This is a genomic window from Mycoplasma marinum (assembly GCF_004335975.1).
Classification (GTDB): Bacteria; Bacillota_I; Bacilli_A; order Mycoplasmatales; family Metamycoplasmataceae; genus Mycoplasma_K; species Mycoplasma_K marinum.
This window is the reverse complement of sequence record NZ_PSZO01000008.1, coordinates 1-57,671: the sequence shown is the minus strand read 5'-3', so window position 1 is coordinate 57,671 and position 57,671 is coordinate 1. Positions and strand designations below refer to the sequence as shown.

The following is a 57,671-nucleotide window of genomic DNA, read 5'->3' as shown; positions in this document are numbered from 1 at the left end:
TTATCGTAATTGTAATTTTTAATAACACTACCGTTTTTAAGAATATCATCAACATTAATTGTTAATTCATTAGTACCTGATGTTCCGAAAGTTTTATACTCAGGTTCTTTTGTTAATTTAGAAAGCATGTATGCAGTACCAAAATCACCAGCAATTCTATTGGAATCATCAGCAAATTTTGTATTTGTATAAATATAGTCTTTCAATTCTGATTTAATGTCGCTAAATTCCAGACTATTTTCTCCGTATTTATTAATATTATTTATTTTTGTTTCAGTTTTTATTCAATTGATCATATGATTAATAAAATTAGAATTGTTATAAATACTATCAATGTCATTTTTAATATCGTTTAATGACATAGGGTCTTTTTGATCAAATTGTTGTCCTGAAATAATTAGTTTACTAGAATTTTGCCCCTCTGGAAATCACAAAATATTTTTATCATTAAATTTTTCAGATGTTCTTCAAGATAATAGCATAGATTTTTTTGTGTTTTTAGTTTGAGCGATTGAATAGAATGAAGACAACTGAGTTCAAACATCAAAATAAGCCGCAGTTTTATATCAAGAATTAACATGATCCTCATAATTGGTACCACCAACATTTTGAAAAATAGCTGTTTTCTTTTCGATTTTTCCATTTTTTTGGAGCGCTAACCTATTTTGTGAATTTCCACTTTCTATTAATAATGAAGCATTTGACAATGGAATCATAATTAAAGAAAGTATTGTTAATACCACTGGTAAGAATATTGATATAACCATTGTTCCAACCTTACCAAGCAATGATGAAAAGAATACTATCATTGATGAAAGAAGCATTTGAACTATGAATGTACCAATTGCATATGACATAGAAAATTCAAATATATCTTTTGAGTTTGCTTTAGCATCAAACAGGCCAATAATAATACCTGTAAAAAATGACATTATTGCAAATAAGAATATCAATATATAAAGAGTAAAGAATTTACCAAAAACAATTTTAATCCTTGTAATTGGTTTAGAAACTATTAGTAATTCACTACCATTTTCTTCAGGTTCCTTAAAAATATTCAAAGCCTTTGTTGCCACAAAGATAGCCGAGACAATAAAAGGTAATATTAGTGAAAGGGGGTTAGTAAGTGAACCAGAAAGCATTTCACTAGGTGCTTTGATTAATAATATTGGCAACCCAATAATTAACACTGAAATACCCATAAATATAATAGGTACTAAATAAGTTGATAGTTTTTTAGAAATCAAAAATAATTGTAATCTCATATATTTAAACATTATGCTCCCGCCTTTCCTGTTCCAGTTTCACGAGAACCTAAAACAACGTATTTTTTATAAACTTCTTCAAGATTCATTTTTTTGTTTTTAAATGTCTCGGGGATGATTTTTGCATCTACAAGATTTTTCATAAATTTAAATATATTTTCATTATTTAAAAACTTACCAATAATTCCTTTTCTTTCAACTCTATATTCTATTTTTTGTTCTTTAAGAATTTGGATGACTTTATTATGCTCATCTAAATTATCTAGATTAATTAAATATTCTAAGTCAAAGTTAGATGTTGCTTCAGCAATTGAACCACTAAATACAATTGTTCCTCCATCAACAATTGTTACTGAATCAACGAATTTATCTAATTCTGCAAGAATGTGTGAAGAGATAAAAATTGATTTACCTTGTTTTTGTAATTTTTTCAAATCTTCAAAGAATTCGAATCTAGCTTTTGGATCTAAATTTGCAGCTGGTTCATCCATAATAATAATATCGGGATCATGAACAAGAGCTTGTGCAAGTAACACTTTCTTTTTTTGACCAGAAGAAAATGTATTTGGAGAACGTCACATAACTTTTTTCATTCCCAATTCTTCTAATTTTGATAAAGCATATTTTTTTGCTTTTGACATTGACATACCGGATAAATATGACATGTATGCTATATATTTAAATGTACTCATTCCTTTAGGAAATTTTGCTGTTTCAGGAATATAACCAATATGTTTTTTAGCTTCTGCAGTTGAATGTTTATGGCCAAACATTTTTACACTACCCTCAAATTTTGCATAAGCACCAATTAATGATTTAATTGTTGTTGTTTTACCAGCACCATTTGCACCAATAAAACCATGAAATTCACCAGGCATAACTTTAAAAGATGCGTTTTCAACTGCTGGAATTTTTGAACCTTTATATCTTTTTGTAAATTTCTCCACAACCATCGAAGGTTCTATACCTTTTCCTCTTTTAGAAATTTGACTAGATGATAAAGTTTTGTTTTCAGCAAAAACCTCATTATTTTTTATTCCGCTCAACATTTTGTCTATCTCTTTTTGTCTATCAGGAGAAATATTTTTTTCGATTTTTTTCTCCATATCTTTTTTATGCATTTGCCCTCTTTTCTTTATAACTTATACTTTAAATTATAATCCAAATAAAAAAAATCACCTTTTTTTGGTGAAAATTATTTAATTATATTTGTACCCATATACTTAACCAAAACATTAGGAACAGTAATTGATCCATCATTATTTTGGTAATTTTCAAGTATTGCAGCAACACATCTGTCAATTGCTATTCCTGAACCATTTAATGTTGAAGCATATTGAGTTTTTTTGTTTTCATCTTTATATCTTATCATTGCTCTTCTAGCTTGATAATCTCCAAAGTTAGATACAGATGAAATTTCTCTATATTTATTTTCTGATGGCATTCAAACTTCTAAATCAATTGTTCTTTTTGAAGAAAAACCAATATCACCAGTACATAATGAAAGTGTTTGATAAGGTAATTCTAATGCTTTTAGAATACCTTCTGCATTTTCTTGCAGTTTTGCAAATTCAACTTCTTCATCTTCTTGTTTAACAAATTTAACAAGTTCAACTTTATTAAATTGGTGCATTCTAATTAACCCTCTAGTGTCTCTACCAGTTGAACCAGCCTCTGAACGGAAACACAATGTATATGCTGTAATTAATTTTGGTTTATTTAAATCTAATATTTCCCCTGAGTAAATATTAGTTAAAGGAACTTCTGCAGTAGGAATTAATCACTTATCTTCTTTTTCTATTTTAAATAAATCATCTGCGAATTTTGGAAGTTGCCCAGTACCAATTAATGATTTTGTATTAACAATCACTGGAGGTACAAATTCTGTATAACCATTTTTTTCAGTATGTGTATCTAACATGAAATCTTTAAGGGCTCTTACCAATCTTGCTCCAAGTCCTTTATAAGCAACAAATCTAGTTCCTGATATTTTAACGGCTCTTTCAAAGTCAACAAGATCCAATTCCTCTGCTATTTCATAATGAGGTTTAACGTTTGTTACGTGACCTCTTCCTAAGTTAGGATATTCATTGATAATCTCATTATCCTCTTCATCTTTACCAATAGGTGTAATGTCGGCTGGAATATTGGGAATTGCAAGAATAATCTTATTTACTTTCTCATTTACCTCTCTTGTTTTTTCTTCTAATTTATCAATTGATTCTTTAATTGAAGTTACTTCTTTCATTATTGTTGTAGTATCTTCATTATTTCTTTTGGCTAAACCAATTTTTTTTGAAGTTGCGTTTCTTTGAGCTTGAAAATCTCCAAGTTCAGTAATTAATTTTGAACGCATTGCGCCAAGCGCTACTAATTCATCTATTTTTTTGGCTTCAAATCCTCTATTTTGGAGCTTATTTTTAAATTGTTCTGGTTGTTCTAATATTTTTCTTAAATCTAACATATTCCAATTATATATTTTTATATTTATAAAACAAGAAAAAAGAGTTAAAAAAATAACCACATATAGTGATTACCAATTATAAAATAACTATTTTTTAGCTGAACTTTTTTTGGCAGCAGGTTTTTTAGAATTTGTTTTTTTGGCAACGGTTTTTTTGGCCGTTTTCTTTTCTTCTTTCTTATCTTTTTCTTCTTCTAATTTTGTTTCTTTCGCTTTTAAAGTAGTGCTTTTTGCATTTAGAATTTTTAATTCAGCAAGGATTTGTTCGTCAACTGTTGGTCCTGCAGGTGCAGGTGCTGGTTTATTTCTATTTCTGTAGTTAATGATTGAGTAAACTATCATCAACCCAGCAAGAATAAATATTGAAATAATAACGAATGCTAGTAATGCTGATAAAAATTTACCATACATAATTCCATTTAAGGGTAGCCCTGTTGTTTTTGCATATTTTGTTGTCCCAATTGACATATACATAACACCGTCTAATCCTAATCCTTTTGCAATAGCTCCCATGATAATGTCATTGGCAAGTGATTTAACTACTGCACCAAATGCAGCACCTAATAACATACCAATAGCTAACATAAACATGTTTCCACGTGATACAACTTTCTTAGCGTCTTTTCATGATTTTTTAAACATAAATGTATTTTACCATGATATTTAATTGTGATTGTATTTAGCATTTATTAAAAAATAGATATTTTGAGTATTTTAAGATGGTTTTTGCACTTAAACTAATATATATAAAAATCAATTTTAGTAACTTAAAAGTATTAAACATTTATAATTTAAATACTTATGAAAATAAAATATACAAATATAGTAAAAAAACAACGTGATTTTTACAACACAAATATTACAAGGGATATTAGTTTTAGAAAAAAAGCCCTACTACAATTAAAAAATAAAATGGAAGAATATGAAGAGAACTTGTATGAAGCCTTAGAGATTGACTTAAATAAAAATGCGAAAGAGGCTTTCCTTTCAGAAATTGGTCAAGTGTATGATGAACTAGATTTAGCAATTAAGAAAGTAAATAAATGATCAAAAACAAAGAAAGTAAAATCAAACTATACAACATTTGGTTCTAAAAGTGGAAAGGTTCTTCTGCCAAGGGGTTTAACATTCATAATTTCACCTTTTAATTACCCAGTAAATTTATCTTTAATCCCTTTAATTTCTTCAATAGCTGCAGGTAATGTTGCAATTTTAAAGTTATCCAATTTAACTCCAAGCACTAATTCTGTTTTACAAAATATAATAGATGAAAGTTTTAAAGAAGAACATGTGAGCGTTGTGAGTGATCAAAACTTTAAATCTTTTAATGATATTTATAAAGAAGAGATTGATTTTCTATTTTTTACAGGAAGTACTAAAACAGGTAAAATAATTCAACAAAAATGTGTTGAAAATGATATTCCACACATACTTGAATTAGGCGGAAAGTCACCAACAATAGTTGAAACAGGGGTGGATACACAAAAACATTCTCTTGAAAGAATAGTTTGAGGGAAACTTTTAAATGCAGGCCAAACTTGTGTTGCACCGGATTATTTTTTAGTGAATGAAAAGATAGTAGAGAATTTTATAGAGAATCTAAAAATTGAAATTCAAGAGCAATATCCAAATGTTTTAGAAAATAATAATTTGCCTAAAATCATTAATAAAGACTCTTTTAAAAGACTTGAAAAAATATTAAAAAAATATAAAGATAATATTGTTTTTGGTGGTTTGACAGATAAAGAAAATCTACAAATTGAGCCAACAATAATTTATGTTGAAGATAGTACTGAAATTAAAAAAACCGAGGAAATATTTGGGCCTATATTCTTTATTTCAAAATATGAAAATTTTTCAGAAGCAATACAGTTAATTAAGGAAATAGATCCAAATCCATTAGCAGCTTATCTTTTTACAAATAACAATATACAAATCAGCCACTTTGTACATGAAGTTAATTCTTTAAATATTGCAATTAATGATGTTATAGTTCAAATTTCAAATCCCAATGTACCTTTTGGAGGAATAAAAACAAGTGGTGTTGGAAGTTACCACGGAAGATTTGGATTTGAATCATTTAGTTTACAAAAAAATATAATGAATAAAAAATGAAATACAAACTTACCACTAATGTTTATTAATAAAGGGACGAATCTATCAAAGACTAGATCTCTTATGCGTAAATTTAAAAAAATACTTAGATAGAAAAAGACGAGCCTATTATGGTGTTCGTCTTATTTTTTTGAATTATTTATAAAAAAATACCGGTCAATGACCGATATATTCTAATTATTATTCCACTTCAGAATTAGTACTTTCTTCTTCTGTTTCTTTTAATTTTTGTAAAGAAATTTCTTGTGTTTTAATAATAGCTTCATTAATAGCTTCTTCAACTTCTTGTGTTTTAATTAAAGCAATTGATTTAATTGTATTTTTATCATTTAATTTAATAATTTTAACACCTTTAGTAGCTCTTGAAGAAGTTGGGACTTGTGACATATCCATTCTTATTGTAATACCTTGTTTAGTAATAACCATAATATCTTCTGTACCATTAACAACACGTATAGAAACTAATTTACCAGCTTTTAAAGTATTAATTGACTTAACACCTTTAGCTCCACGTTTTGTCATTCTGTACTCAGAAATATTAGTCATTTTACCAAATCCATCTTTACCAACAGAAAGGATTTTATCTCCTTCTAATGAAGAAGATGCCCCCACAACTAGCGATTTAGATTCACCTGAAAGGTCAATACCTTTAACACCACTTGCAGTTCTACCCATTTTTCTAACTTCTGTAGCTGGGAATCTAACAACTTTCCCATGAGAAGCTCCAATAATAATTTCAGTCTCATCTTCAACAATCATTGCTTTAACAAGTTCATCGTTTTCTTTAAGACCAAGTGCGATTTTACCATTCTTATTGATTCTCTCGTATTCCTTAATATCAGTTTTCTTAACAATACCATTTTGAGTTACTGTAAGTAAGAATTGTCCTTCGTTATACTCGTTAAGAGTTAACATTGAAACGACTTTTTCTCCTTTTTCAATACCAATGATATTTACAAAAGGAATACCTTTAGCTTGTTTTGAAAGTTCAGGAATTTGATGTGCTCTAATTCTATAAACTTTACCTTTTGTTGAAAATATAAGTAGATCAGTATGAGTTGTAGCTACTAAGATTGATTCAACATTATCATCTTCGTAAGTAGTCATGGCTTTTGTACCAACACCACCACGGTTTTGAGTTTTATATTCCTCTAATGGAATACGTTTTACATATCCTCTTGAAGACATTGTAATAGCAATATCTTTTCTTGGTATTAAGTCTTCATCGTCGATATTTCCAAATGCTCCTTCAAGAATTTGAGTTCTTCTGTCATCACCGAATTTATCTCTAACTGCTGTTAGTTCATCAGTAATAACTTCAAGAAGTACTTCTTTATTATCTAAAATATTTCTATAGTAAGCAATCATTTGGTGTAGTTCATCAAGCTCTGCTTGCATTTTTTCACGAGCCAATCCAGTTAAACGTCCTAGTCTCATGTCAGTAATTGCTTTTGCTTGAATTTCACTCAATTCAAATTTTTCCATCATTTTCGCTTGTGCTTCAGCATCTGTTTTTGAACTTCTAATCATTGTGATGATTTCATCAATATTATCAAGAGCAATTTGAAGTCCTTCTAAGATGTGAGCTCTATCTTGAGCCTTTTGTAAATCAAATTGTGTTCTTCTTGTAACAACTTCGATTTGGTGATCAAGATATGTTTTAAGCGCAATTTTTAAATCAAGAACTTTTGGTTCTCCATTTACAAGAGCAAGCATGTTAATACCAAAGTTTGTTTGTAGTGGTGTTAATTTAAATAATTTATTTAAAACAACTTCCGGAACAACATCTCTTCTTAACTCTACAACAACTCTAATACCTTTTCTTGAAGATTCATCACGTAAATCAGTAATACCTTCAATATATTTATCTTTAACTAAGTGAGCAATTTTTTCAATTAGTTTGGCCTTATTAACCATAAATGGTAATTCAGTAACTATAATTCTTGCTTTACCATTTTTCATTTCTTCTATTCTAGTTGTAGAACGAATAGTAACGGAACCATTACCTGTTGCGTATGCCTTTCTAATACCAGCATTTCCTAGAATAGAAGCTGATGTTGGAAAGTCAGGACCAGTAACATATTGATTAAGTTCTTCAATAGTTATTTCTGGATTTCTTGATAATGCAATAACACCGTTAATTACCTCTGTAAGGTTATGTGGCGGAATATTTGTTGCCATACCAACAGCAATACCAGTTGCCCCTGTAACTAATAAGTTAGGGAATCTTGCTGGCAATACTTGCGGTTCTTGTTCTGAACCATCATAGTTATCAACGAAGTTAACTGTATCTTTTTTAATTCCATCTACAAGTAATGCTGAAATTTTAGACATTCTTGCTTCTGTATATCTCATGGCAGCAGCTGAATCACCATCAACTGAACCAAAGTTACCATGTCCATCTACAAGTGGATATCTCATTGAGAAATCTTGTGCCATACGAACCATTGCTTCATAAGCGGCTGTATCACCATGTGGGTGATACTTACCTAATACTTCACCAACAATACGCGCAGATTTTTTATGTGGTTTTGAAGCTTCAAGACCCATATCTGACATGGCGTAAAGAATACGCCTATGAACAGGCTTAAGACCATCACGTGCATCTGGTAAAGCACGAGAAACAATAACTGACATTGCATATTCTAAGAATGAGTTTCTCATTTCTGTAGAGATATGAATTGGCGTTAATGATTCTGTTGCTTCTTCAATAACTTGAGAAGTGACCTCAACAACTGGTTTTTGTTTTTTCTCTTTAGTTTGAACTTCTTCCTCAAAAACTGTTTCTAGTTTTTCTTCAGGAGCATCATACTTTTTATCATCGTCGTCATTATTAAACATTTTTATCTCCTTTATGTTTTATATATTCACAAGTCATTAAGCAGTAACTTGTTTAGAACTTCCACTTACTTTAACAGCTGTAATAATTGCTGTAATTAAGAAAGGAATACCTGTAACTTTGAATATAGCAAAGATAACTCCTGCCATTCCACCTTTTAAGTTTGATGCTTTAAGTGCACCTTTAGCAATAATTGAAGTTATTATTCCACCGATTCATGAGAATATAACTATTGCAATTGATATTATTCACATTAATTTTGTATTTCCGTTTTTGAATAATGAAACAAGTTCTTTTGCATATGCAGTTGCAGAATAAAGTTCAATTTCTCCATTGTTAATTGAGAATATTTTCAATTCTTGAACATCTTTAATCCCACTTGCTTTTGCAGCAGTAATTAAATCTGCAGAAATATTTTTTGCAGTTGTTGAACTAGTTGTGAATGCATGCCCATTAATTGTAAGACCAGGTGCTTGAAGACTTTTAATTACGTCATCTGACATCTTGTCACCAATATTGTGAGACCTCTCAATAAATGGTTTAATTGCTTCAATAGCATTAAACATACATACTACAATTAGAATAAAACCTGTCACAGCTAAAACTGCCATACCTAAATTAATTCATACTTTTGATTTTGGATTCATGTTTCCCCTTTTTATTTTTCATTTTTATTATTATAAATCTATGTTTTTAACGTATTTTGCGTTTTCATTAATAAAATCACGCCTTGGAGCTACGTCATCTCCCATTAGTGTTGAAAATGTTAGATCTGCAGTCGCTAAATCAGAAACCTGAACTTGCAACATTTTTCTTTGATCTGGATCCATTGTTGTATCTCATAATTGTTCCGCATCCATTTCACCAAGTCCTTTATAACGTTGGATTGTGTAACGTACTTTTTCATCAAGAGTTGCTAAGTATTCTTCTTTTTCTGAATCTGAATATGCATATCTTGAAGTTTTACCATGTGATATTTTATATAGTGGAGGTTGTGCAATATATACAAAACCATATTCAACTAATTTTCTTAAATATCTATAGAAGAATGTCAATAGTAGCGTTCTAATGTGTGCTCCATCGACATCAGCATCGGTCATGATAACAATTTTATGATATCTAAGTTTATTTAAGTTAAACTCTTCACCAATTCCTGTACCTAATGCAGTAATTAGTGAACCAATTTCTTCATTAGCAAAAACTTTATCAATTCTTGCTTTTTCTGTATTGATTACCTTACCACGTAGAGGTAAAATAGCTTGTATTTCTCTATCTCTACCCATTTTGGCAGAACCACCAGCTGAGTCACCCTCAACAATGTAAATTTCTGATTTTGAAGCATCTTTTGATGAACAATCAGATAACTTACCAGGTAATGATGCAATATCAAATACTGATTTTCTACGTGTAGCTTCTCTAGCATTAGCAGCAGCAAATCTTGCTCTTTGTGCAAGTAATGATTTTTCTACAATAGTCTTTGCTTGTTTAGGGTTTTCTGCTAAGAATTTTTCAAGTGATACAGATAAAGCTTTGTTTGTTGCTTTACGAGCATCTGTGTTTCCTAATTTACCTTTTGTTTGACCCTCAAAGATTGGATCTGGGTGTTTAACAGAAATAACAGCTGTTAACCCTTCTTTAACATCATCACGAGAAAGTTTTTCTTTTTCGTTTTTAAACAATTTATTCTCTCCAGCGTATTGATTAAAAATACGTGTTAATGCATCAGAGAATCCTTGTTCATGTGTACCATGTTCAATAGTTGAAATGTTATTTGCATATGAAACAATATTTGATTGGTATCCTGTGTTGTATTGCATTGCAACTTCAACAACAATTCCATCAACTTGATTTTCTGCATAAATAACATCTTGGTTAAGAACTTCTTTTGTTCTATTTAATTCTTCAACATACTGAATGATTCCACCTTCAAAGTGATAATCTTTTTTCTTACCAGTTCTTTCATCCTCAATTGAAATTCTAAGACCTTTATTTAAATAAGCAATTTGTCTTGCTCTATCGTTTATTATGTCAAAGTCAAATTCAATTGTTTCCATAACTAAGTTGTCAGGGTGGAATTTAATTTTTGTTCCTTGTTTGTCTGTACTTCCTATAACGCTAAGTTCACCTTGTGGCTTCCCTCCGTTAATATATTCTTGGTATCAAACTTCCCCACCTCTACTTACTCATACTTCTAATTTATCTGAAAGGGCATTTACTACTGATGCACCAACACCATGAAGACCACCAGAAACTTTATAAGTATCTGAATCAAACTTACCACCAGCGTGTAGAACAGTTAAAACAGTCTCTACAGTTGATTTTCCAGTTTTTGGATGTTTTGCAACAGGAATACCACGACCATCATCTACAACTTCAACAGAACCATCTTTTGTAATTTTGATTGAAACTGAACTTGCAAAACCGGCCATCGCTTCATCGATTGAGTTATCGACGATTTCTCATACTAAGTGATGTAAACCTTTTTTACCAGTTGAACCAATATACATACCAGGTCTTTTTCTAACGGCTTCTAAACCTTCAAGAACCTGAATATTGCTTGCTGAATATTCTGACATGCGTTCCTCCTCTTTTTTCATTATTTTATTTTTGTATATTTCACTGTATAAATCGCACTTTTACCATTATATATACTATATAATGTTACCACATAGTTCAAATCAACGTAAAAAAATAGCATTTAAAGCTATTTTTTTTCTAACCCATAAACTTTTACTTATTTAACTATTTAGCTGCTTAAAATATGCTTAAAACCTTAAATAAAGGCATTTAAAAGTTAAAGTTTAGGAGTAAATTCTACAAATTCACCTTGCTTAATTTTAAAATTAATTAATTCCATATCCTTGATTCTTGTTCTATGTAATTCAATAACATTGTTATTTATTTTATGAAACATACACTTAACTTGGTGAAATTTTCCCTCGGATAAAATAACGTTGCATGTATATTTATCGAGCTTTTTAATTTTCCCAGGTTTAAGTTTTTTATCATCTAAAGTCATTGGTTTTTGAAAGGCTTTTAGTTGATTTTCTGTAAGTTCTTCTCTTAAAGTAACAAAATATTCTTTATCTGTATTAGATTTAGGTGATTTTAGTTTGTGTGCTCATTGACCATCATCAGTTATTAATACCAAACCAGTAGTATCCTTGTCTAATCTACCAACTACAAATAGATTTCTATGCTCATAACCAGGGATTAAGTCAAATACTGTTGAACTAACATTATCTTTATTAGCACAAACATAACCTTTAGGTTTATTTAGAGCTATATAAATAAATTCTTGATATTTTACTTCTTTATGATTAAACTCTACTTTATCAGTACTTATATCCACTTTAAATTTTGGATCTTTTTGCGGTATTCCGTTAATGAATACACGTTTTGATTTTATATATGTTTTAACTTGGGAACGAGATCCAATGCCTTCTTGAGTTAAAAATTTATCTAGTCTTATTTTCATATATTAATTATATAGTTTTAGCAAGATATAACTCAATAAATGCAAATAAAAAAAACGGCCGAAGCCATTTTTTAGATTAAGAGCTAATTAAGCGTTAGCTTGTTTAGTAACAACTACGTTTTTTGCTCTTTCTTTACCATCTACGTTTTCAATTTCGAATTCAACGATATCGTTTTGGTATAGGTTTCTAAAACCTGAACCTTGAATTGCTGAAAAGTGTACGAATACATCTTCTCTTCCTTCTACACCGATAAAACCAAATCCTTTTGTTTCGTTAAAGAATTTTACTTTTCCTGTCATAAGATACTCCTTCCATCTATTAAACACTTCCAGAGTGTTATGTCTATTATATATAGTTATTTACATTTAAATACATTTAATTTAAAAATAATTAATTATTGTCATAAGAAATAAGTATGTAAAGAAAAAAGCAGCTCGCCAAAGACTGCTTTTGTTTTTATATTCAATTAAGCCACTAATTGAATTTTTTTTAATTTTATTCCGAGAGAGAATACGCGATAGCGACAGCCATAATAGGAAATTTATTAATTAATAACCAATATGACAAATTAAAATTTTGAGTTACTTCGCCAAAAGAGTGTCTCATGTCGTTGGTCTATAGCGCTCATATTAAACTTATTTAATACACGTAATTATTATTAATTACAATAATATTATACATTAAATTAAGTGGTATTACAAGTGGTATCAAAAGTTTTTTTAAGTTAGTTATCATAGTTCTAATTAGAGGCTATTTCTGTTCAAGTATGTGTGAAATAAGTATGGTTATAATAATTTATTGAATATTCTAAGATAATTCCTTTTTTAGAAATACTTCTTGTTTTTAGTTCTACAACATCTTTTTCTAATGAATCTAAGTATTTTTTAGCCTTTTCAGGTGTAGCAATTAGTGAAAGACGCTTTTTAGTTGCATGCATTTTATATTGCGGCCTTGTTTCTGAAAGTAGCTTAAGAGCACTAGATAGTGATTCTTTTGCGAAATCTTGATTAATTCTTATCCAAATTTCTTTGGGTATTGCTTGTATAGTAAGCATAAATGGAATGCCATCCGCACATCTATACTTATAAATGAAAACAGGATCCATAATTCCAGCTTCCTTATTGAAACCTTTCATTTTTTCTATTTTGAAAAATTCAGTTGTCATCTTTTTTCCTGGAAAGATATTTTCAAAACTAGAAAACTTATTATCAATTCTATTTCTAATTCTATAGCCCTTACCTTGAATTGGTTTTAGATAATTAGAGCTAACAAGTTTTGCAATTGCTAATCTAACGGTATTTCTTGAAAATCCAAACTTAATCATTAGTTGTCTTTCTGAAGGTATAAAAGACCCATCCGTTAAGGAACCTTCATTATATAAACTTCAGATATGATCAATAATGATATCCTGTTTTGTTTTTAAATTTTTAGTTGTCATTATAAGTAAATCATAACAAAAAAATAAGTGGCTTTAGTACAAAAATAGATAAAAAAAGTAAACCCGCTTGGGTTAATTACCTTTTTGGATTGCTCAAATAGCAGCCCCATATATACCAGCATCATTTTTAGTCTTGGCGATCAATATTTTAGTCTTCTCTAAAATAAATGGTAGTTGAATTTCCTTTAAATTTTCTTCAATAATATCTATAAGTGCTTGCCCAAGAACAGAGGGTCCTCCACCTATAATAACTGCTTCAGGATTTACTGCCGTTTGCATAATGGCTATATGATTACACAATGGTTTTAAGGCATCTCTTAAAATTTGCGTAACTTTAGGATCCTTTTGAATTATTTTAGAAGAAACATCTTTAATGGTAGTCTTTTCTTTAAAATGTTCTGTTAATAACTTCTCTATACCTGTTGCAGAAGATAGTGGTTCAACACAGTTTTTAAGTCCACAAGCACACTCAAATTTATTTTGCATAACTCCAGCATGTCCAAATTCACCAGCAAAACCATGAGCTCCACTAATTAATTTATCATCAAGTATTAGTCCACCACCAATACCAGTTCCAATTGTATATAGAATTATTGAACTATATTGTTTATCTAATCCTTTTCAATACTCGCCTAATGCAGCGGCATTAGCATCATTTACAACATACACATCTTTACCAAAAATCTTTTTAAATTCTTTTTTTGTATCAAAATCATTTAATTTAAGGTTTCCTGATAGAGTTACTATTCCTGTTTTATGATCTATGAATCCTGGCATAGACAAACCTATTCTGTCTACTTTTTCAAGATCCAAACCTTCAAGGTTATCCTTTATATTTTGAAATATATCACCTACTTTAGTTAAGATATTTCATCTTTTAATTATTTGCTCGTCTTTAATTAGTGCAACTTTTGCTGAAGTCCCACCCAAATCTATAGCTAAAATATTCATCGTTCTCTCCTTTTAAAATTCAACTCTCTTATAAAATTATAAACAATATATAGACAAAAAATACACTTGTAAATACATATTAAAACAGTATTAAAAAAACAATCTATATGTATTAAGATTGTTTTAATACTTAGAAATTAAGACATTATTTTTTTAATATCAGTAATAATAAACGTTTTTAGTTTGTAATCAATTTGATAATTATTTTTCGGAAGAATTTTTGAAGAGATTATTTGTTTTGCTATTAATGATTCTAAGTGTTTTTTAATATAACGTTTAATTGGTCTTGCACCAAATAAAGGGTCATATGAATTATTTGCTATTGCTTCAACTGCCTTTTTAGTAAAAGTCAGTTCAATTTTTTGTTCTTTAACTCTTTTTGTTAACTTAGCAAGTTCTAATGAAACAATTTGCTTAATAACAGTTTTATCTAATGAGTTAAAGGGGATAATTTCATCAATCCTATTTATAAACTCTGGTCTTAAGTATTTAATTAGGATTTCTTTGGGCTTGATTTTCTTTTTATTCATAAGTTCTTCAGAACCCAAATTGGTTGTCATTATTATAATCGTATTTTTAAAGTTGATTAACTTACCTTTTGAGTCTGTAACTTGACCATCATCCAATATTTGTAAAAGAATATTAAGAACATCAGGATGAGCCTTTTCAATTTCATCAAATAATACAATAGAATATAGTCTTTGACGAACAGCTTCTGTTAATTGTCCACCTTCGCCATATCCAACATAACCAGGTGGGGACCCAATTAATCTTGAAACGGCATGTTTCTCCATATATTCTGACATATCAAGTCTAACCATTGCTTTTTCAGTATCGAATAAGTTCTTAGCAAGAGTTCTTGCAACTTCTGTTTTACCAACACCTGTCATTCCCATAAAGATAAATGAACCTATTGGTTTATTTGGATCATTGATATTTGCTTTTGAACGCAAAATAGCATCTGTTACAAGTTCTAGCGCTTCATCTTGGCCTTTTACCGTTTCTTGGAGTGACTCTCTTAATTTCAATAATTTTTCTTTTTGAGATTCCAGTAAACTCGTTAATGGTATTCCAGTTCATTTTGAAACTATTTGAGCAATTTCACTTTCAGTAACAACTTCTTTTATTAGTGTGTTAGAGTTGCTTTTATTTCCAGCTTTTGCTTCTTCTAATTTTTGTTTAAGTTCAGGAATTCTAGAATACATTATTTCGGAGGCTTTCTCAAATTTTCCTTCTACCCTAAATCTATTTAGTTCTGCATTAGCTTTATTTAGTTCTTCTTTTAAATCTTTAACACTATTTACCGCTGATTTTTCATCGTGTCATTTTTTAAATAGTGTGTCATATTCTTTTTGTTGCTCTTTAAGTTCAATATCTATTTTGGATAATCTATTTTGGATACTTTCACCGGTTTCTTTGGAAAGCGCAGTTTTTTCCATAGTTAGCCTACCAATTATTTGCTTAGCCTTTTCTAATTCTTCAGGCATTGAATTCATTTCAGTTTGAATTCCTGCTGCAGCTTCATCAATAAGATCTATTGCTTTATCAGGTAAGAATCTATCAGATATATATCTTGTAGATAATTTGGCAGCTGAAATTAATGCATCGTCCTTGATGGTTACACCGTGAAATGTTTCTAATCTATCTTTTAGACCTCTAAGAATTGAGATCGTGTCATCTAATGATGGCTCATGAACTGCAATCTTTTGCATCCTTCTTTCAAGTGCAGCGTCTGATTCAATATACTTTCTATGCTCATCAAGAGTAGTTGCACCAATTAAATGCATTTCACCTCTTGCTAACATTGGTTTTATTATTTGTGCAGCATCCATCCCACCATCAGAATTTTTACCCATTCCTACAAGGGTGTGAAATTCATCAATGAAAATAATTATATTTCCATTTGAGTCTTTAACTTTTTTCATTAATGATTTCATTCTTTCTTCGAATTGACCTTGATAACTGGCACCAGCAATCATTGAAGGTAAATCTATCTCATATAATTCTTTATCTTTAAGATTTTCAGGCACTTCTCCATTTGCAATTTTTTGGGCCAAACCCTCTACAATGGCAGTTTTACCAACACCGGGTTCACCCACTAATATAGGGTTGTTTTTAGTTTTTCTAGAGAGTATTCTGATTATTCTCCTAATTTCCTCGTCGCGACCTATTACTGGATCTAATTTATTTTTGATAGCTTCATCAATTAAGTTACGGCCATATTCTACTAAAGGATCTTTTTGTGATTGATTGGGTGTAAAATTAAAGTTCATAATACCTCCTTTTTTAAAGAACATTATTTTTGTTCCTTAACTATTATAGCACCTTTTTAGCACTCTTAACATTAGAGTGCTAATTATTATCTAATTAAAAAAGAAGGATTTATTCCTTTCTTTTCTTTCTCTTAATTTTATTTAATTTATTTTTAGTCTTCTTCATTTGTTTTTTTTCTTCTTTTAGTTGATGAACCGGACTTTTAATTTGTTTTTTTTCTTCTTTTATTCGCTTTTTTTGTTCTTTGATTTGTTTTTTTTCTTCTTTTATTTGGTTAGCTGGACTTTCGATTTGCTCTTCATGAGTTTTTTGAATTGAATTTTCTTTTTGAATTTTTTGAGCTGAACTTTCTTCTTTTAATTGATTAAGTTTATTGTGTTCAAAAATTATTCTTCTTTTAATTGATTCATACTCTTCAAGATTTAAAATACCTTCTGTGTGTAATTTCCCAACTATTTTTAATTTATTTTCTGAAGAATTAAATCTATTTTTAATTCTTATTTGTTTGTTGATTGAATAGAAAATAGCAAATCCAATCATAAATATAAAGTTAATTAATCAAGGTCATATTGATCATATTGAAGCAATATCTAAAATTGACATTATAGTCATCACAATACCCACCAAGAATGATACCGAAGCAATTATTGTTATTGGTTTACCTGCTTCTTTTCTTAATTTTGTAAATGCAATACTCATTGCTATCGCAGTTATCCCAACAGATGCAGCGATTAATATTCCTCCAACAGCTTTAGAACCTGTGTTCCCAATATCCTCTAAGTTTTGAGAATTTGTCCCGCCTTGAACTCCTTTACTCAATAGGAAAGTAAAGATAAAACCTAGTAATATTGATATTGCTGCTATTAATCAAAATATTAAATTTATATTCATTATAATTTTTATTTTTTTTGTCATGTGTTAATTATAGTTTGTTTTTTTATTTTCAATATATATTTTTAAATTGTGATACATAAAAATAGCTCCAAGAATACTTATAGCAATGTAAAAAGGTATATAATTTAAATATAAAGGGGGTGCTATGGGATTTTTCATAACAATGTTTATTGTTTGGGCTATTTTAGCAATTGTATTTTTAATTGTTGAAATTAATACTGTTCAACAAGTAGGGTTTGCTGCGATGTTTGGTTCAATCATTGCCATCGCTGTGCATGCTAAATACAGTGACTTAATCTGGCCGGAATTTGTAGCGTTTGGTATTTCTTGAATTCTTTCATGATTAGTATTGTATTTCATAATTTTTAAGAATAAACGGTTTATTCATGATTCTGAAGATGGTTACTTAGATTTTATAAATCAAGAGTATAAAACTATTTCAGGAAATGAAAAGGGATTTGGAAGAATTGTTATTGGTGACAAAAACTTTAGATTCAAATCTGAAGATAAGATTAAAAAAGGCGAAGTTGTAATCGTTAAATCAATTAAAGGTGCAACTTTTATAGTAAATAAAAAAATAGGAGAGTAAAATGGGAATAATATTAGGAGTAGTAATAGGTGTTATAGTTCTTTTAATTATTGTATTTGTTTGTTTAGGAATAAAAATTGTTCCACAAACAAATGTTTTCGTAGTTGAAAGACTTGGTTCATTTAAGAAAATTTTAAAAAATGGTGTTAACTTTATAGTACCAATTATAGATAGGCTAGTTTTAAAAGAAACATTAAAAGAGAAAGTTTTAGACTTTCCAGCTCAGGACGTTATTACAAAAGATAATGTTACAATGAAAATCGATACAGTTGTTTATATGCAAATAACTGATCCTAAACTATATGCTTATGGGGTTATGAACCCAATAAGCGCTGTAGAAAACTTAACAGCAACAACATTACGTAACTTAATTGGTGATCTTGAATTAGACCAAACACTAACATCAAGAGATGTAATTAATGAAAAACTTAGAGAAATATTGGATGTTGCAACCGATCCTTGAGGTATCAAAATCATTCGTGTTGAATTAAAAAATATCTTACCACCAGAAGATATTAGACGTGCCATGGAAAAACAAATGCGTGCAGAACGTGGTAAACGTGAAAAAATTCTTGATGCTGAAGGTGTAAAAGAAGCAGAAATACTTCGTGCCGAAGGTGAAAAACGTTCTTCAATCCTTATAGCCGAAGGTGAAAAGCAAAGAGAAATTTTACAGGCTGAAGGTAGAAAAGAAGCGATTAAGTTAATTAATTCTTCAAACCCAACAGAGTCTTCATTAATTCTTAGAGGATATGAAGCCCTAGTACAAACTGCTAACTCAGAAGCTGCAACAATCATCTTGCCTTCAGAGTTAACAAATATAGCTTCAATTGCTTCAACTTTTACAGGAACTGCAAAAGCAACAAAAAAAGCTGCAACAAAAAAGACACCTGCTAAAAAGTAAATAATTAAGGAACTTGAAAGAGTTTCTTTTTTAATACTAAAAAACATTCACTATTAAAATTGATAAATAAATCAATATATTTAACAAGTCAAATTCAGTATAATTACCATTCTTTTGTCTTGTATTTCGATATAAAAAACACCCTTTAGGATGTAAATATTTTTTACGTTTGTTGATGTCTATTTTTGAACCATTTTTAATACTTCAAATCATCCACCGTATTTATCCCTAAAACAAATTGTTTAGTAACTGAATATCTAATACCATTTACTTCACCTTTAGTAGAAGAACCAATTTCATCAATACTCTTCTTAGAAAGTAACATCTTGTTTTCAGGAATAATTGCACCATCTTTTACTGGTGGCCAAATTAATTTAATAGTTGGTTCACCAACATTGCCAAAACAATCTTTTTGTTCTTCTCTAATTCAACTTAAAGTTCTCTTCATTAATTCTCCCTTGTTATTTTCATTAATTTTAATGTATGCATAGTATCGCTAAGAGCACGGTGATCCTCTTTGCTTGCTAAATTAAAATCTACTATTAATGATTCTAATTTATAAGTTTTTCTTCCAGGTCATTTAGCTTTAAATAAATCAATAGTATCAAATCACTCACTTGTCTCAAAATCAATTGAATGTTTTTTTAGGTTTTCTCTAATAAACCCTTTATCAAAAGGTGAATAATGAGCAAAAACATTTAAATCTTTTGAAAACTTGCTCAACATTGTCAATGCTATTTCTATTTCAATCCCTGATTCTTGAACCATTCTATTTGTTATTCCTGTTAAATTAGTTATAAAAGGCGGAATGTTTTTATTACTTTCGACTAAAAGTTCAAAAGTATCCAATACTTCTAGTGTTTTTCCACAAACCTTAACAGCTGCAATTTCAATTATTTCTTCAGTTAATGGTGAAAATCCTGTTGTTTCAATATCAAGAACTATAAAGTCTTTTCCATTATTAATCATAAATTCTCCTCTTATTCATTTTCATTATCTTTGTTTTATGTTAAGCAAAATCTCCTAATAATTCTTTCATTAAATCATCATCTAATTCCTGCTTGTGTATAGCTTTTTGTTCGGGTATTTTTGTTTCTCTATCATTTTCAGATATAACCACCTTTTGAACAGTTTCTGGTTCAAATTCAACTATGTCTTCAACACTTTGTTGGACAAGAGAATTATCATTTAATAATGAATCCATATAATTCTCGTCATAAGACTGTTGGTAAGTTCCTGTTTTAACTTGTGGTTTTGGTCTAGGCATTTTGAATTTTTTAGTTTCAGGTTTTTCTGTAGCACTAAATTCTGGCAATTTTAATTCATTTATAAGTTTATCCATAAATTCATCATCGAGTCTTTGTCTATGTACTTCTTTTCCTTGTTTTGGCGTTTTTTGTTTTACATTTTTATTTGCAGTTGGTTTGGGCGCAATTTCTTGAGTTAAGTTATATTTCTTTTCGAAATCATTAAAGAATTCTTCTGAAGATTTACCACCAAATAATGAGTCTTTTAATATTTGCTCAACTTGGCTTCCTTTTTCTTCTTTTGAATATTGTTCCTTCATAAATTCTACAAATCTCTCTGCAGAGTTTATATATGCAGTAATTAATATATAGTATTCTTCATGTTTTTTTAACACTAATGTCATATCTACTTCTCCAAATGAGATATCACAAATGAATATATCATGTGTCTTATAAGTCATCATGATTTTATGTTTTCCATATATTTTTGAACGTATAAATTGTGCGTATTCTGGCTTTTCTTTTTTAACGTCTAATCTTTCGTTCATTCTGTTTAAGGCATGTGTGGAAATTCTAATAATTCTATCTGAAAAGATTTCCTTAGATTTAATTCTTAATTCACTCATTGGTATAACTTGTTGCGCAAACTTATCAACTATCTGGCTTGTTAGTTTTAAATTGTTTAAAGTCATATATAAATTATACATTGTTATAACAATTGGGATGAAAGTTAAGGAACAATTATTTAAAAAATGATTTTAATGATATTTGTTTCTCTTTTTCTAAGTTTTTTAATATTAGGATCCAAAATTTTCGTTTAATTTCTTATTAAATTTTGTGGATCATAATAATTTGGTTATGCATTTATTTAAAAAAATATCCTTGTAGAGATAATTAAAATAGTCTTTATAAATTATTTAATGCCAAAAATATCAAAAACATTTGTGGCTATTGATTCCGTTAATTCTTCTAGAGATTCACCTCTTAATTCAGCCAAATATTTAACTGTATCTTTTACAAAAGCGGGTGTGTTTTTCTTACCTCTATGTGGGACTGGAGCTAAATATGGGGCATCAGTTTCAGATAAAACCCTATTTGCAGGAACTTGCTTTGCAGCTTCTTTAAAGTCATGAGCATTTTTAAAAGTTACAATACCTGAAAAAGATATATAACAACCAATATTTAAGTATTCTTGTAGCTTTTCAGCACCATAAGCATATGAATGCATAACTATCCTTAAATCTCTATATTTTTCTTTCGAAAGGACCTTTATTGTATCTTCATGAGCATCTCTTGAGTGTATAATGGCAGGCAATCTTTTTTCTAAAGCTAAATCCAGCTGTTCTTCTAAAACTTTAATTTGAACTTCCTTTGAAGGATTATCTTCTCAATGATAATCCAAACCAATCTCTCCAATGGCTACTACTTCTTTTGTGAGGTTTTCTCTTATGAATTTTGCATCTGAAGGACCAGTTGCATCATTTGGATGTATTCCAATAATTGGATATATTCCTTTATATTTTTTGGCAATTTCAAGTGTTTCTGGAATAGTTCCTCTTTCACAACCAACAACAAACATTGTTGCTACTTCATTTTTAAAAGCTGCTTCTATAACTTCTTCATAATTATCAAATTCAGAAGGCACTACGTGCATATGTGTATCTATATATTTCATACAATAATTATAATTAAAAAAGATTATAAAAAAAGGCAAATATATTATTTACCTAAACAGAAATTTTTAAACATAGAATCCAATAAATCTTCTTGGTCTGCCTTACCTAGAATATTAGCAAGATCATCTCAAGCTTTTTGAATATCAATTATGATGGTATCAGGACCAAGTTGCATATTAAGACCGCTAATTGCATCTTGAATTGATATTAAAGATGCTTTAATTAGTGAAAGTTGTCTTGTGTTGTAAACAATTCTTTCATCATTTAAATCAATATTTTTGAATTCTTCTTCAATTGCTTCATAAAGTTCTTTTAATTCATTTTCCTTTGCAGAAATTGATATACCTTTTTGTTGAACTAAATCATTTTTATTTCAAACTTTTAAATAAGGTTTTCCTTTAGCTGCTAATTCGATTTCTTCATCTTCTTTTGTTTGACCCTCTTTTGAATCTATTAGATGAATTACAAGATCTGATTTTGAAATCTCTGAGATTGATTTTTCAATACCAATTTTTTCAATTTTATCTTCAGTCTTATGAATTCCTGCAGTATCTTTAATCTTAAGTAATACTTGACCAACCTGCAATGAACCTTCGACAATATCTCTTGTTGTCCCAGGTGTATCAGTAACAATGGCTTTTTCTTCTTGTAAAAGAGCATTTAATAACGAAGATTTACCAGCATTTGGTTTACCAACAATAGCAACACTCACACCTTCATAAATGACTCTTGATGAAGTTGAGACACGAACAATTTCTTTAATTTCATTCTCTATTTTCATTAATGCAGGCAATAAATTTTCAGTTGTAAGTTGTTCAACATCATCATATTCAGGATAATCAATATTAACTTCACATGTTGCAATGATGTTTAATAGTTTATTTTTAAGTTCATCAATTAATTTAGAAGTTTTACCATCGAATTTTTTAACTGATAATTGTGTTTGTGACTCAGACTTGGCATGAATTAAATCATTAATTGCTTCAGCTTTAACAAGGTCCATTTTCCCATTCATAAATGAACGCCTTGAAAACTCGCCATTCTCTGCCATTCTTGCACCATTTGCTAATATTAGTTCCAATATTTTATTAGTATTTACAACACCACCATGAGCATTAATTTCTACAGTATCTTCTCCTACAAAAGTATTTGGCCCAACAAATCAAGCGACTAGCACCTCATCCACCATTTGTTCTTGATCCATAATATTACCAAAAGTTAGTGTTTTATCCTTACCAACTTTACCAGTAAATATTTTTGAAACTATGTCAAAAGCTTCAGGTCCAGAAACCCTAATAATTGATATTGCTTGATTTATATTTCCCGAAGAAATTGCTGCTATTGTGTCATACATATTTGAATTATAAATAAATTATTAAAAAATAAGAATGTTTATTTTATTGTTTTTATTACACTTCTAATATAAAATTAAAATATATAAAAATTAAGGGGGCCATAGTGAAAAAACAAAAATTACAAATTACACCCATCATTAGTGCGGCATTCAATTTATTAATTGGGGCAGTTATTATTTGAGCTTTGACAATGATTGTAATTCTTATATTAAGATTTTATAATGAGGCAAAGGGCCTACTTTATGCAAAAGATTTTAAAGAATATTTAGATGATATTAGCAATAATATACAAAAACATAAATGAACTAATCCTGAATTACAAAAATTTGCTGATTTATTTAACCAAAGTTTTGGAGAAAATAGAATTATATTAAAATCTAATGGAACTTCTATTGAAAATACAATAATACTTAAAAACCAACTACAGATGTTGCTTAATGATAAAACAACAAACGCACAAACAATTAAGGCGATATTATTTGTTGCTGGTCAAGGGGAACTAAAATTCTTTGACATTTCAGTTACTCCACATGTAAAAGAATTTATTATAAGTGCCGCTAAATTTGCACAACATATAGATATAGATGGAATTATCAATGATATTCAAAGTGGTTCAAACATTAAACCAGAAATATTAATGTATATGATTAAATCTGCAGGAGCATGATTCACTGATATATCTGGTGATTCAGCTATATGATTACTTGTTTTCATTATAGCTTGAGGTGTTGCAATAATATTCTCGATTGCTAATAAATTAATTAGATTTGCAGCAGATTTAAAAGCAGGAATGTGACTAGTATTTTGGGCTATAATGATGCCAATATTTGGTTTTATTTTCTATCCATTAATATCATTAAAATATTTATTTAAAAATAAGGTAAAAAACTCTTTATAATATATAGAGTAATAAATGCCCGCGTGATGGAATGGTAGACATGAGAGATTCAAACCCTCTTGCCTCGTGCGTGCTGGTTCAAGTCCAGTCGCGGGTACCATATCAACATTGTTGACCATACCAAAAATAAAGAATCTTCTTGATTCATAAAAGACTTTCTTCTTTTAAAGGGGATAGTCTTTTTTTAATAACAAAATAAATAAAGGTTTAAAAAAATAGCAATCCTTTAAGATTGACCATTTTCTTATTTTTCTTTTTTGTAAAAACTACTATCTCTTTCATTATCTTTAAATTTATCATCTAGAGCTAATTTATTAACTTTTTCAGATAATTCAAAATCAACAATTCACATATTTCTACTTTTAGCATTACGCTTGTTTTGAGTTCTTGCCATATATAAAGCGTCAAAGTTTGTTAATTCATCATCAACAAGTTTAATTTCGGGAAGTCTTGTATTTTCCTGGATTGCTTTAAAGACGGCTTTTGTTGTTGTCCCAGTTGTATAAAAATCATCAACAAAGATATAATGAACATTTTCTTTTTCTAATACTTCAGGATTAAACTTAACTTTTCATTTGGGAAAAACACTCTCAATTGTTTTCTCTCTTTCTTCTTTATCCTTTAAGAAGTGAAGTCCTCTGTATTCTGGTGTTTTAATTTTAATGAATTCAACACCTTCAATGTTTTCAACAACAAACTTCATTGTTTGGTCTCAACTGTTTTTCCTTGGTGGAAGAACAATAATTGGTGTTGAACCTGATTTTACGATCATATCAATTCTTCATTTAAGAAGCTCTAAAAAGGCCTCTATAACGTCTGTTGTATATTCGCTTTCCTTTGATTTAAATGCATTAAAGTATCCAAAGTTTCAGGGCGCTTTATATCAAATCATATATCATGATTTACACATATCAGTTGGATTACCATTCCTTCAATCCAAGGGATTTGTTGTTGGTTTAATTTGTAAGTTTTCTTGATTCTTCATTTTGTTCTCCTAAGTATCTTTTATATATCATCTCATAAATGGTAATAAAGGCGAATAAAACAATCATTTAAATTGTTTCAAGAGTCATGTTAATAAAAAATATCTCAGAAAATTTTCCACTAAAAGCAAAGAGTATATAATTATTTTATGCAAATACCATTAAAAGAATTTTTTAAAAATAGCTCTAAAGGAAGCTTCTCTCTTTCACCAGATAGAACAAAAATAGCTTTCTTAGACTCATATAAAGAAAGAAGAAATATCTATATATTAGATGTTGAAACTGAAGAAGTAGAAATCATTACAACTCAACAAAGAAGAAATATTTATTCATACAGTTGGAAAAATAATGACAAAATTTTATACACACAAGATAACAATGGAGATGAAAACGATCATGTTTTCTTAGTTGATATAAAAACAAAAGAAGAAAAAGATATAACTCCTGGAGAAAAATTAAAAGTTGCAGGACTTGATACTTTAAATATTGATGTTTACATTGATAAGAGAGAACAATATAAAAATAAGATATTAGTTTCTCACAATGAAAGAAATGGTGCTTCTTTCGACTTATATATGTACGACATTGTTACAGGAAAAAGAGAACTTGTAGAAGAACATGAACTTGGAGAAGATTCATTATTATTCGATATGGATTTATTCAAAAGTATTTATACTTCAAAAACAATCCAAGGTGGAGATAAAATATTTAAAGACGGGAAAGAAATTAAATTTGTTAGTTCAAAAGATAGTTTTTCAATTCTTGGCTTTACTTCAAAAGCTAAAGATAAAGTTTATGTAATGAGTAATGAAAATAGAGATAAAACAGCTATTTTCACAGCAGACTTAAACTTGAACATTATTGGTGATCCCATTTTTGAAAATGATATTGTTGATGCTGGAGCATTAAGAGTTGACTACTTTACCAAAAAACCAATTTGTGTTTGATATGAAGAAGAAAAATATGATGTTAAATATTTAGACAAAGAAGTTGAAGCAAAACATAATAAATGAAGAAAAATGTTAATTGAAAGATTCCCAGCTGAAAAAGATTCAATAATAATTGTTGGGGCTTTACTTGGTACAAACGATAAAATTGTTTCGTTTAGCACAATGAGTGATAAAAAACTTAGAGATGAGTACTTCTATTTTGCCGATCAAGATAAGTTAATTAAAATGAGTGAAGATCAAAAATATTTAATCCCTGAAAACTTAGTAGACATGAAACCAATTTCATACAAAGCAAGAGATGGTCTAACAATACACGGTTATCTAACTCTTCCAAAAGATGTTAAAGGACCAATCCCAATTATCGTTAACCCACATGGTGGACCTTGAGTAAGAGACTCATGAGGTTATAGTCCAGAAGCGCAATTCTTTGCTAATAGAGGATTTGGTTGGTTCCAACCTAACTTTAGGATTTCTACAGGTTATGGTAAAGATCACTTTGTAAAAGGTTGACACCAATGAGGACTTAATTGTCAACATGATGTAACTGATGGAACACATTGATTAGTTGAACAAGGTTATACAAAACCAGGAATGATCGGTATTTATGGTGGATCATATGGTGGATATGCAACTCTTATGGGAATTATCAATGAGCCTAAGTTATACTCAGCAGCCGTTGATTATGTTGGAGTTTCTGACTTATTCACATTTTGAGATGGTTTCCCCGATTACTGAAAAGTACCAGGAAATATTTTTGAAGAAGCGATGGGTAATCCTTATGACAACCCAGAGCACTCAAAAAGAATTTCTCCAGTTTACAGATCAAGCGAAATTGAAACACCTCTAATGGTTGTTCAAGGAGCAAAAGATCCACGTGTTCCAATTAAACAAGCAGAACAAATTGTTGAATCAATGAAGAAAAATGGTGTTCAAGTTGAATACATTTTAAAAGAGAACGAAGGTCATGGATTTAGTAATCAAGAGAACAGATTTGATCTTTATGAAAAGATGCTAAACTTCTTTAACAAGCATTTAAACAAATAGGTAACTTTACCTATTTTTTGTATTTAACATTGTGAAATGCACTAGTGAAAAGGTAAAAGGTAGATAATTAATATGGGCAAGGTAATTAATGGAATTATCTAGCCCAAAGATTTTATGAATATATTCGATATATTATATACTTAATATGAATATAATAAAATCCGTCGCTTAGAAAGAAAGTAGGCAGGCGTAAGCCAAACCTTAACTTATAGTTGAACTCATCTTTTAATCGCAAGATGTATTTAAATTAATGGACTTTATAATTTAATATAAAAAAATAAAAAACCTCGTTTAAAAACAAACTTATAATAGTTTGTTTTTTCTTTGCAAAAATCACAACAGAGATATGAAAACCTTATTTAAAGAGGGAAAATACAATTATAAATATTGCTTTTTGGTGCTATTACTTAATTTATATACTTTATGTATGTATTTAAGTATGTACTATTCATATTTCATTTTTGAGATTGTTATAATTATTATGTTCGGAAATTCTTGTATTCCGGGCAATGAGGTTAATTTCCTCATAATATCATTTTTATTAATATTAAAAGAGAGGTCTTAGTCACACCTCTCTTTATCATACCCAAATTTAAAATGCAACACTTATTTAGATTTAAGCGTTGCATTTTTTATATGTTGTTTTTAAATCAGTATTGTTTCTAAAAATCCATTTAATTATCTTTTCATAATTTGAGCAATGGTTCTCTATCCTTATCCAAACTAATTTCATAGTGTTTTGATTTTATTTTTTTATATACAAAAATCGCTCTTTCATACATTCTTTCAAATGTTAAATCTGAATTAGTTAATTTATTAAAGTGTTCCACCAATTCTTTTTGATCAAGTTTATGGTTTGTGATTCTTATTGAAGCTAACCCCATATGTTGTAATCAATGACATAATGGGCAAAGAGCAAGGAATCTTACAAATACCCGTTCCTTAGTGTGGTAATCAAAAACTCAAAGCTCGTGAGCTTCTACAGGATCTTTTGTTCCTTGTCCTCCACAAACCTCACAAGAATAATCAGCCCTCTTAAAAACTTCTTTTTTAATAGTACTCCACATTTGGGGACCCATTCAAGTTTGAGGGTTAATATATTTAGGTGAGCTTGGTAGGGATTTTGGAATCAATATTCATTCTATTATGTTTTTTGATATTCCCATTCTTTAATTATAATTCTATTTATTAATAAAAAACCTTTTTTTAGTTGTTTTAATGCTATCTTTTACTATTTTATTGAGATAATCATTAACTTCTTTGGGGGCAGTTTTAATAGGATTATGTCTTACCCCAATGATTTTTACCTCTTTTTTAAGAGAATTTACATATGAAATGAAAATCTTAGTACTTATAACTGAATCATCTTTTCCAACAATAAAGTATGATTTTGACTTCAGAACCTTATATCTTCTATCTAATTTACCCATAAATGTGTCATCTAATACTGTTTCATTTAAAATTTTCGCTCAAATAGAGTCTCTATCTAAAAATTTATGAACTCACTCATATTTTTCTTTTGCTTTTTCCTCGATTTTATTTGAAAGAATTAATGCAAGTTTGCTTTTAGGCTGGTGATGGTTTTTTAAGAATTTATAACCTTTTGATTCAATCATTGAAGGTGTGATTGTTGAAAGGAATATAACCTTCTTAACTCTTGGATGAATACCTACTTTTGAAACTATCCCTCCCGCTAGTGAATGCCCAAGGAGAATAATTTTTTTATTTCTGTTTTTCTTGATGAAATATTTAACAATTTTTACCAATTCATCATATTCAATATCTTTTTTTGAATCTTCAGGAATCATATCTATTGCAATAATATTGTATTCATTCTTTAAAGTGAATAGGTTTTTTGCGAAAATTGAACTTGAATTAAACCCATGAACAAAGATTATTGTCCATTTTGAACCATTGTTTTTTTCGAAATATCTAATGTTCTGCCCATTAATTTTTTTATTCTTATACATAATTACATTTTAACATTGTATATGTAATATATAATATAGAAAATAGTTTTACTTAAAGAGACTATTAGTTCAGAAAGAGAAATATGAAATATAGAGTATACATAGATTTTGAAGCATTCAATTTCTTGGGTGTTAGAAATGCACAACCATTCGCATTCTCGATAGCTACAATTGACCCAAAAACCAAAAAGGTAAAAACCAAAACTTTCGTTAATGATTTTGATAAAAGATGAAGCGTTGAGTTTATGAAAGCAAGACTTGTTATTTGTATTAAGAAAATTGTTAATAGTACAAAAGTAAATATATTGGAAGAAGTTGAATTTGTAGCATTTGGTGCTGAGTTAGAATCTTCAATACTTAAAGTATGATTCGGACATAAAGTTAAAGTTACTGACCTAGGAAAAAACTTACACGGAAGTTTAAACTCACTTACAGTTTCTTATGGAGAAAATAAAACTTACTTCAATGAGTATTATGGAAAATTCTTAGATCACCTACCAGATATAAAAATTAAAAGACTTAACTTAATGGGAGATGGCGCATTTGTAGGTATGTTTGGTTCATTCATGTTACAAGACCCACGTTATAAAGCAAAATTTTCAGGAGTAAACTTTACACAACTAGAAATGGCTAAAATCTTACAAATAATGAAAACTTATTCTGTTGATGATGTTCTAAGATTAATTTATTTAGAAGATAATCTAGAAGAAGTAAGACGAATATCAGAAAAGCATAAAGTTATAAATAGAGAAATACAAAGCCTTAATAATAAAAAGCGTATGTATGCAACAACAATTAAATGTTTAACTTCAAAACCAGAGGCAACAATTGAATCACTACAAAAAGAGATTTCAATTATTGAAACACAAGTAATTGATTTAAAGGATAAAAAATAATAGCAACGTTGCTATTTTTTATATAACTTTTATTTTTCAATAATTGAACTAAGGATTCTTTTTTGGAATCTTTCATAACCAATCTCTTCAAGTCACTCAATAATTTTTTCTTCTAAATTAGGTCTCTTAAAGGTTTTTTTAAAACTCTCAGGTTCTCCGTTTTTTAGTGAATTTAATTCAATGGAAAAAATTCCATCAAGATCACTTGTATTAATTGAAACTTCCGGTTCAAAATCAATTGGAACTTCACCTGTTTTAATAACATTATCTAATTCAGCTAAGACAATTTCAGTTGTTTTTTGCTTAAAACTAGCCTTCACTTTTTTCTTTCTTTTAAATATCATTATTCATTACTCCTTATTAATCCATTAATTTAATTTTACTTTATTTCTTTTCTTTATCTTGTTTAAATTTTGCTACAAGTAAATCTAATAACGCTACAAAATATAAATCTTTAGTGGTAACTCTAAAATATTCATCATTATAACTAAAAAGAAAATCACTAGATGTTTCATCAAGGTCAAATTCGAATTCAACAACCCTTTTTAGCTTGAATGCCGTGTTTTCCTGGTCATTGTTTATAATCAACCTATCTTCACTAATTCACATGTTACAACTCTTTAATTCACCTTCTGGTTCTTTAAGATTAAAATCAACATTAGATATTTTACCAAGTGCCTGGTAAAGTAACTTTTCATCATTTTTTTGATTAGTTGGTTTATTTGTTATGGAGATATCATAACCTTTATCAAGTATTTCATCTTGATATTTTCTTAGAGTATCAAATAAGGGATTTTGCAAAAGTTTATTTCTTTTACGTCTTGCGGAAATAGTGACAAGAAATGTAATGGCAAATACAACAACTAGAGCTACAATAATTAATATATTTCTATGCATATTAATCCCCCTTAATTTTATTAGTTAAATTAATTATCTTATAAAATCCAATTTTACAATAAAAAAATCGCCACTAATGACGATGTTTCATATAAATAATTCCATTTTTGTCATATTTATAATCACATATTATTGCATTAACTTTCTTGTTTTTCATTAACTTTTTAAAAACTCTTTTTGTTTTAATAGTTCAAATATTGTAAGGCAATTTCAAAGTATCATATTTAAGCTTTAAGTGCGGAAGTGCAAAAAGCCTAATTGAAGGATTTAAAAAATTACAAACTGCTTTTATTTCTTTTTTAGGTATCTTTGAAAAGTTCTTGTGTCTTTTTCAAAGGAAGCCAATTTGAACATTTTCATCTAATTCTCTAATTCTTTTTAAAGTATCAAAATTAAATGAAGACAATATAAAATTTTGTTTTGGGTATTTATAAATTTCTTTTAAGACGAGTTCCTCAATACCTATTTGTTCATTTACATCTGTTTTTAGTTCAATATTAATCAACTTAAAAGAATCTTTAAAATCTTTTAAAAACTCTTTGAGGGTTAGTATTTTTTCATTCCTAATTCCAGCGAAATTATTTGCAAAATTAAATTCTTCAAGTTTTGATAATTCCATATCTTTGACATACCCTCTACCATTACTTGTTCTGTTAATTTTTTCATCATGAATAATGACTATCTCATTATCTAAAGTTAAATGTACATCCAATTCAACGCCATCAAATTTAAACGCTTTTGCTTCTTCAAAAGCTGTTCGAGTATTTTCCGGAGCTATACCAGACATACCACGGTGTGCAAGGTTATATTTCATCATATCCTCCTTATTTATAAAAACATCGATATTAAATCAATGTATCAAATTAATTATACAATGATAACTAACTTTTACCTAATGGGTCAATACCTTAAAAATAGTAAAAAATACTATAAAAAGGTGAAAATTGCATTAAAAAAGCATTAAATGCTTATTTTTTCAATAATTTAAGTCCAATTCTTTTTCTTTCTTTTTCAAGAGAAATGATCTCAACTTCAACTATTTTTCCTACTGAAACTACTTCTAAAGGATTTTTAACATATCCTTCACCCATATTTGATTTATGAATTAATCCAGCAGTCTTAACACCAAGATCAACAAAGGCACCAAATTCAGTAACGTTTTGAACTCTACCTTCCATTACTTGACCAATTTCCATATTATCAATTGAAAGAATTTCTGTCTTAAGTATTGGTGCATCATATGAATCACGAACATCTCTTTGAGGGTTTGAAATACCATCAACAATATCTTGAATTGTATATTTGTCAGATTCATATTTATTAGCAAGTTCTTGTATGCTAAGTTCTTGCAATTGATTAGCCTGTCCAATTTGTTCTAAAGAAATTTTATTTTCTTTAATAATAGCTTTTGCTATTTTATATGATTCAGGGTGAATTGAAGTTGAATCAAGTTTATTTAATCCATCAATTATTCTCAAGAAACCAATAGCTTGTTCATAAGTTTTAGAACCAAGACCTTTAACTTTCTTGATTTCTTTTCTTTCTTTAAATACACCATTAGTTGTACGGTGTTCAACAATGTTAGTTGCGACTTTTGAAGAAAGACCTGAAATGTATTGTAAAACTTCTGCACTTGCTGTATTAATGTCAACTCCAACTTGGTTAACAATTTTTTCAACAACAAAACCTAATTGAGCATCAAGTTGTTTTTGATTAACATCATGTTGATATTGACCAACACCAATTGCTTTTGGTTCAATTTTTACTAATTCATTAAGAGCATCTTGATAACGTCTTGCAATAGAAATAGCAGAACGTTGTTCAACTTGTAATTTAGGGAATTCTTTTTGAGCAACTTTTGAAGCAGAATAAACTGATGCTCCTGCTTCTGAAATGATTGTAAATGGAATGTTCATATTTCTAGATTTAAGATACTTAGCAACAAGTTCCATTGTCTCTCTTGAAGCAGTACCATTACCAATAACAATAACATCAATATCAAAGTTTTTAAATGTATCGTCAAGAGTTACATAAGCATCACGTTCTTTAAAAACATAAATTACACCAATTGTTTTTGGTGCTCCTGTTCTATCAATAACTGCAGTTTTACACCCAGTTCTAAATCCTGGATCAATTCCAAGAACTGTTTTACCTTTTATAGCAGGAGTTAATAGTAGTTGTTCTAAATTATTTGCAAATATTTCGATTGCTCCAGTTCCAGCTTTTTCAGTAAGATCAGAACGGAATTCACGTTCAATAGATGGCTTAATTAAACGTTTAAAACCATCTTTAACAGCAGCTTCAATATAAGGTGCTGTAGAATCATTGTTATATCTATTCATGTTCTTAATAAGGAAGTCAGTAACTTGTGTTTGTGAATAATCAAATGTAACTGTAAGTACTTTTGCTTTTTCAGCACGGTTAATAGCAAGAACTTGATAGTTAGCTAATCATCTTAACTCTTTTTCAAATTCATAATATGTTTTATAAACTTCTTTTTCATCCACAGCTGATTTTTTTAATTTAGTTTTAAGTTTAGCATTTCTTAAAATGAAATTTCTTACTCATTTTCTAAAAAATACTCTTTCAGAAGCATACTCAGCAATAATAAATTGTGCACCTTCAATAGCTTCTTCAATAGTTGAAACTTTGTCATTAATAAATTCCTGTGCTTTTTGCTTAACATCTAAATAATTTTGTGCTGCAAGAATTATTTTTGCAAATGGTTCTAAACCCTTAGCAACAGCTTCAGTAGCTTTTGTTTTTTTCTTCTCTTTAAATGGTAAATAAATATCTTCGATGTCTTTTAGAGTTGTTGCTTTAAGAAGTTGATCCTTAAGTTTATCTGTTAACATACCTTTTTCATCGATAAGTCTGATAACTGCTTCTCTTCTTTCTTCTAGTGACTTTTGCTTAGCATAGTAAGTTTCAATGTCTTTAATTTGATTCTCATCAAGTCCGCCTGTAATTTCTTTTCTATAACGTGCAATAAAAGGGATTGTTGAGCCCTCACTCAACATATTCAATACTGTTTGCACTTGTGATTCTTTAAGTTTTAAATCTTCCGCAATAATGTTAATTAAATTCATATCTATATTATATAAAAAATACAATTTAAAAGAGGGATGTATTTAGAAAAATGATTTTTGACATTAAAATGATTATTCAAAATATGCACACTTTTACATCAAAATATTTATAATTGTTTTGTAAAAATAACAACACATTAAAGGAGAAAACTAATGGCACAATTAGTAAACACTAGAAAAGAAGGAAATCCAGAAGGATTTAACCCAAATGTTGATAACAGCGCAAAATCAGCAAACGCAAGTATTGGGGGTAAAATTATTTGATATATTTCATTCTTATTAATCATCCCTCTAATTATTCACGTAGTGATGAGAAATGGAATGAACAAGCAACAATCAAGAGTTAATGAATTAGCCTCAGGTATTGATGTTCAGCTTAAAAAACGTAGAGATACACTTATTAAACTTCTAGAAGCTACAAAAGCTTATATGAAACACGAAAAAGATGTTTTAAGTGACGTTACAAAATTAAGAAAAATGACAATTACGCCAAACAACAGAGCTGAAGTTGCTCAAAAAACAGAATCTGCTCTAGGTAGATTGATAATGACAGCAGAAAACTATCCAGATTTAAAAGCGAATGAATCTATTACACAACTTATGGATCAAGCATCATATTTAGAAAGAGAAATTAGTGCTGCAAGAAGACTTTACAATTCTTCAGTAAGACAATTTAACCAAAAACTATTTGCATGACCTTCATCAGTTCCTGCAACTGAACTAGGACTTGCAACTCTTCCATATTTTGAAGCTTCAGCAACAGATAAGAAAGATGTTGAGTTTAACTTCAACTAAATAAAATATGAAAAAAGTAGAACCAATATTAACAAGAGAAGAATATAAAAGAAAAATAGAAGAACCTCTTAGAAAAGAAATTACTGATGCAGTAACTTCTTGCCAGGATGTAGTAAATAAAAAACTTAAATCAGTTGCCCAAACATGATATAAAGTTACAAAAATTGCTTTAATAGTCATTGGAACTATTATGATTATCATCGGTATGTTCACAGGTGGTGGAGCAGCACTAATAGCACTAGCAGGTTTAGGTTTAATAGCAATAATTGTTGGGATAATTATGTTCTATTATTCAAGCGTTAAATATAAAGGTGTTGATGAAATTTATAGAGAGTCAATGGACCTTGAAAAAATTTACAAAACAGCTATAGGCGGATTACCTGATTTTGAATATGTATCAAATGAAAATGTAATTTCAAAAAACCTTATTAGACATACTTATAAAATACCAAATGATGCAGTAATTAAAAATGCTTCAAATCACTTTAAAGTAACATTTAAATCAAAATATTTAATCACATTCCAATCTGGTTTATTCCACTGAGTAAGATATTCAACAGATTCAAAAGGGAATAGAACTAGACAAGACTACTATCGTGATTCTGGCTTTGCTAGTGTTCATTTTGATAAAAGTGAATCTGATCATGAATTTACAATGCATAGAAAAAATTGATTCTCTAATACTCAAATAGATAAAATAGAATTAGAAAATAGAGATTTTATGAAGAAAACAAAATTCAAGTCAAATAATGAAATTAAGGCAAGAATGATGTTTACTCCACTTGCTATGGAAGAAGTATTAAAACTACAAAAGAATATGAAACTATCTTTTGATTTAGTTAAAAAAGGTAATGTAGCTAATTTCTCATATGGTTCAGTTAAAAATCAATTTATAATTGATGCAAAAGCTGCAAAAACAATAGATGAAACAGTAAATAGATACTTTAATGATATTATTGAAGATTTCTACTATTTATATGAAATACTAGGGTCGGTTACAATCCCTCCAGTACTATAATCATAAATAATTAATTGAGTCTCTTAGGAGATTCTTTTTTTTAAATAAAAAAATAACCACAAATGTGATTATTAGCTAAAGTCAACTAAATCAACCTTGAAAAATACTGGTTTTCCTGCAAGTGATTTTTCATGATAATTTTGTGGGAATACAACTTGGATTATTTTTGATTGTCCAGCTTCCATTCCTATTAATTGTTCCTCAAATCCTTTATATTTTTTACCTGTTTCAAAATCAATACCTGCTCCAATAAATTTATTAGAACCAATTACCAGTGGATAAGTTTTTGTTGTTGTTCCACCTGGGAATCTTTTTGACTTTTCAAATGTTGAAGCACCTTGTCTTCCTTCGAACTTAATTAAAGCTCTATTATTTCTTTGTAATGTTTTCATGTTTTAATTTTAAATCAAAATAACAAAAATACAAACTTAAAAAAAACATTAGGGTTGTAGTTAGAGATATATAAAAGTAAATCTTCACGTTTAATAAAAAAAGCCCCATTTTTCAAAAAGGGCATTAATATAATAAATGCACCACGATTATAGCGGTGCATTTTAGATGTCTTAAACTCTTAATTAAAGTTTACAACAGGTTTTAAATCTCAGTTTATGAATTATTCTTTTACAAATATTCCATTTTTAATTGCGAATGTTACATTTGCATCTCAAATTTGTGTTCCTGCATTTACATCAGTTAATAGTAATACATAACGTTTATAGTCTATATGTTCTATAGAAACTTTCATTCCTTCTGTAAAGTGAATACCATTCATTAATGAATTAGCAATAAGGACTTCTCCAATTTTATTAGTTTCACCAAAAGTTAATTCTTTTACAATACTATTATCAGCATTTAAGATTTTAACTTTAATCTTAGGATTTGGTCCCGTTACATTTGTATCACTTCTAACTTTATCAAATAAAGGATGTTCTAAATCACCATCGAAAAATAGTTTGTTTGAGCTTTTTGTAAAATGAACTCTTAATCTATTTTTCATTCCTCTTTTTCATCAATCTCCAATACCAAGAGTTGAAGCCGCAGGAAGTTTTGTTTTGTTTAATTTAATAAAGAATCTATTTTCAGTTGCAAATCTATTATTAGGATCATAGACATTGAAGGAAACATAATCTTTCAAGTCTTTTTGTCTCTTGTCTTTATCTACTAATACTTCAAATTTGTAATTATTAGGTATATGAATTCTAGACTTAATACGGTTAATAATGTCGTTTTGAGTTTCTCCATATATAGAATCAACAGATTTTGGAAGTGTGCTTTCATCAATAGATATAGGATTGTACTTAGGCATTATTTGCTCAACAATAGGATTATCCATTTTATTCCCAAATAAATGGTTTCTTCATATTTTTTGTTTTAGTGCTGGATATTTAGTCATTTCAGCAAGCGATGCTTTATCAACAGGCATTTTTCATTTTTCAAAGAAAGGTGTTAAGTTTCTATTTGTTACTTTTGATGCAATTCTTGCAAAGGCACTCAATAATTCACCATCTTTAAAGTGATATGTATCAAAGTGTGTTCTGTAGTATTGATTTAGTGTTGGGAAGAAACTTTCACCAAAGGCTGAATCAAGTTGTTCCATCATCATCATCGCACTATCCCCTTGGAAAATTTTCCCTGAAGGTGGTCTTCCAGCGTCCATATCATCTGACATATCTTTTAATACTTTAATCTTACGGTCAGTAGTAAAGATATTATATTTATTATTTGATAAGTGTTTTTGGAAAAGTATAATCATCATATTATTAGATGTCTCTCCTCAAATACTAGGTCTTAAATAAGATGTTTGTCACATGTGGCCAATCTCATGCAAGATTCCCCACTTGTCATAAATTTCACCACTTAAAAGATCTTCACCACTTTCTGATCTAAATTGAACATATCTTGGAGTAGCAAAGGCAGCAACGCCAAGTTTTTCTTCAGTTGTTTCAAGACTTATTCTAGTTTTGTATTTTTTAGCAGCACCAGTATATTTAGTATTTAAACCTCTGTTAAAACTATAACCTTCAGCCACTTGATCTCAACGTTTAATAGCTTTTGAGAATAATTTTTTATCTTTAAGTTTGTCATATAAATCAACCATCTTTTGTCTATCTCATGTAAGTGTGTAGTAATCAGAACTTATTTGAGCTATTGGTGATTTTGATTTTCTAAGAGAATCAATAAATTGATCATCTGTTGTTTCGTTAATTGTATAGTAAGGAATTTTCATTAAATCCTTTGAAATTATTTCAACGTTTGTTGGTTTAGAATTACCACCAGCATCAAAATAAATAACTGTTTCAAAAGGTGCAGTAATTTCTTTTGTCTCATGAGGTTTTATTGAAATTCTTTTAAAGTCTCTTTTATTGTTTTTAATAGTTGCATAAGTTCCTCTAAAGAAAAGTACTACATCTAATTTTTCATCACTGTTTGATTTAATAGTGAATTTTTGACCCTCATGTACAAATCTATGTGCTGGGTAATAATTTACGTGTGAACGACCTCTTTGTTCTCTTGCGTCTAAAAGTTTAGCATCAGGAGTTATTGGAATAGAGTATTTCTTGTGCTCTGTTGTATCAACTTTTGGTTTTTCACTTGGTGTTTTAGAATCTGGATCTTTATCAGTTGTTCCACCTCCGGGTGTTGTGTCCTTACCGGGATTTGTGTCTTTTCCTGGCGTAGTATCTTTTCCAGGTGTTGTGTCTTTACCTGGTGTTGTGTCTTTACCTGGTGTTGTGTCTTTACCTGGTGTTGTTTCATCCTTTGGTGTTGTGTCTTTTTTAGGTGTTTCTTTTGTTTCATTTGCGGAAGCTCCACAAGAAGCTGTTATGAAAATAGGAAGTGCAACAGCACTAATTATTCCCATACTTATTAATTTCATTTTTATTTTTTTATTCATAGTGAACCAATTATAAACTAACATTGCCTTTTTGAAATATACTATTTTAAAATAAAGTGCTTTTTTAATATTAAAACAAGTGCTTTTCGCTCTTTTAAAGAAAAAGAAAAGAAAACTTGGTTTGTCTTTTTATTAACAACTTGCTTAAATTACCGCAACAATAAAATATTTTGAAACTACTTTTGGTAGGTTTGAAAGTTAATTATTTTTTCTTTTCATATAACCATTTAATTATATGATATCATTTAAAAAAGGAGTTTCAATATGAATAAGTGAAATAAAAAAACATTTCTTAAAACTTTAGAATTAAAAAATAAAGTTGTAATGGCACCAATGTCTACATATGAATCAAAAAATGGAGAGCCAAACTCTTTCCATATTCAACATTATAGTTCTAGAGGTTGGGGAAATGTGGGTTTAATTATCCAAGAATCAACAGGTGTATCTGAAAAAGGAGGAAGGATAAATGATAAATCTTTAGGAATATTCAATGATGAACAATCAAAACTATATATTCCTTTAGTTGAAGCGGTGCATGACACTGGCGCTAAAATATTCATTCAACTTTCACATGCTGGGCCTAGAAATGAAATTAAAGGTGAGACATGATCTTCTTCTGAAATTAAAGTATCAGATAGATATGAAACAGCATTGGAAATGAGCCAAGAGCATATACAAGAAGTTGTTAAAGATTTTGTCAATGCAGCAAAAAGAGCAGAAAGAGCAGGTTATGATGGAATTGAAATACATGCAGCACATGGATATTTATTAAATTCTTTTGTATCACCAACAGTTAATGTTAGAAAAGATGAATATGGTGAAGATCGTTTTTTAATTATTAAAGAAATATTTAATTCAATTAAAAACGCAGGAGTAAGGATTCCTTTGGGAATAAGGGTTTCTGCAACTGAATGGGCAATCAATAAGCCTAATTCGAAAATTAGCGACTTTGTTAATGGTCTTAAAGAAATTGAATATCTTATTGAATATATTCACGTTTCTACTGGTGGAGTTGTAGATGAGGTAGATATTAAATATGGGCCATTATTCCAATTGCCTTTTGCATTAGAATTTAAAAAGGCATTCCCAGGAACACCCATTATTGGTGTAGGTGAAATTAATAGCAATGATGATTTAAATGAAGTTGTTTCAAAGGTTGATTTAGCAGCAATTGGTAAAGCATTGTTAAAAAATCCTTTATTGTTACTTGAATGGCAAGAAGATTTTAAAGATTCTCTTACTCCAAGGGTTTACCAAGTAATGTTTGGTGGAAAATCTCCTTGAGAAAAATAAGGGATGCGCTTATATTAACTAACTTTTAAATAGTTAGTTTTTTATTTTGATAAATTATGTAATGAATAGAATTATTTTAAGCAATATTGCTTTTAATAAAAAACTAATGTTGAATTAGGTTATGCTGAATCTTTTTGAAATTAAAACAAGGTGTTTGGACATAATGATTATTGATAAGACTTTTATAAGTTAATTATACTTTTTGAAGATTTTCTTATTTATCATTCCCTATTGCTTTGCCTTTTAACTCATTCAGAAAACTTAGTATACCTTTTTATATATTTTGGATTTAAATATTTCTTAAAGGATGTAACACTCTTTTTAACATCACTTTTATTTAATAATATCTTGTAGAAGGTTTTGTATTCATTTTCACCATTGGATAATTCTTCAAATATTTTAGCTAATTCAAAATATATTTTTTGGCTTTTATCAAATTCAAAATTAGTGTATTTATATTTAGCTCCAAGAACATCATTTCTAACTGGTGCAAATCTCTTTTGAACAACAATGGTTTTATATGCTGGAACTTGAGTTATAACTCCATACTCATTAAGTAAAGTGGAGATATCTCAAGACGTTAGATTTTCATCCATCAATAGATTCAAAGATTCTTTTTCTTTGGGTTTGTAAACTTTCCCAGAATTAAAATTAAAAGTTTTCTGATCTTCTTTAAAAATTATCCCTTCTTTCTTTAATCTATACACCGATTGACGAAGGAAGTTCATAGCTTCCATTTTTGTATATGGAATGAAAGTATCTTTTAATTCTCTTAATAAATCAGCATAAGTATAAAGCCCAGTAAGTTTTTTTAGTTTGTTGTCTATTATTTCTGAAATCATATTTAAATTATGCACTAACCTATATTTATTTATAAATAAATATTTTTTCAAAAACCTTTTATTCATTCCTTCTTTGGTTATGGTATTTAGGAATTATATTTATTCATAAATAAATATAATACCAAAATACAAAGTAAACCTAAAAAGAATTCCTATTTTTTATTTTTGTAAAGTTGAAATCTGCTGTATTTTATATTATTGAATGTTTAGACATAAGCATATGTTTAAAGGCTATGTTAGTGTGATATTTTCCTCTCTATATTAAAAAACATTTAAACTATTTTATAATTATTATATGAGTAAAAAATTAATAGAAGAAATTGTTAAGTTTAGAAATGAAAGAGACTGAGAAGATTATCCTTCAGGTATAAGCTTAGCATATGCTCTTTCATTGGAATCAGAAGAAATATTGGAACTGTTTTCATGAGAAGAAAAACCCAATAAATATGATCTTGAAAACCAAATATCAAATGTAGCTTCATACCTATATTTATTAGCTTATGAAAACAATATAGATATAGAAAAGGCAATTTTAAAAAGAATAAAAGAGATGAAATAAATTTACTGTTGTGCTAAGAAGAAGATTATCACGACGCAACATTTTTTTCTTACCAACTATGGTTGGTTGCAAATAAGAACTATGGTTGTGATAATTAAAACATGAATAAAAATAATGAGATAACAACAATTGATGAAGCAAAAATGCTTGAAGAAATTAGAGGTTTGTTGGGGTTAACTATAGAAGATTTTGTCTACCAAATGGATTGACCAAACTCTAAATATTATGATTATATTAAAAATGGAAGAAAAAGACCGGGAGAAACAGAAAAAAAGAAAACACACCCCACAATACATAAGGTGTTCACTGGTATAAATCTAGCTATTAATATTTACCCACATTGGCAAGAAAAAGCAACAGATATTACATCCATTGTTTTAAAACATATTATGCCAACAAATAGCTAATCCAATTCATTTAGAGAACCATTCTCTAAATTTTCTATATTCATTATTATTTCAATATTATTATAAGCTTCCTCGAAACCACCCAAATCATCTGTTAACTTTTCGCCATCTGTTATTCAAATAAAGTGGATATTGTGAGTAGAAGAAAAATAGTCTCGAGAGCATTTTGCGCCTATTTCCTTAAATCTACCAAGCATAGAGTTTATTTTTGAACCCCCACTATTGAAGAAATTAGTTTCAATAACGTAGATGTCGCTTTCTGAAACAATTACAAAATCAAATTGTTTATTTTTAATTATATTAACTTGAAAATCAACATTAAATAGTTCTGAAATTTTTCGAGATTTTACTTGAGACATTCATTGCTCTCCAGCATTCCATTTACTTTCCTTTAATTTATCACAAACAAAATTTTCCATTAACTTTCCGCCACGATTCTTTCTACCATTTGAATCTAAACCAACTTCAACTCCAAGATAATATGAAGGGAGATCTATCGGCCCATTGTTGAATAAGTTAAAAAAACCTATTTCTTCCAAGAAACTTATACATTCTTGTGGATTCATAGATTTGAAATCAAAAATTTTTTCTTCCTGCGAATCATCCAATACCAATAATTTTGTTGTTCTAACAGCCGATAACAATGGTGTGATTTCTATAAGTTCTCTATTTGAAGATGTAATTTCTATAAACTTCTTGATAAAATCAGCTTTGTTAACTTTACCTATTCCAACAACCAATTGTTCAAAGCGTTCGAATTCTCTCATTACTTTTTCATGGTTGGTAAAATACTTTCAATTTCTATTAGTTTTAATTAAATTACCTTTAATTACTTCAAAAGAATCCTTATTAAACATAATTCCTCACAATAACTTCCTCAACTTCTCCTCTACCTTTACCATTTGAATTAATACTTCTTCTAGCTTTGACTATTTTTATATCAAATCCTTCAAAGAGTTCTTGAATAAATTTAGTGTTGTGATTTGAAAGCATAAATTTAACACCCATTTTATCAAGTTTTCTACAAAGGTTAGCTAATCTAATTTGACCCTTGCGTCCAAAACCACCTTTTTGGTAAGCATCAAATCCATTAATACCTTCTTCATAATCATAAGGAGGATCGAAGTATACAAAATCACCAGGCTTGATACCATGTACAGCTTTAACAAAATCGGTATTTCTGATTTTTACCATCCTCTTCTTATTTTCTTTTCTACTTAAGTAATTAGAAATCTCTTCTATATTAGGATATTCATATGTTTTAACCTTTTTCTTCTTACCAGAGGGAACATTGTAGTAACCAGATGAATTTACTCTGTATATGCCGTTAAATCCGGCTTTATTAAGATATATGAACCTTGCAGCTCTTAGTTGTTCTGAAAAATCATTAAAGATCATTCCTCTTCCTGTTTCTTCAGTTATTTTATCCATTCTTCTTACATTTTTAAAGAAGGCTTCATCATGCGCTGTTTCCATTAATATTAATAGTTCTAATAATCTAAAATATTTATCATGATTATCTAACATTCTATAAGCATGTATTAACTCTTTATTCATATCATTAATAACTGCTTTATTAGGTTGAAAATCAAACAATAAAGCTCCCCCTCCTATAAAGGGTTCGTAATAAGTACCAATATCTTCGCGTTTTGGCATAAGTTTTCTTAGTTCTGGAAGTAGTTGTCTTTTACCACCAGCTCATTTAATAAAAGGAACCATGGTTCTATTATATACCAACTATGGTTGGTTTTAAAGGACATAATAAAACACAATCATTTTTGTGTCTTTAGTTATTTTTTTCTAGGCGATCTTTTTCAATTTTTAAAGCCTCAACTATACTTGAGTTATTTTTAAAAACATTAATTGTTCCGCCATTATTCTCGGTAATTTTATATATACATTTATCAATAAAATCTTCATCTTTATTTCTATGTTGCAAATTATAAAACACGCTTATCCCGAATTTTAGATGTTTATTCTTTTCAATAGCTACTTTGTTAGCATCTTTAGCCTTATTGCCCTCCAATATTGATTTTTGTTTTTGTTCCATAAATTTAAGATCATAATATTTTTTATAATTCTGTACAGTTTTGATAACACCCTCAAAAGTCTTTTCTTTCAAAAGTTGTTGAATATAATTCTTTTCTCCAAAATATTCCTTAACAACTGTTGGTATACTACTCTTAGATTTCCCTAAATATTCTTTTGGGAATTTATAAGCTGCGTGCGAACGAACTAATTCATTTAGTGGCAAGTTACCGTTTGTAGTTGATATTTTTAAAATATCCCCTTTTGAAGTAGTTCCTCTTTTACCAATTAAGTGATAACCATTTTTATTCGCAAGTTTTGAGAGTTTCTTGTATTTTTCATCAATAAAATTCAATTCAGCTTCTTTAACCGCTGTTTGATTATTAGAATATCTAGCTATTTTTTTAATGACTTCTTTATCGCTAGTTTTAATAACTTTTATCGGTACATCAATTTCAGTCAGGTCAACCCCTTGCTGAAATAGCTTCATAAGTGTTCTCACCGTTTGTTGACCATTAATTATTTGTGGATGGTGCAATTTTAAAAAACCTTTCAATGGTTCAACATTTTTTGCAACAATAGTCAAACCATTATTGTATAAATGAAAATTATCAGGTGCTTTTAAAATAGTGTCCTTAAACTCATTATAAAATTTAGTTTTTACAACTTTATTCCTAATATTTTCTTCAAACATTGAGTCAAAAGCAAAAGAATTTAAACTACTAAACTGTTTAATAAGGTTATGCCCATTAACATAAATAAATCAAGAATCTGATTTAGAAGATCCACCACCTATAACATCCATTTTTTGATGCAACATTAATTTAAATTGTGAAATATAATTTTCTCTAAAATCGTCCGTTGTTGTTGCTGTTAAAAACTCAGAAATAGTAAAAACACAAACATTTTTTCCAGGAAATCTTGAAGATAGCTTTTGCTTTGATCACTCGCTAGTCCCAATGAAAATATATTCCACTTGTTCTATATCCTCATTCATAAATTCTTTTCTTATGCGTTTTATATCTCTATAATTATGAGGCAATTCAACATTGAATAACTTTATATATGTTTCATATGTTTCCATCATTTTTAAAATAAATTTCTCATCATAATCTTCAAATTTAGTTTGAATTAAAGTTAACTTTTTTTCTTCTGAATTAAAAAAATAAGCATCAATTCCACCATCACCCTTCTTCCCAATAAGTGTGTTTTCTTTAGATGCTTTCTTATAATTCTTGCCACTAATTGAGGATGCTGAAAATATTTCAAAAGCCTCTCCAAAGGTCATCTTTATATTTATTTGCTTCCTTATCTTGTTTAGTTCCTTTAGAAAATAATTAATGACATCGTCATTCATAGTTTTTGATAAAAGTTCATATTTGTCTTCTTTAAATTTCTTCATTTATTCTCTTTTCTATTTTTATTTTAAAATTAGATCATATAAGATTAAAAAATACAAGGATCCATGGATCCTTTTCATGATTAAAAATAAATATAAAAACAATAACTACTTAAAATTAAAAATCCTCTATTTTTTATAATTAAAAGTAATTTTATTTTTTAAAATTGAATTAAAGTCTCCACTCTATATCCCAATGTCCTATTAGATATTGGTTCTACACAAAGATTTTTTAATATATAAATTTATAATTATTTAATATTAAATGAAGTATCATATATAAATAATAAGGAAGGGAGCAAGTTATGAAATATGATTATTTTATTAGTTATTCAACACAAGATGAAATGTATGTAGAAGGCATTTATTCAATATTAAAAAATACTTTTAAAAAGAGTGTTTATAAATATAATAGATGTTCACACCCCGGAAATATATGAGAGGAGATAAATAATGGTATTGACAATTGCAAGATTTTTCTTTTTTTCCCATCTTTTGATTCTGAACAATCAAAAGCAGTTAAAAGAGAGTTTGCAATTGCTATGAATAGGGATGTTCATGATGAGGATTTTAAATTAATACCTGTATATTTAACACCCGGAATTTTTTTAAATTGGGCAATTGATTCGCAATTGAGAGTTGAATCTTTTCAAGAAAGTCCATATGAAACAACTCAAAAAATTATTAATTTTGTAGATAATAAAACTATAAATTATCAACATCCAAGTTTGCCAATATATTGGAAAGTTGAGGATGAGATATTTTTTATTAAGTCTAATAGAAATATTATATTTCCAACTTTTCGTTTTATAGTAAGTGGATCAGAAGCAGAAGAGAGTTTGATGTTTGGTACAAGCATTGGGTTCAATAATGAATTTCAAATAAGTAAAAATATTAAAAAAATGAGTGATGGTAGAATTGTTATTGATATATCTATTGGTGTTATTAAATATATTGGCAGAGATAATCCAGTTAAAATTCAAACATCATTGTTAGATCTTAAAAGTTCTTGAATAAAGAACTTTGGAATCGTTGGTATTGATGGTAAGGTGTATCAAAGTATTAATATCTCCAATTTAAGTGATAAGTAATTTTAATTATTCCTAAACTTACTTAAAGAGCAATATTTTATCTTCAAGAGAGCAAATAGTTCTTGCTGCATATACTATTATGGAAATTATAAAATACCCCTTGTTGTTTTATGCAAAATTATTAGTAAAACTTATGTCTTAACTTTAAATAAACTTATAAAGTAATAACTATAAAAGTTATTACTTCTTTATTGTAATTTAAGGTACAATACTTTTACAATTATAAATATCTATTCCTTTTAGGAGTCTTCTCAACCTTTTTGAAATATCTTTTTCATTCTTGTATTAACATCAAACATTGAAAGCTCTTATGTGTATTGTGTAATGGTTGAACTAAAATCGAAGATCTTTCTTGGTATATTATTTATGCTACCCATTAATATTTCAACATCTTCTTCATAAACTGTATTAAAATCTATTTTCTTCTTATAAGTCTATTCGCATTTTCATTCTAAACTCCTTCATGAGATGAATATGGATTATACTTATAAATGTCTATTCCAATTTGGCAAGAGAATAAACCAAGAGTTTTCAAGTCCAAACTACTATCGGAAGTTATTGATTTTTTTAGTAGATGATATTTATTCATCACTTTATATAAAGTTGAGTTTAAAACATGAGGGCTTTCGGATTTCATTGGAGTTATAATTACTATTCTTTTTTACATTCAGTTAGAGTTAATAAATTTCTCTGGCATAAGATTTTTTACCTATTACTAAATCTATTTCTTAATGATCAAAATCTGTTCTGGATCTTATTGATTTTTTTCTAATTCAAATTGGTAAGATATATTTAGCATTGAACTTAGAGAAATATCCACCAGATCTTTTACCATCCTTTCTATATTCCCTCCTCAGTCTTTCTCTTCTTTCAATAACTCATTTTTTTGAATCGATTAAATTGAACCTCTATTTTAATGGAGGTGTAGAAATATCGGTTTTTTCAATCTTTATTCTGGTTCAAGTAATTTCTATACTGCATCATTTTTTATCAAAATACTTTAGAAACAACTTTGAAAACTCTAGGTAATTTTCAATGGGTAGTTTGTGTTTAGTAATAAAACGTTTTGAATAAATATCATTAGCTTTTTGAGTTATATATTTGCCCTTTAATAAGTTTCTTTCTACTTCTCGCTTAAATATAATTTTTGCTCTTTTAAGCATCTTAGTTATCTTTGAAATGCTTTCCAAACATTTATTTAAAAGGTGTTCTATTTTTACTCTTTCTTAAAAATTAATTTGATGGTATCTGTTTTTAGTTACATGAGTTGTATGGTTTCTTCGTTTAGTTTTGTAGGGACTTTCCATTTGCTTATTTTGAATAATTGCATATAAAAAGCACCCCACTTAAATCTGAACTCTAAGTGCGACACTTAAATTTTACTTTATATTTTTATTTTGATATTATTCAATAAATTCTCTGAAGAGATTTTTAAATAAGTAGCTTTAAATCCATCAGAAAGGAAAAATAATTGTTCCAGTACGCCATTTTCATTATTTTTAAAATAATTAAAAATATTTTGTCTTGTTTTTTGATCATTGATTCTCAATACAGCAATAGCAGAGGAACAGAAGTAATCTTTTTCCGCAATTCCAATTTTAAATTTTTTCGGATTACCAGTAAGCATCGGAAAAATAATGTCACCTTTTTTTATTGTGAATGATGTTTTTATCTTTTTAAATTTACCACGAATTTTACCATCTGCACTTAAATTAGAAATTTCAATATAAGAACAATCAGAATTAATTTCATCCTTTGGTTTAAATTTGTTTACAAAACTAGATAATGGTAGGCCATCATTTTTTTATGGTGTAAGTATATAGAATTATTCGTTTTCCCATTAGGAATAATAATATCCCTCATTTTCCTATCTAAAATGCCTAAATTATTATTATAAATTTCCGCTTTGTCCTCAAAATCACCCACTATAAACTTTTTCAATATTTTCGGAATATTTTCGGATAAATTGTTGCCCGATACCGTTATACCTAACTTATGTTTGTTTGAAGAAAATTTATAACCCAGCCATTCTTTTTCTTGATTGTTAGTACCAAATCTAAATTTGGGAGATGAAATTATACGAATATCATAATTTAAATTTTCAATTTGTTTCTTCTTCAAAAATAAAATAATTGGAGATGTTGTAGTACCTCCAAAAGAGGCCTCCCCAGACTCAAAAATAGATATAATTTTGAAATTTTTAAAAATAAAATCCCTAGTAGATTCGTACTTATCAGTTGATAATATTGATCTTGGCAACACTATTGCACCAATGCCATCTTCTTTGAGTAATTGAAGCGTCCTTTCGATGAAAAGAATTTCAATCATACCGGATTTTGCATCATTCAATAAGCTAAAGTGATCGCGTGTAATTTTTTTCTTTATTAAATTTGCCTCAAAACCTTTAACTGCATATGGAGGGTTTGCAATTACAAAATCAAAAATAGGATTTTCCTTTTTTGAATTATATAATTTTGTGCCACTATATTCTTCTGAATTAAATTTATTTATTCCATCCCCGTGTATTATGTTTGCAGCTCCATCTCCATTCAAGAAAGTCGCAATCTTGGTAGTTTTAACAAGTCTATAGTCTTTTTCAATTGCAAATATTATATCCTTAGCTCATGAAAAGGGATCTACAATTCAAGCATTAATTTTTTTATTATATCTGGAACCTAAATCCTCTAAAGATAATTCGGAAATAATTTCTTGGACTTTATGCATATATGAAATTATAAAATGACCAGAACCACAAGCATAATCAATTGCAAGTGGCAATATTTCCTCGTCGCCCTTATTAATTTTTTCAATTATTTTCTCTTTAATGGGTAGTGAATTTACAATAAAATTAACCATAGGCATTGGCGTAAAGAATTGACCGGCTTCTTGTTTTCACGAAGTACTTAGCAACTCTTCAAAGAAATCTCCGAGGAATTGAGATTTTGAATTACTAGAAAACTTAATGGATTCTAATAATTTCATTATTTCAATAACTATTTGAGCATTCTCATTGAAAGATGTATCATCAAATACTTCGATAAAAGAAAAGGCGGAATTTTTCTTTAGCCTCAAGTCTTCAAAAGCCTTTAATACTTTCTCATTACTTGACCCCAATAAATTATGTATTTCGTCATCTGAATAATCTATAATTTCTTTCCCTAAAAATTGTTTCATACCCTCCTTATATAAATCATTCAATCTTTTCAATGTTGAAACCTCATCATCTACACCCATTAAGAATTGGAATCTATTACCAAAAATCTTTTTATTTTTAACAAAGAAATTTTGTTCTCCCCTTCTTTCATCTACAACCTTAGCAATGAAGAGATTTATCATTTTATCGAATGCATTTGATTTATCAGAAACTGAATATAACCTAAGAATTGTTAAAAATTGATGGAATATTTTTTTAGTATCTTCTTCAGTTGGTGAAAATAAATCTTTACTTTGCTTAGGTTTGAATAAAGAATTGAATGGTTCGTTATTTAAAATAACTGATGATTTGTCTCAAAATTTGTTTCATCTTTCAAATAATTCAATAACTGACCCAGATAAATCTGTCATCCTCTTTATATCCGTAATGGTAAAAAATTCATCTTTTTCTCCAATGGGATTAAAAGCATAATATGAAGCATATTCAGCTTTTTGTTCTTGTCATATATAAGAAAATAATTGCATGATTTTAGCTTTCGTAATATCTTTTTTTCTCATATTATTAGTTACATTTGTGTATTTTTCTAATTCCTGCGAAGTCTTAACTTCTATTAAATGAAAAGGAGTTTTTCCCCTTGAAATCATTATATCCAAACTCCCTTTTTTATCATGACCAAGCTTTCAAGTTTTTTCTAAAGTTATTTCTTTTGCTTTATATCCTCTTGCAAATAATTTCAATAATAATATTAAAACAGATCAATTTTCCTCAATTTTTAAATTAAAAATTCTACTATGCTCGTAGTTTTTAAAATTCAAAATTTTGAATCTTTCTTCTTCTATTTCAATTGTCTCCCCACCAGCTTTAATAACAATTTTTTTGCCAATGTCCATAACTTCAAAGTTTTCACGTATATATGTTGCATAATTTCAAAAATTTTTCATATTAAAATTATACCACACCGCAATAAAAAAATGCTGTAATTGCCACTAAATATTATTGTTTCATCATAAAATAACTATAAATAGATTAAAAGTATAAAATAAGAATAATAATTATTTAATTATGGCTCATTATTAGACTATTGAAAATATTAAAAACAATAAGATAAAGGGCATATATTGAATATAAAACTATTTTTATTATCAGTATCTTGCAATATCCAAATAGTTTTAATAAAAATAATAAGCAACAACTTTGTTTTTCTATTATCCACTTTATTGAAAAACCATGCCCCTTCTTAAATTATATCATTCAATAAAAACTCAACTTTTCGAAGTTAAGTTTCGAACTATTATTTAAATATATGCAAAAGTATCAAAAATAAAAATATTGCCACTCAATCATAAAAATCAGTTAATTAAATATTTAAATTCTCTAATAAATATATAAAATTTTCATTTTTTACTCAACAATAACCTTCTTTTATTTTATTAAAAATATTATTATTCTAAGTAAAGTAATAAAAGAAATTGCATTATTACCCCTTTTTAAGAATATTGCATTTTCTCAAGAATAATTAATTGCATCATTAGAATATAATTTTATTACATCCAATTATAAAAGTCCAAAGAAGCATTATCAATATCCACTTTATACCGTTCCACAACGACCATTCCACAACGCAAACTCTAGTTAATATTCTTTTTTTGGATAAAGGAAGGTGTTTTAGTAACTAGTAATATTTAAAATTATGTTGATATATTTTGGCAATGTTTTAATGGTTAAAAATTGCACTAAAAAATGCCGACAAAAGCTAGTATTATTTCTCCAAATTTATAATCGGTATTTTATACCATTTCTTTATATTCCACCATAGTGGTAAAGGTGGAAAGATAAAGAAGACTTCAGAAAGGAGTTCTCTTTTTATATTGAAACAATTAAAAGCAAATCGATGAAAAAAATATTAAATTATGAATCCTGGTAATTTTTGAGAATTCTACTCAACATTTAAAGATGGTCAATCAATTTCTAAATCGGGGTTTTGCAAAATAAAAAAGTAAAAGAAAACCACTTTTGAAAAGATGGTTAAGAGTCTTTTAAGGCGAACAATAAACATTACAGAAGAAAAAAGTTAACAAAAGGACTATTGGCAACTATTTAAAGGCGCTTAAGCTAATTTGTATAACCAGGCAACCCAAAAAACGTAGAGAACAAAATAATAATCAATTATGTAAAGATTTGGTTAAAAGAGCATAAAATCACAAGGATGTTATTGCTACCGATGTTTCTTATATACCTATCAAGAGTTAAATATCAAACCATGCATATCTTTCAATTGTAATCAATCATAAAATAAAGTATATTGAAAGTTGTAATATATCAAAAAGAAAAGAGGGTGACTTGGTTATCAATCATTTTAAAGATATGAACCTAAAAGTAAAAATAATTTATTCTGATCATGGTCACTAATATTCTTCTATTGACTTTGCTAATCTAACAAAAAAAGTTGGTGCTAAAATCTCTATGTCGCGAGTTGATAGTTTGATAGATGATCAAGAGATTTAATGCTTCTTCGCAAATATAAAATCAGGGTGTTTAAACCACATCAAAACTAGAACAATGACAACTAAAGAAGTTGGAGAGCAAATCTCTAAAAACATTGAATGATATAATACAAAAAGAGTGCAAAGTAAATTGAATTGGAAAACTCCTGCCAAAGCAAGAGTTTAAATAGTCTACTTTATCTTTTCATTTTTAAAGTATTAATGAAAATAAAATCCTAAAAGAGAAAAGTAACCTAAGGGAGTTGATATTTTTAAAGGAGTTAAAAAAATAATTTAAATAACACAATAAAATAATGATTCTAAAGATTTAAGTAGTTTTTTTGAAGTAAAGCTCCAATTGAATTACGGATATGTATTTTATTCATTTGCCCGCCAAAGTTTTTAACGGCATCTAAAAACCCGATTAAAATCGACATCTCATCACCATATATATCATTAAAGGTTGTTCAAAAATTATCGATAAATAAGTTCCGCAACGAAGATAAAAGTTCAATCACACCTTTTGATAAGTTTATTATGTCATCTGGATATTCTGTAATTTCTTGAAAATTATTATTTATCACTTCATTTTTTAAGTGATTTTTATTAACTAATATTACAATTCTTCTAAAAAGCCCTAGAACATGATCGCAAAATCGTATTAATGGCTCATTTTTAGAGTCTAATTCACGTGTGTCATAACTATTTAATAATTCAGAAGCCGTAGCATGTTCTTGGTCGATAAAAACAATGGGGTTGATAGAAGTTTCCAGTGAATATTTAATTAAGCCAAAACGCATAGGCATGTAATCAAACTTCAAATCTATATTAAGCTTATAATCAATAATATTATTATTTATAAATTTTAAGCAAGCTATATATTGTTGGAAAGCATTTTTCATTTGAATACAATCTACTTTTCCATTTAAAATTTCTAACTTCTCTGCCATTTTAAATATTATTAATTTATTTAGTTTCTTTAATGTGGTTTCCTTGGATAATTCATTAAAAAATTCTAGTTCCATGTTGCCTGAAATAAATTTTGGCAAACCAATCATTAAATGCCTAAATTTAATTTCGCCCAACATACGCGGAATCTCTTTATTTTTATAAATTTTTTGAAAGAAAATAGACACCTTATTAATGGAACCATACTGAAAGTGAATAATCTCGCTTCCCATCTCCTTAATTAATTCATTATAAAATCCTAGGTTATTTTTGTTTATTGAATTGAATTTTTGAAATCTACAAAGTCTTTTAGATTTTATTTCTCCTGTATTATTTGGAAAATATTTATTTTCAATTTTATTAAAAATCATCCTTGCGATCTCATCATTTTTAAACCCTACAAAAAGATAACTATATCAACGTTCTTCCTTTTTGTATGTTAATTTACCCCCACTTTTTGAAATACCTATTTTTCTACTATGATTTGTTTCGTCAAAATATAAAGTAATTTTTTTCATATCTTAAATTATAGTAAATTTGTAATCTTTTAAATTACTCGTTTTTTTAATTTACTAGACAAAGTAATTACAATTTTAAATGTAAGGTAATAAATAGTAAAAAGACAATAATACAAAGAGGCAATTGAATTAAATGAAGTTTATGCCCATGTAAAATGAAAATAAAGGGGAACTCGTCATAAAAGAAGAAGATATAAATCCGTTTATTGAAAAGTAGATTTAGACAAGAAAAAATAGATCTTAGAATTAATAGGATTATTAAAAAGGCTGGTGCAACAATTGTAATTTATGGAAATAAGGCGCCAATAAGATGGTTGTAATAAATAAGACTTGAAATATCCTGAAATATTCCCACCGTTGATTGTATGATGTTTAATTAATATTTTTCTTTAAAAAGAGGGTGTGGTTCTATTACGCAATAAAATTACAATATACAAAGTGGCGAAAAATATAAAAACTAAATTTATATAAAATTAGACTGTTAACCCTTATTTGACATTTTTTATTTTCAACATTTGTTTATTTGTTTTTCTTTATAAATAAAACTAGTAATATAACATCCCATGAATACTTATGAAATACAAAAGCAATTTTGCCAATTATTAAAATAGTACCAAAGTTTTTTCACACTTAATAAATTTATATATTAAAATAATTCTTTCAAGTTCCATACCTTTGACTTGAGCAATTCCAGAAAGGGATAAGTCTGTATTGATTCTAAAATCTTCAATTTATACCAAGATAAATGTTTCGTCTACAAATTATTTTTTTGTTGATTTCATATTCACATTCCACCCAAACTTTCAATGCACAATAATGCTAACTATCGCAATTACGCGAAATATTGTTGTTCTTGTTAACATGTCATTCATATGAACATTTTAATCTGAAAGATGATTTCTCTGGTTAAACATAAAAATACTTTTAATTTTTGTTAGGTTAAAGTTTGAATACATGAACAACTTTCCAACAAAAAATATGACTTTATAAGTTCACCAGTTGCCCACAACTATTATATTTTGAAAGTGTTTACATGTTGTTTTATTTAGGAAACTGCTGCTTGATTTTTATATAATTTTTAGTTTCTTGTACATTTTCAGATTGTTTTCTCAATTTTATTTAACCTAGTATATATCTCATCAAATTTATCATCGATTTTCTTAAAACTTTTATCTATCTACTCAAATTTTGCAATAAATGTCAAAAATTCTTTAGTTAATGCAATATGATAACCCTTAAATTTTATAATTTAGCCTTATTTATTACTTACATTAAATAAATTTATATTTAAAAATAATTATATTCTCGTTAATAATGAGAAATAGCTTTTTTAATTATGAATAGGTGTGTCAAGATTAAAAAACACAAAAAGAGAGGATATAGATAAATTGACAATAATTAAAATGAAAGCTGTTGCAAGGATACAAATTTAAAAAAGAATCTTATTTCCTCGTCTTCATAAATACATGATTTTACCGATTCAATCAAAAAATATAATACAAATCATAACTATTATAAAAAATAAAAAACTGCAATTACTATAGTAGACCTTAATATCATTATTATATTTATTTAATAGTAATCAAAGGATGAAAAAACTTATATTAATTATTATAAATATAAATAAATAATTTAAAACATCTTAGCAATAATCTAAATGAATAGAAATGACCAATATATTGTTACATCAGATATCAAACCCAATGTTTATGGCACATAACAACATCTTAATAAATATTTATAAGTAATTCATAACTATAAAAACAACATAAATATATGTAAAATAATGCCAGTTAATGGAAATAATTTAAGTAAAAAAATAATGTATAAATTATCAAAATGATTAAAATAAGAAAAAAATAAACATACTTTTTAGTTTAAATATACTAAGTTGAATTATATTTTAAAATATTGTTAATGCTAATCATTACAAGATTATTGATGTTAATTATTTTAATATTAAGAAATGTAAATTAAGTTCTTTAAACTAATTTAAGAAGGGTTTTTGTTTTTATCTTAAAGTTTCTAAGGGATGACAAAACTACCCATAAATAAAAATCTCATTAAAAAAATGCCAGCAAAAGCTAGCATTGTTGTTCCAAATTTATAGTTGGCATTTTATACAACTTCTTTATATTCCCCGATAGTGGTAAAGTTTTTTATTTACATAAATAGTGTTGAATTTAAACCCATAATTGGCATTAGTCAATACTTTATTAGATACAAATGATTTCAAGGTTTCATCATTAACTTTTATATGGGTATTGTTAGTTAAATTACCTAGCGAACTTTTTTGAATATCAACTACTTTATGTTCATTATTCAAGATAGTTATTTTTTTAAAATTACTATCTTTAAAGGCATTGGATCCAATACTGTTTATATTCTCTAAATTCAAATCTGTTAATTGTGCTTCCCAAAAGCACCTTGGCCAATTTTGCCAACATTCCTAATATCAATTTTTGTCAGTTTATCTTGGTATGCAAAAGCTCAGTCTTCAATATTTGAAACATTTGTTCCAATAAATTGTTTCATGTCACTACCAGAAAACTCTCCAAATTTTATATCACCACTATATGTGCCCATATCTAAATATAATATGTCATCTTTAATAGCATTCATTTCAGAATGAAAGTTATTCTTTTTAATACCTGTTTTTAAATCATATATAAATGCATTAAAATCATTTGATGCATTATATGTTTTATTAAAAACTACTTCAGGTAAATGCATTGAACTTAAATCAAGTGTTAAGATGTCATTCCCTTTTATTTTATAACCTTGGTTTGCTGTGTATTTAATTGTAATCACACTTGAATTACCCAAGTTTTTTAGATCTTTTAAACTCTTTGAAGTCTCTATATGTTTTTCTCGTGAACCATTACTAATTCATTTTGTATATTTATGTTCAATTATATATGTTGTATTTTGAACATCCAATTGTTTTATTAACTTATTGGCTAGTTTACCTTCACCTGAAAGAACTACAGAACCATCAGATTTTTTTGTTTGATTATTTTTATCAATAAAAGATACCGGTTTAGCATCTACTATATCGCTTGCAACTAATATATGAACAGTTGGCAAACTAATCTCTTTTAAACTTACAACAGGTATTTTGTTATCCACTTTTTTAGTCATTGGTTTTTTACTACTAGGTTTTTTAATAACAACTTTTGTATTCTCAGGTTTTTTAGCTGCAGGGGTTTTAGTCATCGGTTTTTTACTACTAGGTGTTTTTACCCCACTTAAAAAATCCTTGCTTATGTTTTTATTACCGCCATATTTACCACAAGAAACAATTGCAACAAGTGGCATAGCAATAATTGAAACTCCCGATAATATCCCTAATGATATTTGCTTTGTTTTTTTCATATATAACCTTTCCAAATTACTTAATGAAATGAGTTGAAATTATATTTTAAACAATATGAAGTCAGCAAAAAGTAATTTAATTAACTCCAATTAAATTATGTATCAAAAATAGTTAGCCTTAACAGTTGCCGTTGCTTTAGTTAAAATTTAAGTAGGTGCTTTCGATATAAAGATATTCAAAAATAAAAATAGTTTCCCAATACAAAACTATATAAACCAATATTACTAAATCAGCTTTTAACAAATGTTAAAGAAAGCTTCCAAATTAATAGATGAAAGAAATTTAAATAATTGTGATTCAATAGTTGATTTAATGGTTGCAAACACTTATTCTGAAAATAAAACCATTAATTCAAAATTAAATAGAATAAAAAAAACACTCGAATAATAAACTGGGGTTTAAATAGTTAGGATTTTCTTTCTGAAATTATATTTTTTTGTAAAATAAGCAAGTCTTCCTTAACATAATCTTTTTTATTGGAATCTTTTTTATCATTATTTTGCTCAGCCACTTTAATTAAATAATCTAAAACTCCGGGTTTGTTAATTCATTCTCGGAATTTTTTATCAATAAGTTCTTCAATAAATTCTGTATTCATTCTCTTGATTTCAAACTTTCTGATTACACCCATTAAATTTGTTTTATTT

At 28.1% G+C, this 57,671-nt stretch carries 49 protein-coding genes and 1 tRNA gene (1 of these 50 running past the window's edge); 13 read left to right on the top strand and 37 right to left on the bottom strand.

From position 1 onward, the window contains the following. The 4 genes from C4B24_RS02315 to C4B24_RS02300 all read right to left on the bottom strand — a co-directional run. On the bottom strand, nucleotides 1–1,277 hold the 5' portion of the coding sequence (locus tag C4B24_RS02315) for an ABC transporter permease (RefSeq protein WP_131598968.1). The gene continues 124 nt to the left of window position 1, outside the view; 1,277 of the gene's 1,401 nt are visible here — the first part of the coding sequence; it begins with the start codon at nucleotides 1,275–1,277; its stop codon lies beyond the left edge, outside the window. Continuing rightward, entirely contained in the window at nucleotides 1,277–2,386 is a 1,110-nt protein-coding gene (locus C4B24_RS02310) for an ABC transporter ATP-binding protein (RefSeq protein WP_131598967.1), read from the bottom strand. Before C4B24_RS02310 ends, C4B24_RS02315 begins: the two co-directional genes overlap by 1 nt. Before the next feature lie 74 nt (nucleotides 2,387–2,460). Then, the gene (gene serS / locus C4B24_RS02305; RefSeq protein WP_131598965.1) at nucleotides 2,461–3,729 is read right to left on the bottom strand and encodes a serine--tRNA ligase; all 1,269 of its coding nucleotides are present in this window, start codon (nucleotides 3,727–3,729) and stop codon (nucleotides 2,461–2,463) included. Nucleotides 3,730–3,816: 87 nt separating this feature from the next. Next, nucleotides 3,817–4,371: a large conductance mechanosensitive channel protein MscL gene (locus C4B24_RS02300; RefSeq protein ID WP_131598963.1), complete on the bottom strand. Its 555-nt coding sequence runs from the start codon at nucleotides 4,369–4,371 to the stop codon at nucleotides 3,817–3,819. 159 nt (nucleotides 4,372–4,530) lie between these two features. On the opposite strand from C4B24_RS02300, the gene C4B24_RS02295 reads away from it, so the two are divergent. Further along, nucleotides 4,531–5,937 carry an aldehyde dehydrogenase family protein gene (locus tag C4B24_RS02295; protein WP_131598961.1) on the top strand — a complete coding sequence of 469 codons (1,407 nt, stop codon included), beginning with the start codon at nucleotides 4,531–4,533 and terminating at the stop codon, nucleotides 5,935–5,937. Nucleotides 5,938–6,024: 87 nt separating this feature from the next. Here the strand turns inward: C4B24_RS02295 and gyrA are convergent, their stop codons facing one another. From gyrA to C4B24_RS02250, 9 genes are all read right to left on the bottom strand, one after another. Next, a complete protein-coding gene (gyrA, locus tag C4B24_RS02290) occupies nucleotides 6,025–8,685 on the bottom strand; it encodes a DNA gyrase subunit A (protein ID WP_131598959.1) in 2,661 nt (886 codons plus the stop codon). Nucleotides 8,686–8,721: 36 nt separating this feature from the next. Continuing rightward, nucleotides 8,722–9,330 (bottom strand): hypothetical protein, encoded by a 609-nt coding sequence (locus C4B24_RS02285; protein WP_131598957.1) that lies wholly within the window; start codon nucleotides 9,328–9,330, stop codon nucleotides 8,722–8,724. A 30-nt stretch (nucleotides 9,331–9,360) separates the two neighbouring features. Further along, nucleotides 9,361–11,259, bottom strand: a complete 1,899-nt coding sequence (gene gyrB, locus C4B24_RS02280) for a DNA topoisomerase (ATP-hydrolyzing) subunit B (RefSeq protein ID WP_272482636.1) — start codon at nucleotides 11,257–11,259, stop codon at nucleotides 9,361–9,363. Nucleotides 11,260–11,477: 218 nt separating this feature from the next. Continuing rightward, a complete protein-coding gene (locus tag C4B24_RS02275) occupies nucleotides 11,478–12,161 on the bottom strand; it encodes a pseudouridine synthase (RefSeq protein ID WP_131598953.1) in 684 nt (227 codons plus the stop codon). A gap of 87 nt (nucleotides 12,162–12,248) precedes the next feature. Beyond that, a complete protein-coding gene (locus C4B24_RS02270) occupies nucleotides 12,249–12,461 on the bottom strand; it encodes a cold-shock protein (protein ID WP_131598951.1) in 213 nt (70 codons plus the stop codon). A gap of 440 nt (nucleotides 12,462–12,901) precedes the next feature. Next, nucleotides 12,902–13,600, bottom strand: coding sequence for a GntR family transcriptional regulator (locus C4B24_RS02265; RefSeq protein WP_131598949.1), 699 nt, complete (start codon nucleotides 13,598–13,600; stop codon nucleotides 12,902–12,904). A 72-nt stretch (nucleotides 13,601–13,672) separates the two neighbouring features. Then, on the bottom strand, nucleotides 13,673–14,551 hold the full coding sequence (locus tag C4B24_RS02260) for an ROK family protein (RefSeq protein ID WP_131598946.1): 879 nt from the start codon (nucleotides 14,549–14,551) through the stop codon (nucleotides 13,673–13,675). A 137-nt stretch (nucleotides 14,552–14,688) separates the two neighbouring features. Continuing rightward, nucleotides 14,689–16,824, bottom strand: coding sequence for an ATP-dependent Clp protease ATP-binding subunit (locus C4B24_RS02255; RefSeq protein WP_131598944.1), 2,136 nt, complete (start codon nucleotides 16,822–16,824; stop codon nucleotides 14,689–14,691). A gap of 109 nt (nucleotides 16,825–16,933) precedes the next feature. Beyond that, nucleotides 16,934–17,740, bottom strand: coding sequence for an MFS transporter (locus C4B24_RS02250; RefSeq protein ID WP_131598942.1), 807 nt, complete (start codon nucleotides 17,738–17,740; stop codon nucleotides 16,934–16,936). 124 nt (nucleotides 17,741–17,864) lie between these two features. Here C4B24_RS02250 and C4B24_RS02245 point away from each other — a divergent pair, with 124 nt between their 5' ends. Next, nucleotides 17,865–18,308, top strand: a complete 444-nt coding sequence (locus tag C4B24_RS02245; RefSeq protein ID WP_131598940.1) for an NfeD family protein — start codon at nucleotides 17,865–17,867, stop codon at nucleotides 18,306–18,308. Between the two features lies 1 nt (nucleotide 18,309). Beyond that, complete coding sequence (locus tag C4B24_RS02240; protein WP_131598938.1) at nucleotides 18,310–19,212, top strand: SPFH domain-containing protein; 903 nt, start codon at nucleotides 18,310–18,312, stop codon at nucleotides 19,210–19,212. A gap of 196 nt (nucleotides 19,213–19,408) precedes the next feature. On the opposite strand, the gene C4B24_RS02235 is transcribed toward C4B24_RS02240, so the two are convergent. The 5 genes from C4B24_RS02235 to mnmE all read right to left on the bottom strand — a co-directional run bounded on the left by C4B24_RS02235 (nucleotide 19,409) and on the right by mnmE (nucleotide 23,489). After that, the gene (locus C4B24_RS02235; protein ID WP_131598936.1) at nucleotides 19,409–19,660 is read right to left on the bottom strand and encodes a hypothetical protein; all 252 of its coding nucleotides are present in this window, start codon (nucleotides 19,658–19,660) and stop codon (nucleotides 19,409–19,411) included. After that, entirely contained in the window at nucleotides 19,660–20,181 is a 522-nt protein-coding gene (locus C4B24_RS02230) for a 3'-5' exonuclease (RefSeq protein WP_131598934.1), read from the bottom strand. Before C4B24_RS02230 ends, C4B24_RS02235 begins: the two co-directional genes overlap by 1 nt. A gap of 40 nt (nucleotides 20,182–20,221) precedes the next feature. Then, nucleotides 20,222–21,151: a hypothetical protein gene (locus tag C4B24_RS02225; RefSeq protein WP_131598932.1), complete on the bottom strand. Its 930-nt coding sequence runs from the start codon at nucleotides 21,149–21,151 to the stop codon at nucleotides 20,222–20,224. A 221-nt stretch (nucleotides 21,152–21,372) separates the two neighbouring features. Then, nucleotides 21,373–22,134, bottom strand: coding sequence for a TatD family hydrolase (locus tag C4B24_RS02220; protein WP_131598930.1), 762 nt, complete (start codon nucleotides 22,132–22,134; stop codon nucleotides 21,373–21,375). A 44-nt stretch (nucleotides 22,135–22,178) separates the two neighbouring features. Continuing rightward, nucleotides 22,179–23,489, bottom strand: coding sequence for a tRNA uridine-5-carboxymethylaminomethyl(34) synthesis GTPase MnmE (gene mnmE / locus C4B24_RS02215; protein WP_131598928.1), 1,311 nt, complete (start codon nucleotides 23,487–23,489; stop codon nucleotides 22,179–22,181). Nucleotides 23,490–23,593: 104 nt separating this feature from the next. Here mnmE and C4B24_RS02210 point away from each other — a divergent pair, with 104 nt between their 5' ends. Together C4B24_RS02210 and C4B24_RS02205 are read left to right on the top strand one after the other, a co-directional pair. Then, the gene (locus tag C4B24_RS02210) at nucleotides 23,594–24,388 is read left to right on the top strand and encodes a hypothetical protein (protein WP_131598926.1); all 795 of its coding nucleotides are present in this window, start codon (nucleotides 23,594–23,596) and stop codon (nucleotides 24,386–24,388) included. 17 nt (nucleotides 24,389–24,405) lie between these two features. Beyond that, a tRNA-Leu gene (locus tag C4B24_RS02205) sits at nucleotides 24,406–24,488 on the top strand. A gap of 144 nt (nucleotides 24,489–24,632) precedes the next feature. On the opposite strand, the gene C4B24_RS02200 is transcribed toward C4B24_RS02205, so the two are convergent. Continuing rightward, the gene (locus tag C4B24_RS02200; RefSeq protein ID WP_131598924.1) at nucleotides 24,633–25,373 is read right to left on the bottom strand and encodes a hypothetical protein; all 741 of its coding nucleotides are present in this window, start codon (nucleotides 25,371–25,373) and stop codon (nucleotides 24,633–24,635) included. A gap of 147 nt (nucleotides 25,374–25,520) precedes the next feature. Between C4B24_RS02200 and C4B24_RS02195 the strand changes: the two genes are divergently transcribed. Then, nucleotides 25,521–27,365: a S9 family peptidase gene (locus C4B24_RS02195; RefSeq protein ID WP_131598922.1), complete on the top strand. Its 1,845-nt coding sequence runs from the start codon at nucleotides 25,521–25,523 to the stop codon at nucleotides 27,363–27,365. Nucleotides 27,366–28,039: 674 nt separating this feature from the next. Here C4B24_RS02195 and C4B24_RS02190 read toward each other — a convergent pair. Both C4B24_RS02190 and C4B24_RS02185 read right to left on the bottom strand, forming a co-directional pair. Next, the gene (locus C4B24_RS02190) at nucleotides 28,040–28,531 is read right to left on the bottom strand and encodes a hypothetical protein (RefSeq protein WP_131598921.1); all 492 of its coding nucleotides are present in this window, start codon (nucleotides 28,529–28,531) and stop codon (nucleotides 28,040–28,042) included. A 15-nt stretch (nucleotides 28,532–28,546) separates the two neighbouring features. Then, nucleotides 28,547–29,335, bottom strand: a complete 789-nt coding sequence (locus tag C4B24_RS02185) for an alpha/beta hydrolase (protein ID WP_131598919.1) — start codon at nucleotides 29,333–29,335, stop codon at nucleotides 28,547–28,549. Nucleotides 29,336–29,418: 83 nt separating this feature from the next. On the opposite strand from C4B24_RS02185, the gene C4B24_RS02180 reads away from it, so the two are divergent. Beyond that, on the top strand, nucleotides 29,419–30,231 hold the full coding sequence (locus C4B24_RS02180; RefSeq protein ID WP_131598917.1) for a hypothetical protein: 813 nt from the start codon (nucleotides 29,419–29,421) through the stop codon (nucleotides 30,229–30,231). 29 nt (nucleotides 30,232–30,260) lie between these two features. On the opposite strand, the gene C4B24_RS02175 is transcribed toward C4B24_RS02180, so the two are convergent. From C4B24_RS02175 to C4B24_RS02160, 4 genes are all read right to left on the bottom strand, one after another. Then, nucleotides 30,261–30,575 (bottom strand): hypothetical protein, encoded by a 315-nt coding sequence (locus C4B24_RS02175; RefSeq protein ID WP_131598915.1) that lies wholly within the window; start codon nucleotides 30,573–30,575, stop codon nucleotides 30,261–30,263. Between the two features lie 40 nt (nucleotides 30,576–30,615). Further along, complete coding sequence (locus C4B24_RS02170) at nucleotides 30,616–31,128, bottom strand: hypothetical protein (RefSeq protein ID WP_131598913.1); 513 nt, start codon at nucleotides 31,126–31,128, stop codon at nucleotides 30,616–30,618. A gap of 73 nt (nucleotides 31,129–31,201) precedes the next feature. After that, nucleotides 31,202–31,942: a glycerophosphodiester phosphodiesterase family protein gene (locus C4B24_RS02165; protein WP_168388322.1), complete on the bottom strand. Its 741-nt coding sequence runs from the start codon at nucleotides 31,940–31,942 to the stop codon at nucleotides 31,202–31,204. A gap of 154 nt (nucleotides 31,943–32,096) precedes the next feature. Further along, a complete protein-coding gene (locus C4B24_RS02160) occupies nucleotides 32,097–34,217 on the bottom strand; it encodes a Tex-like N-terminal domain-containing protein (RefSeq protein ID WP_131598910.1) in 2,121 nt (706 codons plus the stop codon). A gap of 153 nt (nucleotides 34,218–34,370) precedes the next feature. Between C4B24_RS02160 and C4B24_RS02155 the strand changes: the two genes are divergently transcribed. Next, nucleotides 34,371–35,012: a LemA family protein gene (locus C4B24_RS02155; protein WP_131598908.1), complete on the top strand. Its 642-nt coding sequence runs from the start codon at nucleotides 34,371–34,373 to the stop codon at nucleotides 35,010–35,012. A gap of 7 nt (nucleotides 35,013–35,019) precedes the next feature. Then, on the top strand, nucleotides 35,020–36,030 hold the full coding sequence (locus C4B24_RS02150) for a DUF3137 domain-containing protein (RefSeq protein WP_131598906.1): 1,011 nt from the start codon (nucleotides 35,020–35,022) through the stop codon (nucleotides 36,028–36,030). A gap of 71 nt (nucleotides 36,031–36,101) precedes the next feature. Here C4B24_RS02150 and C4B24_RS02145 read toward each other — a convergent pair whose 3' ends face one another. Continuing rightward, nucleotides 36,102–36,422 carry an FKBP-type peptidyl-prolyl cis-trans isomerase gene (locus C4B24_RS02145; RefSeq protein WP_131598904.1) on the bottom strand — a complete coding sequence of 107 codons (321 nt, stop codon included), beginning with the start codon at nucleotides 36,420–36,422 and terminating at the stop codon, nucleotides 36,102–36,104. A 221-nt stretch (nucleotides 36,423–36,643) separates the two neighbouring features. After that, nucleotides 36,644–38,926 carry a M60 family metallopeptidase gene (locus tag C4B24_RS02140; protein ID WP_131598902.1) on the bottom strand — a complete coding sequence of 761 codons (2,283 nt, stop codon included), beginning with the start codon at nucleotides 38,924–38,926 and terminating at the stop codon, nucleotides 36,644–36,646. Between the two features lie 264 nt (nucleotides 38,927–39,190). Between C4B24_RS02140 and C4B24_RS02135 the strand changes: the two genes are divergently transcribed. Continuing rightward, entirely contained in the window at nucleotides 39,191–40,219 is a 1,029-nt protein-coding gene (locus C4B24_RS02135; protein WP_131598900.1) for an oxidoreductase, read from the top strand. A gap of 218 nt (nucleotides 40,220–40,437) precedes the next feature. On the opposite strand, the gene C4B24_RS02130 is transcribed toward C4B24_RS02135, so the two are convergent. Further along, the gene (locus C4B24_RS02130; RefSeq protein ID WP_131598898.1) at nucleotides 40,438–41,061 is read right to left on the bottom strand and encodes a hypothetical protein; all 624 of its coding nucleotides are present in this window, start codon (nucleotides 41,059–41,061) and stop codon (nucleotides 40,438–40,440) included. Between the two features lie 295 nt (nucleotides 41,062–41,356). On the opposite strand from C4B24_RS02130, the gene C4B24_RS02125 reads away from it, so the two are divergent. Further along, nucleotides 41,357–41,620 carry a nucleoside triphosphate pyrophosphohydrolase family protein gene (locus tag C4B24_RS02125; RefSeq protein WP_131598896.1) on the top strand — a complete coding sequence of 88 codons (264 nt, stop codon included), beginning with the start codon at nucleotides 41,357–41,359 and terminating at the stop codon, nucleotides 41,618–41,620. A gap of 101 nt (nucleotides 41,621–41,721) precedes the next feature. Then, complete coding sequence (locus tag C4B24_RS02120) at nucleotides 41,722–42,027, top strand: hypothetical protein (RefSeq protein ID WP_131598894.1); 306 nt, start codon at nucleotides 41,722–41,724, stop codon at nucleotides 42,025–42,027. Here C4B24_RS02120 and C4B24_RS02115 read toward each other — a convergent pair. From C4B24_RS02115 to C4B24_RS02105, 3 genes are all read right to left on the bottom strand, one after another. Beyond that, complete coding sequence (locus C4B24_RS02115; protein WP_168388321.1) at nucleotides 42,024–42,884, bottom strand: DpnII family type II restriction endonuclease; 861 nt, start codon at nucleotides 42,882–42,884, stop codon at nucleotides 42,024–42,026. The genes C4B24_RS02120 and C4B24_RS02115 overlap by 4 nt on opposite strands. Continuing rightward, entirely contained in the window at nucleotides 42,877–43,746 is an 870-nt protein-coding gene (locus tag C4B24_RS02110) for a DNA adenine methylase (protein WP_131598890.1), read from the bottom strand. The genes C4B24_RS02115 and C4B24_RS02110 overlap by 8 nt, the downstream gene beginning before the upstream one ends. 67 nt (nucleotides 43,747–43,813) lie before the next feature. Then, a complete protein-coding gene (locus C4B24_RS02105) occupies nucleotides 43,814–45,457 on the bottom strand; it encodes an AIPR family protein (RefSeq protein WP_131598889.1) in 1,644 nt (547 codons plus the stop codon). A gap of 302 nt (nucleotides 45,458–45,759) precedes the next feature. Between C4B24_RS02105 and C4B24_RS02100 the strand changes: the two genes are divergently transcribed. Then, nucleotides 45,760–46,545 carry a toll/interleukin-1 receptor domain-containing protein gene (locus C4B24_RS02100; protein WP_131598887.1) on the top strand — a complete coding sequence of 262 codons (786 nt, stop codon included), beginning with the start codon at nucleotides 45,760–45,762 and terminating at the stop codon, nucleotides 46,543–46,545. Between the two features lie 1,384 nt (nucleotides 46,546–47,929). Here C4B24_RS02100 and C4B24_RS02095 read toward each other — a convergent pair. The 6 genes from C4B24_RS02095 to C4B24_RS04950 form a co-directional block, all read right to left on the bottom strand. After that, nucleotides 47,930–48,172, bottom strand: coding sequence for a hypothetical protein (locus tag C4B24_RS02095; protein ID WP_131598885.1), 243 nt, complete (start codon nucleotides 48,170–48,172; stop codon nucleotides 47,930–47,932). A gap of 143 nt (nucleotides 48,173–48,315) precedes the next feature. Then, complete coding sequence (locus tag C4B24_RS02090) at nucleotides 48,316–50,640, bottom strand: HsdM family class I SAM-dependent methyltransferase (RefSeq protein WP_131598883.1); 2,325 nt, start codon at nucleotides 50,638–50,640, stop codon at nucleotides 48,316–48,318. Between the two features lie 1,862 nt (nucleotides 50,641–52,502). Next, nucleotides 52,503–53,648 (bottom strand): hypothetical protein, encoded by a 1,146-nt coding sequence (locus C4B24_RS02085; RefSeq protein ID WP_131598881.1) that lies wholly within the window; start codon nucleotides 53,646–53,648, stop codon nucleotides 52,503–52,505. A 2,131-nt stretch (nucleotides 53,649–55,779) separates the two neighbouring features. Continuing rightward, nucleotides 55,780–56,046: a hypothetical protein gene (locus C4B24_RS02080; RefSeq protein WP_131598879.1), complete on the bottom strand. Its 267-nt coding sequence runs from the start codon at nucleotides 56,044–56,046 to the stop codon at nucleotides 55,780–55,782. Between the two features lie 5 nt (nucleotides 56,047–56,051). Further along, nucleotides 56,052–57,023, bottom strand: a complete 972-nt coding sequence (locus C4B24_RS02075; protein WP_131598877.1) for a hypothetical protein — start codon at nucleotides 57,021–57,023, stop codon at nucleotides 56,052–56,054. A 407-nt stretch (nucleotides 57,024–57,430) separates the two neighbouring features. Then, a partial coding sequence (locus C4B24_RS04950; RefSeq protein WP_168388320.1) for a hypothetical protein occupies nucleotides 57,431–57,671 on the bottom strand: 241 nt, incomplete at its 5' end.